At 42.6% G+C, this 57,671-nt stretch carries 58 protein-coding genes (1 of these 58 running past the window's edge); 11 read left to right on the top strand and 47 right to left on the bottom strand.

From position 1 onward, the window contains the following. A protein-coding gene (gene pomA, locus AB4160_RS16770) for a flagellar motor protein PomA (RefSeq protein ID WP_102439523.1) crosses the window boundary here: on the bottom strand, nucleotides 1–255 show its 5' portion. The gene continues 513 nt to the left of window position 1, outside the view; 255 of the gene's 768 nt are visible here — the first part of the coding sequence; it begins with the start codon at nucleotides 253–255; its stop codon lies beyond the left edge, outside the window. A 398-nt stretch (nucleotides 256–653) separates the two neighbouring features. Here pomA and xseB point away from each other — a divergent pair, with 398 nt between their 5' ends. The 3 genes from xseB to dxs are packed head-to-tail and all read left to right on the top strand — an operon-like array spanning nucleotide 654 to nucleotide 3,671. Then, the gene (gene xseB / locus AB4160_RS16765) at nucleotides 654–890 is read left to right on the top strand and encodes an exodeoxyribonuclease VII small subunit (RefSeq protein WP_076540313.1); all 237 of its coding nucleotides are present in this window, start codon (nucleotides 654–656) and stop codon (nucleotides 888–890) included. Between the two features lie 2 nt (nucleotides 891–892). Further along, nucleotides 893–1,774, top strand: a complete 882-nt coding sequence (gene ispA / locus AB4160_RS16760; protein ID WP_102439522.1) for a (2E,6E)-farnesyl diphosphate synthase — start codon at nucleotides 893–895, stop codon at nucleotides 1,772–1,774. A 19-nt stretch (nucleotides 1,775–1,793) separates the two neighbouring features. Then, nucleotides 1,794–3,671, top strand: a complete 1,878-nt coding sequence (gene dxs, locus AB4160_RS16755; protein WP_303413548.1) for a 1-deoxy-D-xylulose-5-phosphate synthase — start codon at nucleotides 1,794–1,796, stop codon at nucleotides 3,669–3,671. A gap of 176 nt (nucleotides 3,672–3,847) precedes the next feature. On the opposite strand, the gene grpE is transcribed toward dxs, so the two are convergent. Next, the gene (gene grpE / locus AB4160_RS16750; RefSeq protein ID WP_076540307.1) at nucleotides 3,848–4,465 is read right to left on the bottom strand and encodes a nucleotide exchange factor GrpE; all 618 of its coding nucleotides are present in this window, start codon (nucleotides 4,463–4,465) and stop codon (nucleotides 3,848–3,850) included. Between the two features lie 98 nt (nucleotides 4,466–4,563). Between grpE and nadK the strand changes: the two genes are divergently transcribed. Next, nucleotides 4,564–5,442, top strand: coding sequence for an NAD(+) kinase (gene nadK, locus AB4160_RS16745; protein WP_102439520.1), 879 nt, complete (start codon nucleotides 4,564–4,566; stop codon nucleotides 5,440–5,442). Between the two features lie 114 nt (nucleotides 5,443–5,556). Here nadK and AB4160_RS16740 read toward each other — a convergent pair whose 3' ends face one another. Continuing rightward, the gene (locus tag AB4160_RS16740) at nucleotides 5,557–6,597 is read right to left on the bottom strand and encodes a GTP-binding protein (RefSeq protein ID WP_102530937.1); all 1,041 of its coding nucleotides are present in this window, start codon (nucleotides 6,595–6,597) and stop codon (nucleotides 5,557–5,559) included. A 59-nt stretch (nucleotides 6,598–6,656) separates the two neighbouring features. Continuing rightward, the gene (locus AB4160_RS16735) at nucleotides 6,657–7,982 is read right to left on the bottom strand and encodes a DEAD/DEAH box helicase (RefSeq protein ID WP_102439518.1); all 1,326 of its coding nucleotides are present in this window, start codon (nucleotides 7,980–7,982) and stop codon (nucleotides 6,657–6,659) included. 282 nt (nucleotides 7,983–8,264) lie between these two features. On the opposite strand from AB4160_RS16735, the gene AB4160_RS16730 reads away from it, so the two are divergent. The 4 genes from AB4160_RS16730 (at nucleotide 8,265) to AB4160_RS16715 (ending at nucleotide 12,741) form a co-directional block, all read left to right on the top strand. Further along, on the top strand, nucleotides 8,265–8,882 hold the full coding sequence (locus AB4160_RS16730) for a peptidylprolyl isomerase (RefSeq protein WP_102439517.1): 618 nt from the start codon (nucleotides 8,265–8,267) through the stop codon (nucleotides 8,880–8,882). Nucleotides 8,883–9,181: 299 nt separating this feature from the next. Further along, on the top strand, nucleotides 9,182–10,330 hold the full coding sequence (yiaY, locus tag AB4160_RS16725; protein WP_102439516.1) for an L-threonine dehydrogenase: 1,149 nt from the start codon (nucleotides 9,182–9,184) through the stop codon (nucleotides 10,328–10,330). Between the two features lie 331 nt (nucleotides 10,331–10,661). Continuing rightward, a complete protein-coding gene (locus AB4160_RS16720) occupies nucleotides 10,662–11,027 on the top strand; it encodes a cytoplasmic protein (protein WP_102439515.1) in 366 nt (121 codons plus the stop codon). A gap of 412 nt (nucleotides 11,028–11,439) precedes the next feature. Beyond that, nucleotides 11,440–12,741: an NAD(P)/FAD-dependent oxidoreductase gene (locus AB4160_RS16715; protein ID WP_102439514.1), complete on the top strand. Its 1,302-nt coding sequence runs from the start codon at nucleotides 11,440–11,442 to the stop codon at nucleotides 12,739–12,741. Between the two features lie 164 nt (nucleotides 12,742–12,905). Here the strand turns inward: AB4160_RS16715 and AB4160_RS16710 are convergent, their stop codons facing one another. The 5 genes from AB4160_RS16710 to AB4160_RS16690 form a co-directional block, all read right to left on the bottom strand. Continuing rightward, on the bottom strand, nucleotides 12,906–13,274 hold the full coding sequence (locus AB4160_RS16710) for a hotdog domain-containing protein (protein WP_076540291.1): 369 nt from the start codon (nucleotides 13,272–13,274) through the stop codon (nucleotides 12,906–12,908). Between the two features lie 257 nt (nucleotides 13,275–13,531). Then, a complete protein-coding gene (gene ltaE, locus AB4160_RS16705) occupies nucleotides 13,532–14,557 on the bottom strand; it encodes a low-specificity L-threonine aldolase (protein WP_102519849.1) in 1,026 nt (341 codons plus the stop codon). Between the two features lie 88 nt (nucleotides 14,558–14,645). Beyond that, nucleotides 14,646–15,230, bottom strand: coding sequence for a thiol peroxidase (tpx, locus tag AB4160_RS16700; protein WP_102439548.1), 585 nt, complete (start codon nucleotides 15,228–15,230; stop codon nucleotides 14,646–14,648). Between the two features lie 87 nt (nucleotides 15,231–15,317). Then, nucleotides 15,318–16,142: a mechanosensitive ion channel family protein gene (locus AB4160_RS16695; protein ID WP_102439512.1), complete on the bottom strand. Its 825-nt coding sequence runs from the start codon at nucleotides 16,140–16,142 to the stop codon at nucleotides 15,318–15,320. 25 nt (nucleotides 16,143–16,167) lie between these two features. Next, nucleotides 16,168–16,665, bottom strand: a complete 498-nt coding sequence (locus AB4160_RS16690; protein ID WP_277869331.1) for an OmpA family protein — start codon at nucleotides 16,663–16,665, stop codon at nucleotides 16,168–16,170. A 614-nt stretch (nucleotides 16,666–17,279) separates the two neighbouring features. On the opposite strand from AB4160_RS16690, the gene AB4160_RS16685 reads away from it, so the two are divergent. Beyond that, nucleotides 17,280–18,785, top strand: coding sequence for a peptide MFS transporter (locus AB4160_RS16685; protein ID WP_102439510.1), 1,506 nt, complete (start codon nucleotides 17,280–17,282; stop codon nucleotides 18,783–18,785). A gap of 114 nt (nucleotides 18,786–18,899) precedes the next feature. Here AB4160_RS16685 and AB4160_RS16680 read toward each other — a convergent pair whose 3' ends face one another. After that, nucleotides 18,900–20,045 carry a response regulator gene (locus tag AB4160_RS16680; RefSeq protein ID WP_102519851.1) on the bottom strand — a complete coding sequence of 382 codons (1,146 nt, stop codon included), beginning with the start codon at nucleotides 20,043–20,045 and terminating at the stop codon, nucleotides 18,900–18,902. A 51-nt stretch (nucleotides 20,046–20,096) separates the two neighbouring features. Next, nucleotides 20,097–20,834 (bottom strand): VacJ family lipoprotein, encoded by a 738-nt coding sequence (locus AB4160_RS16675; protein WP_372005608.1) that lies wholly within the window; start codon nucleotides 20,832–20,834, stop codon nucleotides 20,097–20,099. A gap of 480 nt (nucleotides 20,835–21,314) precedes the next feature. Between AB4160_RS16675 and AB4160_RS16670 the strand changes: the two genes are divergently transcribed. Beyond that, nucleotides 21,315–23,114, top strand: a complete 1,800-nt coding sequence (locus AB4160_RS16670) for a hypothetical protein (protein WP_372005584.1) — start codon at nucleotides 21,315–21,317, stop codon at nucleotides 23,112–23,114. Nucleotides 23,115–23,148: 34 nt separating this feature from the next. Beyond that, the gene (locus AB4160_RS16665; RefSeq protein WP_102439506.1) at nucleotides 23,149–23,448 is read left to right on the top strand and encodes an EscU/YscU/HrcU family type III secretion system export apparatus switch protein; all 300 of its coding nucleotides are present in this window, start codon (nucleotides 23,149–23,151) and stop codon (nucleotides 23,446–23,448) included. Between the two features lie 20 nt (nucleotides 23,449–23,468). Here the strand turns inward: AB4160_RS16665 and AB4160_RS16660 are convergent, their stop codons facing one another. The 36 genes from AB4160_RS16660 to AB4160_RS16485 all read right to left on the bottom strand — a co-directional run. Beyond that, nucleotides 23,469–23,867, bottom strand: a complete 399-nt coding sequence (locus AB4160_RS16660) for a DUF2802 domain-containing protein (RefSeq protein WP_102439505.1) — start codon at nucleotides 23,865–23,867, stop codon at nucleotides 23,469–23,471. Nucleotides 23,868–23,956: 89 nt separating this feature from the next. Continuing rightward, nucleotides 23,957–24,451, bottom strand: coding sequence for a chemotaxis protein CheW (locus tag AB4160_RS16655; protein WP_076540271.1), 495 nt, complete (start codon nucleotides 24,449–24,451; stop codon nucleotides 23,957–23,959). Between the two features lie 8 nt (nucleotides 24,452–24,459). Beyond that, complete coding sequence (locus tag AB4160_RS16650) at nucleotides 24,460–25,542, bottom strand: chemotaxis protein CheW (RefSeq protein ID WP_372005581.1); 1,083 nt, start codon at nucleotides 25,540–25,542, stop codon at nucleotides 24,460–24,462. Next, complete coding sequence (locus AB4160_RS16645; RefSeq protein ID WP_102439503.1) at nucleotides 25,526–26,317, bottom strand: ParA family protein; 792 nt, start codon at nucleotides 26,315–26,317, stop codon at nucleotides 25,526–25,528. The genes AB4160_RS16650 and AB4160_RS16645 overlap by 17 nt, the downstream gene beginning before the upstream one ends. 73 nt (nucleotides 26,318–26,390) lie before the next feature. Further along, entirely contained in the window at nucleotides 26,391–26,816 is a 426-nt protein-coding gene (locus tag AB4160_RS16640) for a hypothetical protein (protein WP_241903550.1), read from the bottom strand. Continuing rightward, nucleotides 26,809–27,966, bottom strand: coding sequence for a chemotaxis response regulator protein-glutamate methylesterase (locus tag AB4160_RS16635; protein WP_102439502.1), 1,158 nt, complete (start codon nucleotides 27,964–27,966; stop codon nucleotides 26,809–26,811). The genes AB4160_RS16640 and AB4160_RS16635 overlap by 8 nt, the downstream gene beginning before the upstream one ends. Before the next feature lie 23 nt (nucleotides 27,967–27,989). Further along, the gene (locus tag AB4160_RS16630; RefSeq protein ID WP_372005579.1) at nucleotides 27,990–30,284 is read right to left on the bottom strand and encodes a chemotaxis protein CheW; all 2,295 of its coding nucleotides are present in this window, start codon (nucleotides 30,282–30,284) and stop codon (nucleotides 27,990–27,992) included. A 16-nt stretch (nucleotides 30,285–30,300) separates the two neighbouring features. Beyond that, the gene (locus AB4160_RS16625; protein WP_102439501.1) at nucleotides 30,301–31,038 is read right to left on the bottom strand and encodes a protein phosphatase CheZ; all 738 of its coding nucleotides are present in this window, start codon (nucleotides 31,036–31,038) and stop codon (nucleotides 30,301–30,303) included. Between the two features lie 14 nt (nucleotides 31,039–31,052). Continuing rightward, nucleotides 31,053–31,436 carry a chemotaxis response regulator CheY gene (gene cheY / locus AB4160_RS16620; RefSeq protein WP_076540257.1) on the bottom strand — a complete coding sequence of 128 codons (384 nt, stop codon included), beginning with the start codon at nucleotides 31,434–31,436 and terminating at the stop codon, nucleotides 31,053–31,055. A gap of 41 nt (nucleotides 31,437–31,477) precedes the next feature. After that, the gene (locus tag AB4160_RS16615) at nucleotides 31,478–32,197 is read right to left on the bottom strand and encodes an RNA polymerase sigma factor FliA (protein ID WP_102439500.1); all 720 of its coding nucleotides are present in this window, start codon (nucleotides 32,195–32,197) and stop codon (nucleotides 31,478–31,480) included. Further along, entirely contained in the window at nucleotides 32,190–33,071 is an 882-nt protein-coding gene (locus AB4160_RS16610; protein WP_076540438.1) for a MinD/ParA family protein, read from the bottom strand. The genes AB4160_RS16615 and AB4160_RS16610 overlap by 8 nt, the downstream gene beginning before the upstream one ends. A gap of 4 nt (nucleotides 33,072–33,075) precedes the next feature. Beyond that, nucleotides 33,076–34,461, bottom strand: coding sequence for a flagellar biosynthesis protein FlhF (gene flhF, locus AB4160_RS16605; RefSeq protein WP_102439499.1), 1,386 nt, complete (start codon nucleotides 34,459–34,461; stop codon nucleotides 33,076–33,078). A gap of 30 nt (nucleotides 34,462–34,491) precedes the next feature. After that, nucleotides 34,492–36,591, bottom strand: coding sequence for a flagellar biosynthesis protein FlhA (gene flhA, locus AB4160_RS16600; RefSeq protein ID WP_102439498.1), 2,100 nt, complete (start codon nucleotides 36,589–36,591; stop codon nucleotides 34,492–34,494). 115 nt (nucleotides 36,592–36,706) lie between these two features. After that, nucleotides 36,707–37,837 carry a flagellar biosynthesis protein FlhB gene (flhB, locus tag AB4160_RS16595; RefSeq protein ID WP_102439497.1) on the bottom strand — a complete coding sequence of 377 codons (1,131 nt, stop codon included), beginning with the start codon at nucleotides 37,835–37,837 and terminating at the stop codon, nucleotides 36,707–36,709. 7 nt (nucleotides 37,838–37,844) lie between these two features. Beyond that, nucleotides 37,845–38,648 (bottom strand): flagellar biosynthetic protein FliR, encoded by an 804-nt coding sequence (gene fliR / locus AB4160_RS16590; protein WP_102439496.1) that lies wholly within the window; start codon nucleotides 38,646–38,648, stop codon nucleotides 37,845–37,847. A 4-nt stretch (nucleotides 38,649–38,652) separates the two neighbouring features. Further along, nucleotides 38,653–38,922 carry a flagellar biosynthesis protein FliQ gene (gene fliQ, locus AB4160_RS16585; RefSeq protein WP_076540242.1) on the bottom strand — a complete coding sequence of 90 codons (270 nt, stop codon included), beginning with the start codon at nucleotides 38,920–38,922 and terminating at the stop codon, nucleotides 38,653–38,655. Nucleotides 38,923–38,941: 19 nt separating this feature from the next. After that, complete coding sequence (fliP, locus tag AB4160_RS16580) at nucleotides 38,942–39,688, bottom strand: flagellar type III secretion system pore protein FliP (RefSeq protein WP_372005576.1); 747 nt, start codon at nucleotides 39,686–39,688, stop codon at nucleotides 38,942–38,944. Then, the gene (fliO, locus tag AB4160_RS16575) at nucleotides 39,688–40,116 is read right to left on the bottom strand and encodes a flagellar biosynthetic protein FliO (protein ID WP_372005573.1); all 429 of its coding nucleotides are present in this window, start codon (nucleotides 40,114–40,116) and stop codon (nucleotides 39,688–39,690) included. The genes fliP and fliO overlap by 1 nt, the downstream gene beginning before the upstream one ends. 27 nt (nucleotides 40,117–40,143) lie before the next feature. Then, complete coding sequence (gene fliN, locus AB4160_RS16570; RefSeq protein ID WP_076540237.1) at nucleotides 40,144–40,527, bottom strand: flagellar motor switch protein FliN; 384 nt, start codon at nucleotides 40,525–40,527, stop codon at nucleotides 40,144–40,146. A 151-nt stretch (nucleotides 40,528–40,678) separates the two neighbouring features. After that, nucleotides 40,679–41,704 carry a flagellar motor switch protein FliM gene (gene fliM, locus AB4160_RS16565; protein ID WP_102439494.1) on the bottom strand — a complete coding sequence of 342 codons (1,026 nt, stop codon included), beginning with the start codon at nucleotides 41,702–41,704 and terminating at the stop codon, nucleotides 40,679–40,681. A gap of 26 nt (nucleotides 41,705–41,730) precedes the next feature. Further along, nucleotides 41,731–42,255, bottom strand: coding sequence for a flagellar basal body-associated protein FliL (fliL, locus tag AB4160_RS16560; protein WP_102439493.1), 525 nt, complete (start codon nucleotides 42,253–42,255; stop codon nucleotides 41,731–41,733). 91 nt (nucleotides 42,256–42,346) lie between these two features. Further along, complete coding sequence (locus AB4160_RS16555; RefSeq protein WP_372005571.1) at nucleotides 42,347–43,819, bottom strand: flagellar hook-length control protein FliK; 1,473 nt, start codon at nucleotides 43,817–43,819, stop codon at nucleotides 42,347–42,349. Between the two features lie 148 nt (nucleotides 43,820–43,967). Further along, nucleotides 43,968–44,414: a flagellar export protein FliJ gene (gene fliJ / locus AB4160_RS16550; RefSeq protein ID WP_102439491.1), complete on the bottom strand. Its 447-nt coding sequence runs from the start codon at nucleotides 44,412–44,414 to the stop codon at nucleotides 43,968–43,970. Then, on the bottom strand, nucleotides 44,414–45,751 hold the full coding sequence (gene fliI / locus AB4160_RS16545) for a flagellar protein export ATPase FliI (protein ID WP_102475400.1): 1,338 nt from the start codon (nucleotides 45,749–45,751) through the stop codon (nucleotides 44,414–44,416). The genes fliJ and fliI overlap by 1 nt, the downstream gene beginning before the upstream one ends. Beyond that, nucleotides 45,720–46,697: a flagellar assembly protein FliH gene (gene fliH / locus AB4160_RS16540; RefSeq protein WP_102475401.1), complete on the bottom strand. Its 978-nt coding sequence runs from the start codon at nucleotides 46,695–46,697 to the stop codon at nucleotides 45,720–45,722. Before fliH ends, fliI begins: the two co-directional genes overlap by 32 nt. 44 nt (nucleotides 46,698–46,741) lie before the next feature. Beyond that, nucleotides 46,742–47,785 (bottom strand): flagellar motor switch protein FliG, encoded by a 1,044-nt coding sequence (gene fliG / locus AB4160_RS16535; protein ID WP_102475402.1) that lies wholly within the window; start codon nucleotides 47,783–47,785, stop codon nucleotides 46,742–46,744. Continuing rightward, on the bottom strand, nucleotides 47,775–49,469 hold the full coding sequence (gene fliF / locus AB4160_RS16530; RefSeq protein WP_102439487.1) for a flagellar basal-body MS-ring/collar protein FliF: 1,695 nt from the start codon (nucleotides 49,467–49,469) through the stop codon (nucleotides 47,775–47,777). Before fliF ends, fliG begins: the two co-directional genes overlap by 11 nt. 54 nt (nucleotides 49,470–49,523) lie before the next feature. Continuing rightward, nucleotides 49,524–49,865, bottom strand: coding sequence for a flagellar hook-basal body complex protein FliE (gene fliE / locus AB4160_RS16525; protein ID WP_102439486.1), 342 nt, complete (start codon nucleotides 49,863–49,865; stop codon nucleotides 49,524–49,526). A 228-nt stretch (nucleotides 49,866–50,093) separates the two neighbouring features. Beyond that, nucleotides 50,094–51,437, bottom strand: a complete 1,344-nt coding sequence (locus AB4160_RS16520; protein WP_102439485.1) for a sigma-54 dependent transcriptional regulator — start codon at nucleotides 51,435–51,437, stop codon at nucleotides 50,094–50,096. Continuing rightward, a complete protein-coding gene (locus AB4160_RS16515; protein ID WP_102439484.1) occupies nucleotides 51,430–52,605 on the bottom strand; it encodes a PAS domain-containing sensor histidine kinase in 1,176 nt (391 codons plus the stop codon). Before AB4160_RS16515 ends, AB4160_RS16520 begins: the two co-directional genes overlap by 8 nt. A gap of 161 nt (nucleotides 52,606–52,766) precedes the next feature. Then, nucleotides 52,767–54,197, bottom strand: a complete 1,431-nt coding sequence (locus tag AB4160_RS16510) for a sigma-54 dependent transcriptional regulator (RefSeq protein ID WP_102475403.1) — start codon at nucleotides 54,195–54,197, stop codon at nucleotides 52,767–52,769. Between the two features lie 399 nt (nucleotides 54,198–54,596). Further along, nucleotides 54,597–55,001: a flagellar export chaperone FliS gene (gene fliS, locus AB4160_RS16505; protein ID WP_102439482.1), complete on the bottom strand. Its 405-nt coding sequence runs from the start codon at nucleotides 54,999–55,001 to the stop codon at nucleotides 54,597–54,599. Nucleotides 55,002–55,007: 6 nt separating this feature from the next. After that, nucleotides 55,008–55,340: a hypothetical protein gene (locus tag AB4160_RS16500; protein WP_372005569.1), complete on the bottom strand. Its 333-nt coding sequence runs from the start codon at nucleotides 55,338–55,340 to the stop codon at nucleotides 55,008–55,010. Nucleotides 55,341–55,441: 101 nt separating this feature from the next. After that, complete coding sequence (gene fliD, locus AB4160_RS16495) at nucleotides 55,442–56,809, bottom strand: flagellar filament capping protein FliD (RefSeq protein WP_372005567.1); 1,368 nt, start codon at nucleotides 56,807–56,809, stop codon at nucleotides 55,442–55,444. Nucleotides 56,810–56,887: 78 nt separating this feature from the next. Continuing rightward, complete coding sequence (locus AB4160_RS16490) at nucleotides 56,888–57,283, bottom strand: flagellar protein FlaG (protein WP_372005565.1); 396 nt, start codon at nucleotides 57,281–57,283, stop codon at nucleotides 56,888–56,890. Nucleotides 57,284–57,554: 271 nt separating this feature from the next. Continuing rightward, a partial coding sequence (locus AB4160_RS16485) for a flagellin (protein WP_372005605.1) occupies nucleotides 57,555–57,671 on the bottom strand: 117 nt, incomplete at its 5' end.

Below are 57,671 nucleotides of genomic sequence, written 5' to 3'. Positions count from 1 at the left end.
ATCAGCCATATTCACTGATTGGTCAATTAACTCCTCAGGCTTATCAATTTTAAACATGAAAGCTTTAGCGCCAATTTTTACCGCACCTAAAAATTGCTTAAGATTATATTTCATCATCACAACGAAAAGAGAACCAATAAGCACAATCATCACCGATGGCGCATCAATAAAAATCGAAATCCCACCACTGTTCACCATAGAACCAATAATAAAAGCGAAGGCGCCTATTAAACCTATTAGGGTTGCTAAATCCACAATTTCTCCTTGAGCGCAGTCTTAATAATGCTGCCTTACTTCTATGAATACCAATGTAACACTCTGAGCTATTGGGACAAATGTTCAAACGAACAAAAAAAACTCATACAGTGACACTTTCATCGATTAATTGGCTGGTTTATCAAAAAAGCATCAAAAAATGCTATTACGACTACCATTATTACTACCATGGATTTCAAACTTCGCTTAAAGCGACCGCTTGACACTGGTATTCATTATCTATATCGGTCAAACTTAGCCCAAGTTTAGGAATATTTTATGAATTATATAAATATTCAGTCACAAAGCGTGCTATTGAGCAAATAAACAACGACTGAATTTGACCCTTAGCGCGGCCTGATATACCTTGTCCCCGCATAATAGAAGGAATAAGAATTGTGGCAAAAAAACCTGAGAATCTAAGTTTTGAAGAATCCTTATCGGAGCTTGAAAACATTGTTGCAGATCTTGAGCAAGGTGAAGTCACTTTAGATAATGCCCTTAAACAATTTGAGCGCGGCATTAAGCTAGTGCGCCAGAGCCAATCTAAGCTAGAACAGGCTCAACAAAAAGTTTCCATCTTATTAAATGAAGACGATACCAACCTCAGCCCATTTACCGTTGAAGGCGAATAAGTGTGTTAGCCCAGTCAATTGAACAATACCAACAACGCGTGAACCAAGTTTTAGCAACTAAACTTGCCCAGCTTGATGACGCTGCCCCTATATTAAAAGCCGCAATGACCCACGGCGCCTTATTGGGCGGCAAACGCATTCGACCTTTTATGGTTTATAGCATTGGTGAAATGTTAGGTGCTGATTTAAAGCAGCTTGATAACGCCGCAGCCGCTATCGAATGTATTCATGCCTACTCATTAATCCATGATGATTTACCTGCCATGGACGATGATGCCCTGCGCCGCGGCCAGCCAACGGTGCATATTGCTTTTGATGAAGCTAGCGCTATCCTTGCAGGCGATGCCCTGCAAACCTTAGCCTTTGAACTTATTTGCGAGCCTAATGAGAGCATTAGCGCCTCTCAGCAACTTGCTATGGTAACCGCTTTAGCTAAAGCATCGGGTTATAGTGGTATGTGCGGCGGACAAGCTATTGATCTAGGCGCCACCAATAAGCGTATAGACCTTGAGCAGCTAACCCTGTTACATAATAAAAAAACCGGTGCCTTAATTAGCTGCGCTGCAGAACTTGCCTTAATCGCGGCATCAGCATCAAGCCTAGACCAACAAATTATCAGAGACTTTGCCGCCAATATTGGCTTAGCCTTTCAAGTACAAGATGACATTTTAGACATCATTGCCAGCACTGAAGAATTAGGTAAACCCCAAGGCAGTGATCAAGAGTCCAATAAAAGCACATTTCCTAAATTATTAGGGCTTAAGGGTGCAAATGAATGCGCCGAGCAACTAATTAACGATGCACTATCAGCGCTGGCAAAATTGACCTACAATAGCCAGTTAATTGCAGACTTCGCCCGCTATATCATTGCGCGAAGAATATAAAGAGACAGTTTACCGCCATATGAGTTTCGATAATTCTCAATTTCCGGTATTAGCTCAAGCTAATACCCCTGACGATTTGAAAAAGCTGCCGCAAGGCATGCTGCCACAGTTATCCGATGAATTAAGACAGTTTTTGCTTAAATCAGTCAGTAACTCAAGTGGCCATTTTGCTTCAGGCCTTGGTACTGTTGAATTAACAGTAGCACTTCATTATGTCTATAATACGCCTTTTGACCGCGTAGTATGGGATGTAGGCCACCAAGCTTACCCCCATAAAATTCTCACTGGTCGTCGTGACAGAATGCATACCATTCGTCAAAAGAACGGTTTACACCCTTTCCCATGGCGTGAAGAAAGTGAGTACGACACCTTTAGTGTCGGGCATTCTGGTACCTCTGTTAGTGCAGCATTAGCCATGGCTGTGGCTGCCCAAAAAGAGCAGAAAAATCGTAAAGTCGTGGCCGTTATCGGTGATGGTGCGATGACCGGCGGTATGGTGTTTGAGGCCATGAACCATGCAGGCGATCTGCACAATGACATGTTAGTGGTGTTAAATGACAATGAAATGTCTATCTCAGAAAATGTCGGCGCACTGAATAACCATTTAGCCCAACTAATGTCAGGCCGCTTCTACACCACCATTCGTGAAAGCAGCAAAAAAGTGCTCAAAGGTATGCCTGTCATTAAAGAAATGGCAAAGCGTACTGAAGAACACCTTAAAGGTATGGTCGTACCTGGAACCTTATTTGAAGAACTAGGTTTTAACTATATTGGCCCGATTGATGGTCATGATGTTGATTCATTAGTTGAAACACTGCGTAATATGCGCGATTTAAAGGGCCCGCAAATCCTGCATATCATGACTAAAAAAGGTCGTGGATATGAGCCTGCTGAAAAAGATCCTATCGGTTGGCATGCAGTGCCTAAATTCGACCATACTCAATTTAGAAAGCCGAAAACAAAACCAAGTTCACCGACATTTTCGCAAATTTTCGGTAAGTGGTTATGTGATGTTGCTGAAAAAGATGACAAGTTACTCGCCATTACACCAGCCATGCGTGAAGGCTCGGGCATGGTTGAGTTTTCACAGCGTTTTCCAAACCAGTATTTTGATGCCGCGATTGCTGAGCAACACGCGGTCACCTTAGGTGCTGGTTTTGCGTGTGAAGGCTACTCAGCTGTTGTCGCTATCTATTCAACTTTCTTGCAGCGTGGTTACGATCAGTTAATTCACGATGTAGCTCTACAGCGCCTACCTGTGTTATTTGCTATCGATCGCGGTGGTATTGTTGGCGCTGATGGCCCAACTCACCAAGGTGCTTTTGATTTAAGCTTCCTGCGTTGTGTTCCCAATATGGTCGTTATGGCACCATCTGATGAAGATGAATGTCGCCAAATGCTCTATACCGGTTATCGCTATAAAGATGGCCCAACGGCGGTTCGCTACCCTCGTGGTTGTGCGACAGGTATTGAACCAACTGAAGAAATGACTCCTATTGCGATTGGTAAAGGCTTGGTTAAACGTCAAAGCCAACAGCAGACGCAACGTGTAGCCATTGTTAACTTTGGTACTACTCTTGCTGCAGCGCTTGAAGCCGCTGAGACGCTCGATGCCACCGTTGCCGATATGCGCTTTGTTAAGCCATTAGATTTAACCCTGCTCGCTGAGCTTGCTCATAGTCATGACGTGATTGTCACCGTTGAAGAAAATGCCATTATGGGCGGTGCGGGTAGCGGCGTCATTGAAGCGCTGCATCAAATGAAAATCTTAAAGCCTGTGCTGCAAATTGGCTTACCTGATGAATTTATCAAGCATGGTGGACCGGATGAAATCATCCAAGAGCTTAAATTAGATGGTGCGGGTGTTTTAGCCCAAATCCAAGACTATTTAAGTTAACCGCCTCAGGGAGTTAAGCCAATTTGATTGGCGCTACTAAAAATCACAAAAAAGGACTGCATTGGCAGTCCTTTTTATTAACTCTTTATTACTAACGCTTGATTACTAACTATTGTTTTGCCAATGCTTTGCTTATTGATTGGCAAACCAAGAAGTCAGTTTTCAATTGTTATGCATTACGCTTGTGTATCAACACTTGCGCCACCTTGAGACACCATAACCATCGCAGGGCGAAGTACACGGTCTTTTAAGATGTAACCTTTTTGCATAACTAGCATCACGGTATCTTTAGGGTATTCTGCACTTGGCTGCATACCGATAGCTTGATGATGATTTGGATTAAATGCTTCACCTAATGGATTAACAAGCACTACGCCATTTTTCTCAACTGCTGCCATTAACCCTTTCATGGTCAATTCAACACCTTCAGCAATCGCTTTAGTTGCTTCATCTTCAGCATCAACACCAGCAAGTGCACGTTCCATATTATCTAATACAGGCAAAAGCTCATTCACGAACTTTTCTAATGCGAAGGCACGGGCTTTTTCAACATCTTTTGCTGCACGAGCGCGGATGTTTGCCGTTTCAGCAGCGGCGCGAATTTCAACATCTTTACGCTCAGCTAAGGCTGCTTGAGTTTCAGCAAGTTGTTGCTCTAATGCTTCAATTTTAAGGTTAGCTTGAGTTAACGCATCAACTTCGGTGGCCTCTTCTGCTGCGACTTCAGTTTCCGTTTCATTGACGACTTCTGCATCAATGATCTCTTGATCTACTTTGTTTGACTCGTTGCTCATTTTCACTCCAGCTAAAAATGCTTTGTTTCTGATTACTATGGGCATATTATGGGGATCATTTTCTTCGTTTCAAGCCTTTGTGCAAATCAAATACTAATATGACTAAAAAGTTTCAAACAATCGGCCTCATTGGCAAGCCACATCATCAAGGTACCAATCGCACTTTAAAGCGTTTGCATCATTGGCTTTCCATGCAAGGCTTCGACATATTAGCCGAAGAGCGAGTGGCTTCTGAGTTAAAAGTTGAAGTGGAATCTGTTGATTTAACTGAATTAGGTGAGCGCTGCGATCTCGCTATTGTCGTCGGTGGTGACGGTAATATGCTCGGCGCCGCGCGGGTATTGTCTCGCTTTGACATTGGGGTTATTGGGGTTAACCGTGGCAACCTTGGTTTTTTAACGGATTTACCACCCGATAACTTTGAAGAATCACTTTCTAAGGTACTTGAAGGCGAATACGATACAGAGAACCGCTTTTTGCTAGAGGCTGAAGTGCATCGTCATGGGATTTTAAAAGCCAGTAACTCTGCGGTTAACGAAGCGGTATTGCATCCGGGTAAAGTGGCGCACATGATCCAGTTTGAGGTCTATATTGATGAGCAATTCATGTATAGCCAACGCGCCGATGGCATGATTGTATCAACCCCAACGGGCTCAACAGCTTATGCCTTGTCTGCTGGCGGCTCAATTTTAACCCCTAACCTGCAAGCATTAATTTTAGTGCCTATGTTCCCTCATACACTATCGTCTCGCCCTATTGTGGTGGATGCATGTAGCACCATAAAATTAGTGGTATCACCGGATAACGGCGAGAACTTAGAAGTCAGCTGTGATGGTCACGTTGATTTAGCTGTGTTGCCTGGGGATGAAATTTTTATTCGCCGTAGCAATAATCATTTAAGAATGATCCACCCTAAAGGCCACAATTACTTTGATGTTTTGCGCGCTAAATTGGGCTGGGGCAGCAAACTGTTTTAAGGGCTAATGTTAGCTGCAGTGGTTGAAAATAACTGATGCTTTAGTAACTGTTGTTACTTTAGTAGCAGTTGTTTTAGGAAAAAATTTAACAACAACCACTGTGATCTAGCCCGTCTAAGCCATGTCACTCAAGCAATTGAGGATTTGCTCTGTTAATAATGCCTCTGATAACGGGTTTAAGCTAATTATCTCTAATCTTGAGTCCATGGCTTCATCAAGCTCGTTAATCGACAGCCTGCCATCGACAGCATTAAAAGCGCCAATGCCTTCTTCTGTGATCATTACCGCTTTTATGCGTAGCACCTCATTAAGTAAGCCGTCACACCAGGCAACTAACTTATCAAAGTCAAAACAATGCTCGGCGCTAAAAATCCAGCCAATACTATGCGCTCCTTGCGCTTGATTTAACTTGGTTATAAAACCTTGGCCATTGAACTCATCATCAACCACAGCAGCATTTGAGTCAAACAGTGATTGGCTAGGCTTGGTCACTGACTTGGCTAAATAAGATGCTTGAGTGCTTGAACTGCTGAGACTAATGGCTCGCGGCTTTATCAACGCCCAATAAACATGATTAAGCACATCAGCTGTGTTAGAGGCAATACACAGTTTTTTATCATTAGCTAAGTAAGCTGACAAAGAGGCAAAATCATCTTGCTGATATAAATCGGCCTTGCTGGCGTAAATCACTTCTGCAATGTCTATTTGCTGATTAAAGTTACTATTTTCAGTGTAGCGAGTGTCTTTGAGCTTGCGCGCATCAACCACACATAAGGTTTGATTTAACTGCAATACTTGCTGATTAAACTCATTGGTCAGTACCTTGAGTATTTCAGCAGGATGGCCAAGTCCAGTTGGTTCAATTAACAATCTATCTGGCTTAGCTTTTTGAATAATTTGATTAATCGCCACTTGCATCGGTACGCCTGCAGCGCAACATAAGCAGCCACCAGCAACTTCTTTTATGACCACTTGTTCGGATGAGTTGCAGCCAGTTATCAGGCTCGCATCAATACCCACTTCGCCAAACTCATTAACTAGCACAGCCCAAATTTCACCCTTGGGTTTGATTGCCAGTAACGACACAATTAAGCTGGTTTTACCTGCCCCTAAAAAGCCGGTAATGAGGTTAGTATTAATGCGTTTACGGATCACCTGATAAATTCCACTAAATAACTAAATTAAACCCATGTAAATAATAAGCATTGTGATTATTATTTTTTAGCGTACTTGCCTTGTCTAGTCGGCTTAGCGTTCCCATCAGCACGACTACCTTTACCAGCAGGGCCACTTTTAGCTGCGCCGCCGCGATTTCGGTTGCCACCTTGGCGTTTATGTTTAAACAGCTTTTTAGGTTTTTCAGCATCGACTTCTCTATATCGAGCCGGTAATGGCGCGCCAAGTTCATAACCGGGTAACACTACCACAGGTATTGAGGTGCTAATGAGTGCTTCAATGTCTTCTAACAGCTCCATTTCATTTTGTGCGACCAATGAAATGGCCTGACCGGTTAAGCCTGCGCGGCCCGTACGGCCAATACGGTGAACATAATCTTCAGGCTCTGGGGGTAATTCAAAATTAATCACTAATGGTAAAGCTTCAATATCTAGACCCCTTGCGGCGAGATCGGTCGCTATCATGACGCGCAGCTTACCCGTCTTAAACTCTTCTAAAGCACGGTTGCGAGCGCCTTGAGTTTTGTCACCATGAAATACGGCAGCTTTAATACCATCTAACTTAAACTCTTTAAGTAAGTGCTCAGCCGTTTCTTTTAGGCTGGTAAATACCATCACCTGTTGCCAGTTATTACGGCCAATCAGCTCTGACAGTAACTCTGCTTTACGGCGTTTATCTACTTGATATACCGATTGGGTTACCGTTTCAGCAGGTTTTTGATTCGATATATGCACATACTCGGCATTTTTGAGCATTTTTGCCGCTAAGCTTTTGACATCATTAGAATAGGTCGCTGAAAACATCATGGTTTGATGTTGACGATTGATCATCCGCTTCACTTTTTCGATATCTTTAACAAAACCTAAGTCCAACATGCGATCGGCTTCATCGATAACTAAATGGGTCACAAAGGATAAATCAAGGTCATGCTGACCAATAATATCGAATAATCGCCCAGGAGTTGCTACCAAAATGTCGACACCTTTAGCGAGGGCTTTTCGTTGCGGGTTGATATTCGAACCGCCATAAACCGCGAGGCTCTCAAAGGGTAAAAACTGGGCATAGTTAACCAGATTTTGTTCGATTTGAATCGCCAGCTCGCGAGTTGGGGTCATGATCAGTACCCGTAAACGTTGCCAAGCTGTTTTGCTCTCTTGTTCGGCTATTTCAAGCTCAAGACGAGTTAATAAAGGTAAAGCAAATGCAGCAGTTTTACCGGTACCAGTTTGTGCGCTGGCTAATATATCCTTACCTTCAATAGCTAATGGGATCACAATTTGTTGTACGGGGGTCATATCGCTATAACCACATGTGTTAACCGCATCCAAAATCGGTTGTGACAAGCCTAATGAATCAAAAGTCATATTGTTCTCTGAAAACTACTGTTAAAGGCGCTATTGTAGCGACTTAGGTTAATATTAGCGAAATAAAAACCACAGCTAAATAAAGGCACTTAGGCTTAATGCAATGCATTAACCTGTAAAATCAGCCAAGTACATATAAGTTAGCTCTGTTTTATAACACGCTAAGATATGTTATTTCGGCCTTTAGGTAACACTTTGTATCTTATGGTTTTATTTATTGATTTAATTGGCACATTTTAGCAACATAGGTCTCACAATAATAAAACAACTAATAGGCCTGTGATGAAACTGCTATACCCGTTATTATTTGCATTAACCCTTAGCGCTTGTGGTGGCTCAGACTCTGACTCTCAAGTTCCAGAAACTCCTGAGACTACACCACCTGTCGAACCTACTGAGCTAGTTGCCGATATTTGCTATGTTATGTCGACAACAATGGGCGACATCAGCTTAGCCATCGATACCACTAATACACCCATTACTGGAGCGAATTTTAAACGCTATGTCGATGAGCAGTTTTATGATGGCACACTATTTCACCGCGTTGTCTATCAATTTGTTTCACAAGGCGGTGGCTTTACCACAGGATTAGTGAGCAAGCCTGGCTTTGAAGCTATCACATTAGAAGACAATGTCGGCCTAACTAACGCACGTGGCACCATAGCGATGGCGCGCACCACAGTGGCAGATTCAGCCACATCACAGTTTTATATCAACGCCCTCGATAATCCTCAATTAGATTATTCCAGTGGCCAACGTGGTTATGCGGTTTTTGGTCAAGTGTATGACGGTATGGCTGAAGTGGTCGATCAAATTAACATGGTATCGATTAATAGTAATAGCGTACCTGTAACAGATATCGTCATCAACAGCGTTGAAGAAACCAGCTGCCCACAATGATAACCTAGCAAAAAATTTGTATGTGACTAATGTATAGCGCTTTATTATTAACGCCCGCAACAATTATCGTTGCGGGCTTTTTATTGGTTTACAGCGCAAATAAAACCAAAAGTACAATCAAGATTACACTTCACTAGCAAAATCAGAGCTAGCTCCGCTAATTACGATTAAAACCACAGAAACAACATGAACAAGTTTAAATGTATGAAATAAGTCACAAATTATAGTCAATATGATTGGTAATTTAATGACATTAAAGAATTCTGTATTAATTATTTTAATCATTAAAGAGGTTTCCCATGGCGACTAAATTTTTCATTCCTAGCGTAAATATTCTCGGTCAAGACAGTGTTAATGAAGCAATCAATGACATCAAAACACTGGGCTTTAAGCGCGCACTTATTGTTACTGATGCACCGTTAGTAAAAATTGGTTTAGTTGATAAAGTAGCGGCTAAGCTTATGGACAATGGCATTGCAGTATTTATCTTTGATGGCGTACAACCTAACCCAACCATGGGAAATGTTGAAGCAGGCTTAGCAATGCTTAATGCCAACGAGTGTGATTTTGTTATTTCGTTAGGTGGCGGCTCGCCACATGATTGCGCTAAAGGTATCGCTTTAGTGGCGACCAATGGTGGTAGCATCAAAGACTACGAAGGCTTAGATGTTTCAACAAGACCACAAATGCCGCTAGTCGCAATTAACACTACGGCTGGCACAGCCAGTGAGATGACCCGTTTCTGTATTATTACTGATGAGTCACGTCATATTAAAATGGCGATTGTCGATAAAAACACCACCCCTATTTTGTCAGTAAATGACCCTGAACTCATGGTTGAAAAACCTGCGGCGTTAACAGCCGCAACCGGTATGGATGCATTAACTCATGCGGTGGAAGCTTATGTATCAACAGCTGCGAACCCAATTACCGATGCTTGTGCAATTAAAGCCATCGAGCTGATTAAAGCTAACTTGGTTAATGCGGTTGAACAAGGTGATGATATCAATGCTCGTGAGCAAATGGCTTACGCGCAATTCTTAGCGGGAATGGCATTTAATAATGCTAGCTTAGGTTATGTTCATGCGATGGCCCATCAACTTGGCGGCTTTTATGATTTACCACACGGTGTGTGTAATGCACTATTACTGCCGCATGTACAAGCTTACAATGCGCAAGTGGTGCCAGGTAAATTAAAAGACATTGCTAAAGCAATGGGTGTAGATGTGGCGCAATTAGATGATACTCAAGGCGCAGCGGCTGCAATCGAAGCCATTAAAACCTTGTCTGTTGCAGTCAATATCCCAGCGAATTTAACTGAACTTGGAGTTAACCCAGAAGACATCCCTACATTGGCTGATAATGCGTTAAAAGATGCCTGTGGCCTCACTAACCCAAAACAAGCGACCCATGGTGAGATTTGTGAAATATTCACTAACGCACTATAGGTTACAACCGTAAGTTTCATATATTCGCGGCTCAAGCTGATCCGCGAATAAAACCTGTCAATGGCTGGCATTCTCTACTAGAGAACAACCTGACTAAAACACAGCTTAAGGCCAATAAAATTGCCATTAAGCTATTGAAATAGCGCCAGCCACAGCGCTAAAAATAATAGTCACACTTAAGTATTCTAACTACAAACTGATACTTTTATTTAATAAATAATACACTTACACACATAACTGTTAACCGCGTCTAACTTCTCAAAATAACCATTGACCTGCCTTAAAATAGGGGTCTATGATGAAGTTACATTCTTAAATAAGTAGGTAAGCTATGACTGCAATCACTCATGTGTATAACTACACAGTAAGATGTCCTCACTATAAAGAAAAAGATAAAACAGCTAGCTGGTTAAACCACATAGAAATCAACCAATCCTCAGAAATTGCACTAAACCGCATCACCAAATGGCACAATGCACCCGGTTCAAAATCATTTGAAAGCGGAAAGTTTGTCGTTAGAAAGTCGGACACCGACAACACTTATTACTCAATGCAAAGCAATCGCCTGTTAAATGATGCCCACGCTATGGTCACCTTTAAGATCTTCCTCGATGATTGCTGCCAAGATGCAGATCCAGAGAAAATCATTGCCCATTTAGTCGAAGACTATAACAAGCGTCTTGCTAAAGCTCAGTAACGTTTCCAAGGATTACTGAATCACCGAAAAACGCTGTTATGTTTTTCGGTGACAATCTCAAATATTACCAAAGCCAATACGTGATACAGTTAACACTACTCCAAACTAGTTAACCATCAGTTCACAGTTCCACACTCTTATTAAGACATCCTAGCTTTGTTTACTATATAAACTGCTTCTCATAATTTTTAACACGCTTTACGACTGCCTTTTAACGCTTCGATATGCTGCGTTCTTTTTTAATCTTATAAATTAACTCGCTTTACTCTGACTACCTTTACATGACAAGTGAGTTTGCAACGCTAAAGCGCATAATTTTTATAAGATTTTGTCGATTCTGTTCCTTGTCGTTAAAGCCATACCGATAAAAATATAACCGAATTATTTTAACTTCACTAAAGGAGCATCTTAGATGCAAGCAGTTCCGAATATCGTCATCGTTGGCGGCGGCGCAGGTGGCATGGAAATCGCCACTAAATTGGGTCATAAAGTTGGTAGAAAAGCCAAAGCAAAAGTCACACTCGTGGATTGTGCCGAAAGCCATGTGTGGAAACCACTGCTTCATGAAGTGGCTACTGGCGCCTTAGATATTGGCATTGATGCAATTAGCTACCGTGGCCACGCCTCAGCACATGGTTACCATTTTCAACAAGGTGCAATGATTGATATTAATCGTGATGATAAACATATTATTTTAGCGCCAATTAATGATGAAAACGGGGATGAACTCTTACCCGCTCGTCATATTCCTTATGACTATTTAGTGATTGCCATTGGCAGCGTAGCCAATGACTTTAATATTCCTGGCGTCAAAGAGCACAGCCTGTTTTTAGATAACACTGAACAAGCGATGCAAATTCGTAAGCTGTTATTAAATAAATTTATGCGCTATGCCAGTCATCATCAACTGGATGATAAAATTAAAATTGCTGTGGTAGGTGCAGGTGCGACTGGTGTGGAAATGTCGGCTGAAATGCACCATGCGGTAGAGCAACTCAGTGGCTTTGGCTATAAAATTGATACCAGTTTGCTGGAAGTTTCCCTCATTGAAGCTGATGAGCGCATTTTACCTAAAGTCGGCAAAGTAGAAATTTCTGACTCAGTGACCCGTGAACTCAAGCAATTGGGAGTGAAGGTCATGACAAACACCCGCATTACACAAGTGACACCAGAAGGCTTATCGACAACAGATAACACCTTGATCCCTGCAGATATGGTTATATGGTCAACAGGTGTTAAAGCACCAAACTTTTTAAATAATATTGGTGGTCTTGAAAGTAATCATATTAACCAAGTGATGGTGAAGCAAAATATGCAAACCACCCTAGACCCCTCAATCTTCTCTATTGGCGATTGTGCAGCTTGCCCACAAGCTGATGGCAGCTGGGTACCTCCACGAGGCCAGTCAGCAAGACAAATGGCATTAATGACAGCTGATAACATTATGTTGATGCTTGCTGGCAAAGATCCTAAAAATGAATACGTTTACAAAGATTTAGGTTCGCTGGTGAACCTGTCGAAGTTCCACACTGTCGGTAACCTAATGTCATTTATGGGTGGCGGGGTTTTGGTTGAGGGTAAAATTGCCCGTTTTGTTTACACCTCACTTTATCGTCGTCACTTAATTGAGCTGCACGGTGTGGTGAAAGGCACCTTAATGATGCTGGCAAAAGGGATCAGCCGCATTATTCATCCGCATCTTAAATTACACTAAAGTGGAATTAGGCGCTTAAGCGCTAACTGATAAAGATAAAACATTAACCTTGCCAGCTTTAGATCAATTAAAGCTGGCAAGGTTAACGCCAGTGAACGACTCTATTGGGGCTAGTTTGCTAAACACTTACCTTTACCGGTACTCGCAATGATTAAACCATCCCCTTAGGCGGCATTCGCTCTAATACCATGAGGGATCGGTAAACCTCTTTCATTAATGTTCACAAACACAATTTTATCGATATAAGCGATCGGTGCATTGCTAAGGCTATTTCTCACTTTACATCTTAATGTAATAGAACTTTGCCCTAAGCTAATGGCTTCCATACCAAACTCAATCACATCACCCATTTTAGCGGGACTCATAAAATTAATTTCTGACACTAACTTAGCCATTAGCTGCTTACTGTGCATTTGACAGCGGGCAAATATCGACGCTTCTTGATTAAGCCACATCAGTAGCTGGCCACAACATAGACTTTGTTCTGCATTTAAATTTACTGGTTTTACAATATGACGGCCTAAATATTCCATAATATTGCTCCTTGAATTACTATACCACTTTATAGGTAGCAACTTTAAAGCCAACTCTTCAAGCTGTTGAAATAATTAAAAATGATAAAACCATGATTTAAATATGGTCTCTTAACTGCGCCATAATATTACAACCTCAGTACTTGCTTGCACCAAAAAAAAGCACCTCTTGGCAGAAGTGCTTTTAAAGACAATCAATAACTGATTGAGCGCTCATTTATGGGTGCCACATTTGAGCTAAGACAGTTTTATCTGGATTATTTATTATTCAGCTGGACAATTATTTGCTTCAAGGTAGTGATAAAAGTCACAATATCCTGCCGGCTAATATCTTTGTGGGTCACCAAGCGTAATGACGATGACGGACTGATAATGATGCCCTTTTGCGCCAATAGTAAAGCGAGATGCTTGACATCATATGCCTTATCTAAAGATGCAAACACCATATTAGTTTGAACTAAATTGATATCCACTGAAAACTCAGGCATTTCAGATAACAACTGTGCTAAAAGCGCGGCATTATCATGATCTTCTGCCAACCTATCCACTTGCTCGGTAATAGCCAATTGGGCTGCTGCTGCAATAATACCCGCTTGCCTCATACCGCCACCGAGCATTTTACGCCAGCGTATAGCTTTTTGTATTAAGCGCTCATCACCAAGCAATATTGAACCTATTGGCGCAGCTAAGCCCTTTGATAAGCAAATTGAAACCGAATCAAAATACTGAGTAATCTCACTAATGGGTATATTTTGTGCCACTGCAGCATTCGCTACGCGCGCGCCATCTAAGTGGATTTTTAAATTATGATTAAAGGCTAATGCTTGGGCATCCGCAAGGTATTTCTGCGGTAACACCTTACCACCAATGGTATTTTCAAGGCTCAATAAACGAGTATGCGCAAAATGAATATCATTAGGCTTAATAGCAGCTTCAATATCTGCAAGTAAAATTGAACCGTCTGGCTGATTGTTTAACGGTTGCGGTTGAATACTGCCCAGTACTGCTGCCCCGCCACCTTCAAATTTATAATTATGAGCCTGTTGACCACAAAGGTACTCATCACCTCGCTCACAATGTGCCATTAAGGCCAATAAATTAGCTTGAGTACCAGAACTAACAAACAAAGCACTATCAAAGCCATATAAGTCAGCAGCCATATCTTGTAAATGGTTTACCGTGGGATCATCACCATAAACATCATCGCCAACCTCGGCATTCGCCATGGCTTTACGCATGGCATCTGTGGGTTTTGTTACCGTATCACTGCGAAAATCAATCATATCCACTCTCAATAAACTGGCGCGAGTACTGTTTCTAGTACTGTAAAATTAGCTTATTCTACCCCAGTTATTCGTGCTTAAGCTTGTGCTAGTCGGCAGAAATTTTATTTAATGCCGATAATGCGGCGTCGTAATCTGGATGATTAGCCACCTCAGCTACAAGTTCTTTATATTTGAGTGTTCCGTTCGTATCAATAATCAAAATAGCTCTCGCAAGTAAACCGCGGTCTTTGATCAGTAAACCATATTTATGACCAAAATCTCGCCATACAGCATCTGATAGCACTGTTATTTTATCCACTTGCTCTGCCTGACAAAAACGCTTTTGAGCAAAAGGTAAATCGGTGCTAATAGTTAACATCACCACATTGTCGTTGTATTGACTGACTGATTTATTAAATCGCTTAGTCTGCAACGCACAGACCCCAGTATCTAAGCTAGGCACAGCACTAATTAATACGGTTTTTCCTTTAAAGTCAGCCAGGCTTATGGGCTCGAATATCTCATTAACAAGGGTAAAGTCAGGCGCTTGAGTATTAACGCTTAATTGCTGGCCTACTAACTCCATCGGCTTACCGCCCATAGTAATTGTCGTCACTTCACTGCCAACACTGACATTAGGCAAGGTAAGTGCAATAACCACTGCGACTGAAGATAGAATATTATTGTACATTTTTAACCTCACGAAATCATTGCGATAAAATGGCCATAAAAAAGCCAGCATAATAGCTGGCTTTGTGAACAAAATGCACTAGATAGGCTATTTAGCTGGCATTTCTTTTAAATGTAAATCCATTTGTGGGAATGGAATTTCAATAGCTGCAGCATCTAGCGCATTCTTAATCTGTTCTAGTAACTCAAAATGAGCTGGCCAGTAATCGGCAGTGTTAACCCATGGACGAACCACGAAGTTAATAGAACAATCTGCTAGTTCACCTAGTGCAACAGTGTATGCAGGATCTTTAAGAACATATTGATTATTGTCTAATACAGAAGAGATAACTTTCTTGGTTGCTGCGATATCTGAGGTGTAACCCACACCGATAACTAAATCAACTCGACGTGTTTCTTTAGTTGAGTAATTAATAATAGTGCCATCCATCATCGCTGAGTTTGGAGCAATAATGGTCTTGTTATCGCCAGTACGAAGTTTAGTTGAGAAAATAGTTATTTCTTCAATCACTCCCGCTACACCAGCGGCTTCAACAAAATCACCTACACGACAAGGGCGGAAGATAACCATCAACACACCTGCGGCAAAATTTGACAATGAACCTTGCAGCGCTAAACCTACAGCTAAACCTGCAGCACCCAATACAGCGACTAGTGATGCTGTTTGTACGCCAATTTGACCTAAGGTTGCGATAATCGTAAATACAAATACCACGCCCCAAACCAAATTACCGACAAATGATGCTACGGTTTCATCAATTTTACGGCCCAGTAATAGTTTTGTAGTTAATTTCTTAGCTACGTTAGATAGATATTTACCTACGATAAATATCAAAATGGCCATCACAACTTTTAATCCATAAGTGATTAAAAATTCAGGCGCTTGTGCCATCAAACTCTCGATGCTTTCCATGGTTTACTCCCTTTATTAATAATAATTATTCAAACTTGAATTCAACGCGTCTATTTTTTTGCCTACCTAGCGCGGTACGATTTGTTGATATGGGAGCCAAACTCCCCATACCACTAACTTCTATTACATCGGCATCAATCGCAAACTGCTCGACCAAAATATCTTTAACTGATTGGGCTCTTTTTACTGACAAACTGGCGTTTAATTGCTCACTACCAATGTTGTCGGTGTGACCTAGTAAAGAAATACTGACAAGCTTATTGTCCTTAATGAGCTGGTGCGCCCGCTCAATACTGGGTAATTGCGACCTTAACACCCGAGACTGGCCAAAATTAAAATATATCGGGCTGACGCTCACTAAGCCCAAGCTTTGCTGGCAACCGTTGGCAAGTACAGCTGTATTAATCTGTGTATTGGGACAGGCATCTTTTTTATCTGGTACGCCATCAAGATCACTATCAACCCAAGCAAGCACTGAACTGCTAAAAACTAAGCTGCATAAACAAACAAGTTGTCGATACAAGATCCTGCCTCCGCCATCAAAGTCAGTTAATTACACTCAATGGCCAGACACTTAATATGCAATAAAACTAAATATTGTTTTTTTGACACTAAAATCCAATGAGTTACATTTTATATACTTGTTAAAAATTTGCAAAGCGTTTACACAATTAAAACAAGTATAGATTCTATTTGTCAGCCCGCTAACCGACCTCATACTAAATAATCGTCACAAATTCTGTTATCCGTTGTTATGGTGACTTTAATAGCATTTGCCAGCTAAAAGCTTGCCAACTAGCACCAAAAAAACAACAAAGGTATCTTTGCAAGCGGTTAAAAACTGATTCAACGTCTACATTTACAAACGCTGATCGCCCATGGCCATTGACTTTTACGGCTTATAAGATGTATATAAGGGTAGCTTTTTAAGGTTTTAATCCTTAAAACTTTAAAATGACAACATTTACTATAATAAATAAACAACAAAGTGGTTAAATTTATAGCAACTAAGTTGAAACGCGACAGAATGTTATTCTGAAAATATCAATACGTTGAACATAATCACAATTGCAAACAACAATTTCTGTGGCGACAGTGGTCCCGCAGGCAAATCACAAGCTTAAGGTGGAAGACTTAATGAGCAATGCAAAACCACAGGGGACCATGCTTGGTCATCCCAAGGGGCTTTTCCTGCTGTTTACAACAGAACTATGGGAAAGATTCAGTTATTACGCGATGCGTGCCATTTTGGTGCTCTATCTGGTCGATAAAGTTGAGTCTAATGGTGGTAGTGGTCTTGGTTGGACTCAAGCAGACGCACTTTCTCTTTATGGAACATTTACCGGTTTAGTGTACTTAACCCCGCTCATTGGCGGATGGTTAGCGGATAATATTTTAGGCCAACGTAAAGCGATTTATATTGGCGGCTTCTTAATGGCTGCAGGTCAATTTACCCTAGCAGCACCACATAGCTGGATGCCAGGTCTAGAAACAACCATGTTTTACATTGGCCTAGGCACCTTGATTATTGGTAACGGTCTATTTAAGCCAAACATCTCAACTATGGTTGGTGACTTATATGAAGAAGGCGATCACCGTCGTGATGGTGCATTTACTATCTTCTATATGGGTATTAACGTTGGTGCGGCATTATCAGGTTTCATTGTGGCATGGGCATACACCCAATTTGGCCATAGCATTGTTATTGACGGCAAAGAAGTATTTGTTAACAACTGGCAAGCAGGTTTCTTCTGTGCGGGTATTGGTATGGTTGCGTCATTAATCATCCAATTCCTATTCGCGCAAAAGCTACTTGGAGATATCGGTACGGTTCCTGCCGCTAAACTTGAAAAGCAAAAAAATGAAGCTAAAGGTGAAACACGTAAAGAGCCTTTAACTAAAGTTGAACGTGATCGCATTAAAGTGATCATGGTAATGGGTTTATTCACGGTTATTTTCTGGGCAGGCTTTGAGCAAGCTGGCGGATTAATGAACTTATTCACTAACAACTTTACCGATCGTATGATTGGTGGCTGGGAAGTTCCAACGACTTATTTCCAATCACTTAATGCTATCTTTATCGTTGTTTTTGCCCCTGTTATTGCGTCTATTTGGATCCGCTTAGGTAAAAACGAACCTAACTCACCAGTTAAATTTGCATTAGGTTTAGTATTACTGGGTATTGGTTTCCTATTCATGATCGGTGCTGTACTTGAAATGGGCGGCGACGCAAACGCTAAGTCAAGCATGTGGTGGTTAGTCGGTGCATACTTCTTCCACACCATGGGTGAATTATGTTTGTCACCAATTGGCTTATCAATGGTCACTAAATTGGCTCCACTGCGTATCGCATCATTAATGATGGGTGCTTGGTTCCTATTTATCGCAGCGGCTAACAAAATTGGTGGCTTAGTAGGTTCATTAATTGGTCACGGCGGTGATGTGGAAGATCAACTTGCCAATGCAATGTCTATTTTTGCTGGTATTGCGATCACAGCAGGTATCTCAGCGGTTATCTTATACTTCATGGCTGACAAGCTAGTTGATTGGATGCACGGCGCTGAAGGTCACAACGAAACTGAAGAGCAAGCGTTAACTGAAGAAATTGCAGTGACGGCTGAACATGAAGCAATAAAGCATTAATACTTAGCTTTAGTGCATCATGAATTAAAAAACCTCGCCATTTGCGAGGTTTTTTATTTCAGCTTTATTTATCCAATACTGTGTTTATGACGTGGGCAGCTTGCATTTAATCTATTACAGCTTAAGAGCTAACTCCATAAAGCCGCCAGCGGCTAGCGCTTCATCATAGAACAAGCCATTAAATTGGTTATTCAGTAATCGAGCTCGATGATTTGCATCACTGCTGACAATACAGATCTTTTCTTCTGGCAGTAAACTCCTAAACTGCATACTAGGCTTATTCCACTCATCTGAGCCTAGTTGTCGTGAAGGTGAAATCGCCAATGGTGCTAAACCGTTATTATTACGTAAATAGCAACGCAGTCCGCTACCAGCTTGGCCAATCGCAACTCTGAAGTGTTCAAGCTCAACACACACATACACCATATCCACATACAAGTTCAGGCCTGAAGTCACCATACGCTCATTCAAGTAGCTCAGCATATTGTAAGGCTCGATTAAGGTATTACTGACGCCATTACGGTATTGTTTTAATTTTTGGTTAACAAAGCTTCGCATTAATACACAGCCGAATGCGGCGCGATTATCTTCAGGATAAAAATGCGCCATGTACATCATTAAATGCTTATCTCCCACCATAGTGGAATCGATAAAATAAGCACTTACATCACTATTTTTACACAAGCTATAGTGAACATCGGCGTTAGGGTAACCAATATTTGAGGTAGGAAACAATTGCTGCTGCACACTCTTAGCTGCTTCAGCACTGCTTTCCAGTAGGCTAAAGTTATCAGCTAATTCTTGATATGATAAATCTTCGCTCATCCTAGCGGCAGAGTTGATAACTGCATGGCTGTCATTAAAATCAAGCTTATCGGACTGAGCCTGCGGCGCTATAGCTTGTTCAATGGCTTGCTGGATGATAAAAAGATCAGAAACGGGTTTGACTAAGTAATCGCTGGCGCCATAGCGCAAAGCTTCCACGACATCAGCCATCACATTATTACCTGATATGACAATTGAAGGGACTGAAGGGTTTAACTCGATTATCTGTTTAAGCATACCAAGGCCCCCTAAGCGTGGCATGCTTAAATCAGCAATGACGATATCAACAGGCTGTGCTTGAAAGGCTTTGACGCCCTCTTCACCATTTTCTGCTTCAAAAACCACAGCGCCTTGCTGAGTTAAAAAGTCAGCGACTAACTGCCTAAAAACTGCATCATCTTCAACTAATAACACGGCGACATTGGTTAATGCCATAAAACTACCCCGATAGCACTGCTGTCGAAGAAGCCTCATCGTTCAGCAATATCACTCAAGCTCTAATAAATATTCTTCTAGTAATTCATCATCATCTTGATTGACTGGCACGTTGCCATCATAAACTTTGTAATCCATATATTGAAAATAGGCTTCTTTGACAAATGTGTATGGATCAAGTGCATTATCTAATAGACGTTCTTGATCGATGGCTGATGCTCGTGAGTCGAGGTTTTTCAAGCCCCACTTAAGGACTGACTGCCATAACAAGAACTCTGACAAAGGAAAGTATAGACTATCAACCCAATCTGAGGCGAGTTCCCTTGTCACATAAGGACCAAAAAAAGGCGCCATAAAATAAGGGCCGTTTGGCACACCGTAATAACCTAACACTTCATTGAAGGCATCTTGTTTGCGGGTCATGCCCATCATGTCTGCCACATCAATCACCCCAAAAAGTCCTAGAGTGGTATTAACGGTAAATCGGCCACCAGCATTGGCTGCCCAGCCCCACTTACCTTGTAATGCGTTATTCACTAACGAACTTGGTTCTTCAAAGTTACGCACAAAATTATTAACCCCAGACTTTACTGGTGTTGGCAAATAATCATTATATCCATGGGCTATAGGGCGGAAAAAATGACGATCAAGATAGTGGTAATTAAAATCCCACATGGCACGGTTAAATCCCTCTATGGGATCGCGAGGATCATCATAGATGACTTCGACATCAGGCTTGTTTGCCTGCTGAATAGGTTCGGCTTTTAATGAAAAGACACTGCAAGCCATCAATAAAGAAAGCAACAACAATTTATACTTCATACATCTCTCTTTCGGGACAATTCAATACTGAAATACTCTGAGTTAAGGCTCTATTTCAGTCGCGCTAGATTACAAATTCAACTTGTATTCACTTACCAGTAAAGCTTACAGATTAACTCTAGCAAAGATTTACATTGAAGATTAAAGCAAAGGACTATCAAGTCGATACAGTCTGTATAACCTATTCTGTGTAACGCTATTTAAGTTAGCCAAATAAACTTTTAAGATTTCATTTACAGTATTAATTGCGCGAATTTATCACTGTTGATAGTCAAAAATACTACAACTACAACACCTATAGTCAACAATTACGGCTAAGGATACTCAAGGAGTGTAGGAGATCAACGCTTAAATTGTAATAGAACATATTTAAAGGTGATAGTTAGGTAATGGTTTCGTAAATTGTTACGTAAATAGCAATAAACAACTTGAGTGACGATAAAAAATATGACACAAGGCTTAATCACAGCAAGACTGGCGACAACTGAAGCCTCAAAAATGCGCCACAATTTAACCAGCGCGAATATCGCTAAACCAGCAAGCTTAGTGCCTGTTACGCTGCCATCTTCAATACGGTCATCATCGACAACACAATCATCATCGACACCGCTATTATCAGCTACAAACCAAGCGTCTACAGCCTGCTCATCATCTATACCCCAGTTATCTCAAGATACCAAAAACCATGCCGCGGTTACCTTTGCCGTCGCGAATAAAACATTTCAATTTTCAGCCTGCCATCAAATACAGCAAATCCTGCGTTCTGGTGGGCAGTTAATGTTAAACAATGACACGATAAAGCAATTAACTAAGCTCACTGGTACCGCATCTCATAAACAGGCCACAACGAGCAGTCTCACCAATAAGCAGTTAGTGCTAGTCGCACCTGCGATACAAACTAAGCTGCCTATTGAGCTGCTAAAACTGGCACAAAGCAATAATATTTCATCACCGCAATTATTGGCCTTGGCCGCCAGAGCACAAGGTTACCCGCTACCTGTGGTTGAAATAAAACATAATCACTTGCGCTTTAATACCGGAGCTGAGATTTCAGTGTCAGCATCAGCAAAATTGCCTCAAGGCCAACACCTTGCTCATATCAACCAAGTGGCTGGGAAACCGCTGTTAACATTAACCCCAATATTGCATGTTGCGACTGCTGATTTGTTTGCGATTGACACCAATAGCCACAATGACAACAATCACAATAAGTTAAAGGCGATCTCAGAACATATTGTGGTAAGAAAAGATGAACCGGCCCAATTACTGAGTCAGCTATTAAAAAAGCTTGAGCAACTACCTTTAAGAGCCAGTTTTGAAACCACGGTGACCAATGTAAAACCACCTCAGCAACAGGTAAACTCGCATCAACACGCTGCAAGCTCAACTGTGGCTCAAGTAAACAAAAGCCCCGTTGAAGTACTGAAACAAAATTTACATAAAACTGGCGCAATGCCACTTAAAAATGCTTGCAGCAATAATGCAACTAATACCCTTGTCAGTGCTTTATTAGCATTACTGCCGAGCTTAAATCCACGGCCATTAACCCAACTTGCAGATCAAAGCTTATTAAAACAAGAGCTACTGAGCTTAACCAACTTAAATCTGGCCAATACGCAGCAGCTACCCAATACAGCATTAACAGCTGGGGCAATTAGCGCACTATTTCAGTTGCTCATTGGCTTTAAACGCCAAGGCGCTCACACCCAGCTGAGCCCGTCATTGCAGCACTACCTTGATAAACTGCAGCAAAAAGTACTCAACAACACTGACCAAAGCCAATTGCTTTTAAGTGCCTTAGATAAAGCCCGCAGCGTCGAGTCCTTAGGCAAACTAGCCTCTAGCTTTGGCGGATACCAACAAGCGAGTAGCGACGCTAATCAGCATCTCGCTTGGTATATAGCGCTGCCTTACTCCATTGGCCCACGAAAAGAGCAATTAGAGGGCAAGTTTGAACGGGGCTCTTCTAATGATAACAGCGCGATAACAAGTTGGCGGTTGCAATTAAAATTTAATCTGGCTCAGGGGGCTTTATTGGTTAATGCCCATAAGATAGGAGATTTTCTTGATGTTAAATTTACCAGTGAAAATCAAAGCCTGTTAGATAAAGTGAGTGATTTTCAAGCGCTATTAAGCATAAAAATAAATCAGGCAGGCTTTGTCGCGCGAGAGTTCACCACGGTAATTGATAATGTACCCGCAACCTTATTACCAGGCGATCATTATCTAGTAAAAACCAATGCTTAAGATGCACTTTAAGACGTGAAATTAGGAGCAAATAATGACTAAAATTAAGAAAGCGGTCGCGCTAAGCTTTGATGGCATTAGCGCGCCAACGGTCACCGCCACAGGCAAAGATTTAGTCGCTGAAGAGATAATAGCACTAGCAAAAGATGCTGGCGTCTATATCCATCAAGATGAGAATTTAAGTGAATTTTTACAGTTATTAGCACTCGGTGAACAAGTGCCCCAAGAGCTCTACACCTTAATCGCCGAGCTCATTGCATTTGTGTATATGTTAGATGGTAAATTTCCAGAGCAATGGGATAACTTACATCAAAAAATCATTGAACAAGCTTAGCGCTTTCGCAAAATGACGAGCTACTTTTTATGTAAACGGATAATTAATTCCGCTTCTGCTTTAGGTAGTTCACACTCATTAATCAGCTCTTCCACTCCAGCACCTAACCCCACCATTTTTAATGCTCTAGAGTATAATTTAGATTGTGGGTCTTGCTGACTTGCCTCTTCTAGGCGCTGTGATTGTTTAGTTAATTTTTGCTCTAACTCTAAAACACGCTTACCAACACCGATAGTGCCACTGCGTAATTCCTGCAGCTCTCGTTTAACGGTTTCTCGCTGGCGATCATTTTCTTTTACCAACACAGTTAATGCATCTACTTTGCTTTGCAGCTTGCTGGCTCTTTTTGAAAAAAACATCGCTATTGCGGCACAAGTGACAACATAAATAACAATAGTGATAAGCAATTCTTGCGACATTCATACTTCCTGATAAGACTGATTTTTGTCATTAAAACACAAAAGCCAGCAAATAATAATGCTGGCTTTAGTTGAAACGCAAAAAACGCTTATAACTGAGTTATTTCTGCCCACTCATCGTCAGATAGTAACTTATCAAGGTCGACTAAAATCAATAACTCATTATCTCGGTTACTGACTCCCTGAATGAATTTAGCACTTTCTTCAGTGCCGACATTCGGGGCATTATCGATTTCAGAGCGGCGTAGGTAAACCACTTCGGCAACGCTATCAACCAAAATACCAATCACTTGCTTTTCTGCTTCAATGATGACTATTCGCGATGAGTCATCAACTTCTGCAGCATCAAGGCCAAAGCGTGAACGAGTATCTATCACAGTGACGACATTGCCACGTAAATTAATGATACCAAGCACATACATAGGCGCACCGGGAACGGGGGCAATTTCGGTATAACGTAATACTTCTTGAACTTGCATGACGTTGATACCATAAGTTTCATTATCTAACTTAAAAGTAACCCACTGTAAAACTACATCTTCTTTACCTGCAGCAACCGCTGCTACATTTCTTGAATCTGTCATAAATAACCTCAGACAATCGAATCTTGACAACCTAATCCTGCATCTAGCATTTCAATGAGCGCTTGCACATTTAAAATGCCACACATTTGTTCTTTTACTACGCCGGCAAGCCATGGACGCTTACCCGCTTTTTCACGCCAATTGACATGAGATTTATTAATTTTTACCGCGTTAACTAAGGATTCACATGCCAGTCCCCAGTCACTGTTTTCAAGCATGACGATATACTGATAATCAATAGATTGCGCCATTTCGGTGGTGTACTTTTCTGGCATCACCCAGCGGCAACTATCTACAATATTCACCTTTTGATCTCGACGAGTTTGTACCCCTAAAAACCATTTGGGGCGCCCAATCAGGTGATTAATATGTTCAATTTTTACGATACCGCCCAAACTCACCAATGGCACCGCAAGCGTCAAGCCTGCCACATTGAAAAATAACACCTGAAATTCATCATCTAAAACATCTTGTAAATCTGTGGTGATACTTGGCGGAATCGATGCTAATTCAGCTTTAGCGGGCGACTGACTGACGTCGATAACCGCGGTTTCAACATAAGCTCGCTTATGATTATCTATATCGGCTGAGATTTGAGAATCTTTATTATCCACTACGGATAATTTCGCGGCCTGTGCTGCAGGTTGAGCTATTGGCAGCTTTGCCTGTTGCACCGTACCTTTAAGTACTTGCTTTACCTCAAGTGGAGATTCAACACATTGTTCTGAAGTTGTTGATACTGGTGCTGAGACTACCGCCAATAATTTAGATAAGGCATTTTTATCCACTTGCGGCTCAGCAAATGACGAACTTAAAGATTCACCCAGCGTCGCGACCGTTTGCAAGCGAAGACTTGGAGCCGCCAACTTAGTTGTGGCATGTAAATATTTATCTTCACTATTGTGCAGGGAGCCTTCATAAATTTCTGCAACCTCTGTACTGCTAGTAGAGTCTGTGTGTTGAGCGACTTGTAGTCTGCTGATTGAAGTCTGTTTATTGCAGCTTGTAGCAGCATCTAAAGCCTTATCAGAAGGCTCTTGTAATAATACTGAGAAGAAATCAAAAACAGTTTCATCAACCGATTTTGACATGAGTTAACTCCCTAGACATTAAAAAATCCAGTAAGCGATTATAGGCTTTCATCCCACGGCTGCTGGGCATATGATGGGATAGTGGCACATGGGCTAAACTGGCATCTCTAAATTTAGTATCCACAGGAATAACATCTGGCCATAAAGTTTCTGGATAGCTTAGCTGCAAGGATTGTAACGCTACAGGTGACGCTTTAGTGCGCCGATCATACATGGTTGCTAAAATGGTAAAGCTGTAATCTGTTTTCTTTGAACGCCCCATTAGCGCCATGGTTTTCACCATTCGCTCTAAGCCTTTTATGGCCAAAAACTCAGTTTGAACTGGAATGATTATATGTTCACTTGCCGCCAGAGCATTAACCATTAACACCCCTAAAATAGGCGGGCAATCAATGATAGCAATATCATATTTGTCATCTAGCAAGGCTAATAGGTTACGTAAAACCAGTCCCATCCCTTCTTGATGTCCCAAAGCTCTATCTAATGTGGCTAGCGCCATTGAGGCAGGAATAAGATCTAAACCATCAATTGAGGTCGGCACAATATGCTTTTCAACATCCGCTAAAGATAACGGCTTATGCGCCAAAAAAATATCGTAAAGTGAACTGGGGATTTGCTCAGAATCAATCCCTAAATAATAACCTAGCGATGCATGAGGGTCTGTATCAATCATCAATACCCTTTGACCACGCTTAATTAACGCGCCAGCAAGGCTGGCAACCGTAGTTGTTTTACCTACGCCGCCTTTTTGATTTGCAATTGTCCAAACTTTCAAATGACGCCTCACAGCTTTATTATTGTTATTATTCAATTGATTATTAACTGACTACACTAGATTACAATCTGCTCTAAAGTGAGTCTGATTCACGGGTGGTTATCCTGATCCCACCATGGGGTAAGGGGATTACTTTTACCCCTTGAGCGTTTTCAAGCGTTTGTATATTCTGCTGTTCCTGTGGCTGAAAGTGCTGGTTATTTTCAGCTGTCGTTCCAGGCCCTAGGCTTAATGTTACCGCTTCACCATTCGCCGCCTTTTGCACTAATGCTTTGGTGGGTTCTGGATGTTTTCCAAGCCAAGCAGCAATGTCCGCTGCCTGCTCATCAGGCACCATTAACAACACTTGCGATGCTTTTAGTTGCGCAACTTGTTGAGACAATTCGCGGTTAGTTTTTGCCGCCTCAAAATATAATCCTGCCAGCGTAATAACCGCGATAATCAATAAAAACACCACTGACATTTGTTGGGTGTTCATTGCCTTGTTGACCTTAGCCACGGGCCGTCTCTTTGATAATGGACTCCGCCATACTGTCGATAGCAATGGAATGAGTTGATAAACCTGCTACGGTAACCGCTTGCGGCATACCATACACCACACAACTAGCTTCATCTTGTGCCCAAATCGTTGCTCCAGCGGCTTTCAGCATTCTGGCGCCTTCTCTGCCATCTGCGCCCATACCGGTAAGTACAACCGCTAATACATCACCGCCAAACACTTTTGAGGCTGATGCAAAGGTAATATCCACACTGGGTTTGTAGTTCATCTCGGCATTACCGGCGATAACTTTTAAACGTCCAAATGAACCACTTCGCTCCACCATCAATTGCATGCCACCTGGGGCTAAATAAGCACAACCGGGTTGCAGTACATCCCCATTTTGCGCTTCTTTTACCGTAATCTGACATAAGCTATTTAAGCGACTGGCAAAAGCAGGCGTAAACGCAGCCGGCATGTGCTGAATAAGTAATATTGGGTGTGGGTAATTTGCAGGAAATGCCGTTAAGACTTTTTGCAGTGCAACAGGCCCACCCGTTGAAGTGCCTATCAGCAAGGCTTTATATTTTTTACCGCTCGCTCTAATGGCGCTGGCAGAACACACGTTTTGGGCGCTACTGGCCTGTGAATTATTCGCTTGCGAGCGATTATTTAAGGCCGGTTTCGATGCTAATGTGGTTCTCAAGCTTGCAGGGTTAGCTGCATCTGCTGCATTTCGAGCTGTAACCGTTCTTGGTAATGGCTTATATAATCGTCTTCTGCCTAAGGTTTTAACCCTTAGTTGCAGTAGCTTAATGGCCTCTTCTTTTTTAGAGGCTATATCTTCAAAGCGTTTCGGTAAAAAATCCAATGCGCCGGCATCAAGCGCATCAAGCGTCGCTTTAGCGCCATCATGGGTTAAAGACGAAAACATCAGTATCGGTGTTGGGTTAGTTGCCATTATTTTACGCACAGCAGTAATGCCGTCCATCACTGGCATCTCGATATCCATGGTGATGACTTGTGGCTTTAATTTCTCAGCCATGTCGATGGCTTCTTGGCCATTGACTGCAACACCCACCACTTCGAGGTCGTCATCTTGATTCACTATTTCGCTGACTCGACGTCTAAAGAAACTTGAATCATCAACAACTAAAACTTTGGTAGCCATTTCATTCCTTATCAATTGGAATTTTATCTTTTACTTTTGGCGTAATATTTTAATAAACCCGGTACATCAAGGATCAATGCAATACCTCCATCGGAGGTAATTGTTGCCCCTGCCATACCCGGCGTACCTTGCAGCATACTGCCTAAAGGCTTAATCACAACTTCTTCTTGACCGATTAATGCATCAACCACAAAACCAATTTGCATGGTTCCAAGTTGCACAATCACTACATGGCCTTGCTTTTTATCGCCATGAGTAAGCGTGGTCTTGTTGCGATGTAACCATTGCTCTAAATAAAACAGTGGCACGGCTTTATCGCGCACTATGACGGTGAGCTGACCATCGACAACATTAGTTTTAGTTAAATCGAGGTGGAAAATTTCATTAACGCTTGAAAGCGGTAAGGCAAACACCTGCTTAGCAACATCCACCATTAATGTGGGCATAATCGCTAATGTCAGTGGCACTTTAATTTCTAAAATGGTGCCTTGGCCTTTTACCGAATCAATATGCACTGTGCCGTTTAATTGGCTGATGCGGGTTTTCACCACGTCCATTCCAACGCCGCGGCCTGAAATATCTGAAATTTCAACTTTGGTTGAAAAACCTGGGGCAAAAATTAAGTTATAAGCTTCATTATCAGTCATTCTTGCGGCTGATTCTTCGTCTAGAACCCCGCGGCTAATGGCGATTTCTTTTAGCTTATCGGCATCCATCCCTGCGCCATCATCTTCAATTTTAAGAAGAATATGGTCGCCTTCTTGGCTTGCAGAAAGAGTTATCGTACCGGTTCTTGGTTTGCCATTCGCTTCGCGAGTAATAGGCATTTCAATGCCATGATCAACCGAGTTACGTACTAAATGGACTAATGGATCTGCCAGTGCTTCAACTAGATTTTTATCAAGATCGGTATCTTCACCTACCATGATTAAATCAATTTCTTTATTCAGTGTTCTGGCTAAATCGCGAACCACTCTTGGGAAGCGGCCAAATACTTTCTTAATTGGCTGCATGCGGGTCTTCATTACCGCGCCTTGTAGGTCGGCAGTAACCAGATCTAAATTGGCAAGTGCTTTCGACATTTCTTCATCATCGCGAGAAATACCTAAACTCACTAAGCGGTTTCGTACCAGCACCAGCTCACCAACCATATTCATAATTTGGTCAAGGCGCGAAGTATCAACCCTTACGGTGGTTTCACCCTGTGGCATGGCACCTTGGGTTTTAGCAGGTTCTGCTTTTTTTACTGGCGCGGCAGCTTTAGTGGCTGGCACTGGTTTTGTGTCTGTCGCACTTGGCTGTGCTGGCGCAGCTGTGTTTGAGACGGCTTTTGATGGCGCAATATCTGCGGGCATTGAAACGGGAGTTGCAGGAGTTGCGGGAGTAACTGCTGAAGGCACTAGGCTAACAGCCTGAGGAGCGGCACCTTTACCATGTAATTCGTCTAATAACTTTTCGAACTCATCGTCGGTAATATCATCGCCATCAACAATTGGATCTTGTTCTATTACCGCAGGTTTTACTTCTGCAATTGGGGTACTCGCGGCTTTAAAACTACCAGCGCCGTGCAATTCATCCAGTAAGGCTTCAAACTCATCATCACTGATTTCATCACTGGCAACAGCAGTGTCACCATTAGCGACTGAAGCACTCGAGGTATCATCAATAAGGTCTTTTGTTGAATTAGAGGTAGGACTGTTTCCTGCGCCATGAAGTGCATCGAGTAAGGCTTCAAATTCACTCTCGTCGATATCATCAATAGAGCCCACTGATGCTTCAGAGTCTGCAGCAATCGGCTCAACTTCAGCTAAAGTCTCTGCAATTAACGTCTCTTGAGCTAAAGTCTCTTCAATTAATGTCTCTTCAATTAAAGCCTCTTCAGCAATTAACGCGTCTTCGGGCGTGCTGGCAAGCTCTGAGGCTAATGGCGCTCCAGAACTTAACAGCTTTAAACGAGCTAATAAGTCGGCGTCGGCATCATCTTGTGGCTGACCTTGCTGGGTCTGTGCAAACATCGAATTAATCGCATCAACAGCTTGCAAAATGATGTCCATCAATTCGGCATTTACTTGACGCTTACCCGTTCGCAGTAAGTCAAAGGTATTTTCAGCTTCGTGGCACACATCGACCATAGGGCCTAAGCTCAAAAAGCCTGCGCCACCTTTTACAGTATGAAAACCTCTAAAAATCGCATTCAGTAAATCAGCATCATCAGGATTATTTTCAAGAGCGACGAGTTGCTCTTGTAGAAGCTCTAAAATTTCACCAGCTTCAATCAAAAAGTCCTGGAGTATCTCTTCATCAACATCAAAAGACATTAAATTTGACTCCTAATTAGAAACCCAGACTTGATAGCAGATCATCCACTTCATCTTGGCCAGTCACCACGTCTTCGCGGGTGTCAGCATTTAAGATAGGGCCTTCTGCTTCAATTTTATTATCATCAATGACTCGATCCGAGTCGGCTGCATTTTCGCCAAAGATTGTCAGCATAGACACTAAACTGCTTTCAACTTCGATGACTAAGTCAATAACTCGGCGGATCATTTGGCCAGTCAAATCTTGAAAATCTTGCGCCATCAATATTTGATTGAGCAGTTCTCTTAGTCGATTTGAATCATGTTCGCTATGGGACATGATATGTTGAACGTCATGACACAAGGACTTAAATTCCACTAAGGAAATGTCCCTACGCATCAATTTGTCCCACATTGGCGTGACCGATTGAATGTTATTTATTATTGTATCGGCCAAAGGTAAACATTCTTCAACTGCATCCATGGTTTTATTTGCAGCTTGCTCTGTCATATCAATGACAAAGTTGAGTCTTTCTTTTGCATCGGGTATTTCATGGTTAGCAAGTTCAACCAGACGGGTATCCAATTGAAAGTCATTTAGTGAACTGTGTAACTGACGGGTCAGCTTGCCAACTTCATCAAACAGTTCACGTTGTATTGGCACTGACAGGTCACGAATGACCGCATCAGCTTGCTCTTGTTGTCCATCTTCAAGCAATTTAACAAGTTGCTGGGCTTGCTCAAGATCTATGAGCCCTGATATTGCTGCCTGCATAACTTATCCTTTGCTTAGGCTAAACGTTCAAAGATTTTATCGAGTTTTTCTTTTAACGTTGCTGCGGTAAAAGGTTTAACCACATAGCCATTAACGCCAGCTTGCGCTGCGGCAATAATTTGTTCACGTTTTGCTTCTGCTGTTACCATTAATACTGGCAAGTGTTTTAATGAATCGTCAGCTCTAATGGCTTTTAACAAATCAATCCCTTGCATACCCGGCATATTCCAATCGGTTACGACAAAGTCAAAATCGCTTTTTTGTAACATCGGTAGTGCGGTATTGCCATCATCTGCTTCTTGAGTATTATTAAATCCCAAGTCTCGCAACAAGTTCTTTATGATACGTCTCATTGTTGAAAAATCATCAACAATCAGTATCTTCATATTCTTGTCCAAGGTTTCCTCCGGTGAGCTTAATTCGTTGCTCTTATTAGTAATTATACCTGTGTCCAATGCTTGAGTTTGCCTTTGAGACGCAGCATTGCCTGACTTAAAATCTGGCTAACACGCGACTCGCTGACCTCAAGAACGGCACCGATTTCTTTTAAATTTAACGCTTCGTCATAATATAGCGACAAAACTAGCGCATCTCTTTCGGGTAATGTGGTAATTGCTTGTGCTAATGCCGATTTAAACTGCACTTCGGCTAAAGAATCAAAACTTTCATCCTCAGTTAATTCATCAGACACAATCACATCTTCTGAAACACCTAAGTCTTCAATCCCAATAACTTTTCCTACTGAAACATCGTTTAAAATATGGTGATACTCCTCAAGAGATATTTCCAATTTTTCTGCGATTTCAGTATCTCTGGCATCACGACCTAATTCTTGACCCAGTTCATCGATAACTTGTGCAACACGGCGTTGGTTACGATGTACCGAGCGCGGCACCCAATCACCACGGCGAATCTCGTCGATCATCGAACCACGAATTCGGATCCCAGCAAAGGTTTCAAATTTGGCGCCTTTAGAGCCATCAAACTTTGATGATGCTTCCAGCAGTCCCATCATCCCAGCTTGCAATAAGTCATCAAGTTGTACCGATGCAGGCAGCCTTGCCAACATATGATGTGCAATTCTTTTTACCAGCGGTGCATACTGTTCAACAATTGAGGTTTTATTATCAAACTGAGTATACGCGGCGGCTTTATTCACTCGGTGTATCCTCTTTTACTTCTTTGCGCTGAACAAGACGTTCAACAAAGAACTCTAGATGACCACCAGGCTGCTGTGGCACAGGCCAGCTCATGATTTTATTGGCTAAACCGTGGTAAGCAATGGCTGCTGGTGATTTTGGAAATGCTTCCACAACCAACTTCTGCTTACGTACTGATTTACGTAAATTTTCATCAAATGGCACTGTCGCAACAAGCTCTAAAGCCACATCTAAAAATCTATCGGTTACTTTACTTAACTTGGCGAATAACTCCATGCCTTCTCGCAAACTGCGCACCATATTTGCCACAATTTTGAAGCGGAACACACCGTGCTCACGACTTAATATTTTGATCAGGGCATAGGCATCGGTTATTGATGTCGGTTCATCACAAACTACAATCAATACATCTTGTGAGGCACGGGAAAAACTCAGCACCATATCAGAGATACCCGCTGCGGTATCAACGATTAAAATATCAAACTGGGTTTTCATATCGCTAAAGGCACGAATTAATCCAACATGTTGCGCTTGGGTCAATTCCACCATCGCTTGAGTGCCTGATGTGGCAGGTACAATACCAATGCCTTTCGGGCCTCGAACAATAATGTCGTCTAATTCTGCTTCGCCAGATAATACGTGAGATAAGTTTTTCTCAGCTCGAATACCTAACATCACATCAACGTTGGCGAGTCCTAAATCGGCATCGAGTACTAAAACCCGTTTGCCTTTCTCAGCAAGTGCTACCGCGGTATTAATCGACACACTGGTTTTACCCACGCCGCCTTTACCACCGCTGACTGCAATTACTTTTACTTTATCGTTATTTGGTTGATTCATCATACGTAAACCACTTGCTTGATCTCGGGTCATATCTTTACTCGAATGCATAGGCCATGTCATTTGACCACGCAGTGTCAGGTGACGTTTGAGGTTTTGTTTCGTTAAGTGCTGCTAACGCTTGTCTTGCTAATGAAAGCGTATCGGCAACCTGCATATCTTCTGGAACACGTTGCCCATCAGTAACATAACTTAGTGGCAACCCATTTTGGATTAATACACTTAATGCGCCAGCAATAGATACTGACTCATCTAATTTTGTCAGTATACACCCAGATAACGGGATTCTTTTAAAATGTTCTACGGCATCGAGTAACACTCTTCGTTGAGAGGTTGCCGACATCACCAAATAACTACGAATGGGTATTCTGGTGTTTGCCATCAAATCATCTAACTGCTGATAAAGGCGTAAATCTCGTTGCCCCATACCCGCAGTGTCAATCAATACTAACTTACGATTCTTAAACTGATAAAGAATTTGTTCTAATTCAGTTAAATCATGTGCTTGTTTAACTGGACAGCCCATTATTTTGCCATAAGTTGCCAATTGCTCAAAGGCTCCAATACGATAATGATCTGTGGTAATTAACGCAACTTGTTCTGGGCCATGATGAGCGGCAAATCTGGCAGCAATTTTAGCCAATGAAGTGGTTTTGCCGACACCAGTTGGACCGACAAATGCGACTACGCCACCAGTGCGCACAATATCGTCACCTTGGTTATCGAGCAGGTTGGCCAAACTTTGGGGTAAGGCTCTGACTAAATCGGCGGGAGAAAACTGCTGACTTAGGCTGGATAACTTGGCAGCGACAGCAGGCGAGAACTCTGCGGCAATTAATTTACTTTCAAGCATCGCGCCCACAGGATCGGTGCGTTTTTTCTGTTCTTTCATTAATGAAGAAACTTGATGAGTTAGCAAACCACGCAGTGACGCCATCTCTTCGCGCATTGCTTCCATTTCAGCTGAATGACCTTTATTTGGAGATCTAGACGGCTCAATGTGTTGCTGATGCTGTCTTGGTTCTTTAGCTGCAGGTTTGCTTGCTTCTAACTGTTTAGCCCAATCTGGTAATTCCGGCTCTTCATGTTGCTGGGAAATTTGTTGCTGCAGGCGGCTATGCTGCTTTTCTAATAACGCCTGTAATGAATCAGCTACTGGCGGTGGGCTGACTTTAGTGTGTGCTTTAATAGCAGGTTTATTAGCACCAATTGACACACGGTCTTCAGTCACATTCATAAAGGCTGCAACGGGCGATTTTACTGCAACATCAACTTTAGGCTCATCGTAGTCAACTGCTGCAACAATTTCGATGCCACCAGTTACTTTCTTATTCGACATGATCACCGCGTCAGAGCCCAAAGTCTCTTTGACTTGAGCTAATGCTGAGCGCATATCCTTGGCAAAAAATCGTTTAATTTTCACTACGTACCTCTTTCAAACTGAAAGTCATTGCTATTGCCCAACTGCAGATACTATGCGTATTTGCTTTTCATCGGGTATTTCTTGGTAAGAAATAACCCGTAAATTAGGAATGGTGTATTTCACAAACCGCGACAAAGTTGACCTAAGCATGCCTGATGTCAATAAAATGGCTGGTTGACCGACCATTTCTTGCTTCTGAGAAGCATCTAATAATGACTTCTGCATACGTTCTGCAAGGCCTGGCTCAATATTGGGCCCTTCACCGCCGGTTGCCTGCATAGACTTGTGCAACATCTGTTCCAACTCTGGCGCCAATGTTATGACAGGGATTTCCAATTCGGGCCCAGAGATCTCTTGCACTATCATTCGTTTCAAGGCAATACGTACTGCAGCGGTTAACACTTCAGTATCATTACTTTTGCTGCCGTATTCTAACAGTGTTTGCACGATTGTGCGCAAGTCTCGGATAGAAACTCCTTCATTAAGAAGGTTTTGCATCACTTTTACCACTGAACCTAGCGGCATAACGTCTGGTATAAAGCCATCCACTAACTTCGGCGAGTTTTTCGATAGCATATCCATTAACTGCTGCACTTCTTCATAGCCCAATAATTTAGCCGCATTATTGGTCAGTAACTGGCTTATATGAGTAGCAACAACAGTCGCGGTATCAACCACGGTATAACCTAATGTTTGCGCATGTTCACGTTGTGCTGGAGCTATCCAAACGGCTTCTAAACCAAAAGCTGGATCTTTGGTCTCTATGCCATCAAGCTTGCCGTAAACCTGACCTGGATTAATCGCTAACTCGCAATCATGTCTTACTTCTGCTTCGCCAACTACCACGCCCATTAAGGATATTTGATAGCAGTTGGGGGATAAATCTAAGTTGTCACGAATATGCACTGCCGGTACCAAAAAGCCCAATTCCTGCGATAATTTTTTACGTACCCCTTTAATTCGACTGAGTAACTCGCCGCCTTGACCTTTATCTACCAGCGGAATAAGTCGATAGCCCACTTCAAGGCCAATGGTGTCTACATGATGTACATCTTCCCAGCTTAGCTCTTTGGGCTCAGCCTCTTTGACATCGCTTGGGCCTTTAACTGCTTTTTCTAGCGCAAGGGTTTTATTGTCGTTATTGCGTTTATAAATAAAGTAAGCTGCGCCTGCGGTAATAAATGCAAACGTTAAAAACGCGAAATGTGGCATACCAGGTACAACACCCATAACAAAAAGCACGGCTGATGCAATGGCCATAGACTTAGGACTATGGAACATTTGGCTGATCATCATCCCGCCCATATCGCCAGACTCATTTTGGCGCGTCACCATCAAGGCGGCGGCGATAGATAAAAGCAATCCGGGTATTTGCGCCACCAAACCATCACCAATGGTCAGTAAGGTATAAATCTCCACCGCGCTTGAAAAATCCAAGCCGTGCTGCACCATGCCGATGACAAAACCGCCAAGGATATTAATCACCAGAATCATAATCCCAGCAATAGCATCCCCTTTCACAAATTTTGACGCACCGTCCATCGCGCCATAAAAGTCAGCTTCTTTCGTCACTTCAGCACGGCGAATACGTGCCTGATCTTGAGTTAATGTACCGGCATTTAAATCGGCATCAATGGCCATCTGTTTACCCGGCATGGCGTCCAAGGTAAAACGTGCGCTCACTTCTGAAATACGCCCCGCACCTTTGGTTACTACGGCAAAGTTGATGATGATCAGGATTAAAAACACCACTAAACCCACAGCATAGTTACCGCCAATCACCACCGAACCAAAGGCTTCAATCACTTTACCCGCGGAGTCACCACCGTTATGCCCCTCAAGTAACACTATTCGTGTTGAGGCCACATTCAATGCTAAGCGTAATAAGGTGGCCACCAGTAAAACAGTCGGAAATGCGGCAAAATCTAGTGGGCGATCACTATAAATAGCGACAAGTAACACGATTAAAGCGAGGGAAATGTTAAAGGAGAATAGAATATCAAGCAGAAATGGCGGCATCGGCAATACCACCATACCTAATGCAGCCAGCACCAATAAAGGGGTACCAATACCTTTGAATGTGCTAAATCGTATTTGCTTTGCTTGACCTAGCGCTGTCTTTACATCCATTAACCGTAAACCCTTTCGTAATATTTTTGACGCTGACATCAGCGAAATGCAATTACTAAGCCAAGCTATTAGTTAATAGCAGCTGTTGCGGTTTGAATGCCTAAAAACACCGCAGCTAATGTTTTAAATCATCCGGAATAGGTTGATTGAGCGGAATAGGTTTTGGACGTTTACCGCGACCCTTTTGGTATTGTTTTAACTGAAATACGTAAGCTAAGATTTGTGCAATGGCGGTAAATAGTCCTTCCGGTACCTGTTGGTCAATTTTAGTTGTATGATATATGGCTCTGGCTAGCGGCGGCGCTGATACAATTGGCACTTCGTGCTCTCGGGCTATTTCGCGAATTTTAAAGGCCACATCATCAACCCCTTTTGCCACTAAAAATGGCGCAGATGAACGACTGGCATCATATTTTACTGCCACAGCGTAATGCTCTGGGTTAACCACAATCACATCGGCATTGGGCACTTCAGACATCATGCGTTTATTGGCCATCTCATGCTGCAATTGCCTAATACGGCCTTTTACTTCAGGCTTACCTTCAGAGTCTTTATACTCGTCTTTAACTTCTTGTTTGGTCATTTTAAGCTGTTTATTGTGGTTCCATATTTGAAATGGCACATCAATCACCACAATCAATAGCATTGATGAACACAATAAAATAAACATCCATACCAATAGATCCAGCGCATGGTAAATATTTCCCGGTAAATGACCCATAGATAAGGTCAAAATATCGTAAAAATAAAACGACAATAAAAAATACGCCGATATTGCCACCACCAAAAATTTAGCAATACCTTTAGTTAGTTCAACTAAGGCCTGGGTGCCAAACATTCTTTTAAAGCCTTTAGCAGGGTTCATTTTACTGCCCTTAGGCATAAAAGCTTTAACCGAAAAAGTAATACCGCCTAAGACAATATTGCCAAGAAAGGCAATAAAGGCGAGAAAAGCAATGAAACTGAATAATGGCCAAGCAAGCTCAGCGCCAATAACCCCCCAAACTAGGAACATAGAGTTGGTGTCATAGATCTGATCCCGCTCCATGGTGAGCATTTGCGTCATCACGCTGTGTAAGCTGCGCGCCAGATCTTGGCCAACAAACGCAAACCCCACAGCAGATGCTAATAATACTGCTGCGGTTCCTAACTCTTTAGAGCGGGCGACCTGACCTTTTTCACGGGACTGTTCCAGTCGCTTGGCGGTGGGGTCCTCGGTGCGTTCTTGACCGGTATCTTCTGCCATCTTGTCCCTACTGGCTTATGGAACCGTCAATGTGACAGGTCAGTTGTAAAATATCACACATCAGCAGCTGGGCTTGCAGCCACACCTGATCAAAATGAGACATGATAGGGCCTAGGGTCAGCCAGAGAATAAATAAGCCACTGACCATAGTCACTGGAAAACCGATGGCAAAAATATTCAACTGCGGTGAAGCCCGGGTCATTACTCCAAACGAGAGGTTAATAAGCAATAATGCCACAATCGCTGATATTGACATGGTTAACGCCGCGCCAAACATATAACTGCCAAACTCGGTAAGTTTTTTATAATTGGCAATGCTAAAGCCTTCGGTTGAAACCGGAATGGTTTCAAAGCTGGCCACCAGCATTTTAAACATCAATAAATGACCATCTACACTTAAAAAAATCAAGGTCGCCAGCAATAAAAAGAAGTTACCCACTACCGGGGTTTGCTCACCGGAGCCTGGGTCCACCATGGAAGCGAAGCCTAAACTGGTTTGCATACCAATAATTTGCCCTGTTAATACAAAAGTTTGCATCACTAAAATGGTCACAAAACCAATAGCTGTGCCCACTAAAATCTGCTGAGCTGAAACAAATACTGCAGTTAATGAAAATAGCTCCACATATGCTGTTTTTGGCAGTACCGGCGCAACGGCAATGGTGATGGCCATCGCCAATAATAAGCGGATCCGCGACGGAGTCGTATTGGCGCCAAAGACCGTCATTACCATTAGCATTGAAGAAATACGAAACAGCGGCCAAATATAGGCGGCAATGGTTTGGCTAATTTCCTCGAACAGAATATCCAATGACCTAACCTATAACCTGCGGGATCATATCCACCATATTATAGAAAAAATCCATCATGGTTTGCACCAGCCAATGGCCTAAAAACATCAGTGAAAACAGGGTCATTAATAGACGCGGTAAGAAACTTAAGGTTTGTTCATTAATGGAGGTGGCAGCCTGAAACACCGCCACAATCAAACCGACAAATAAACCCGGTAAGATAATAGCCGAGACAATGAGCACGATAACGGACAGCGCCTCACGAAAAATATCAATCAATGACTCTGGTGACATTAGCCCTGCTCCCTAAACCCTAAGTGCCGAAACTACTGGCCAAGGTGCCCAGTACTAAGCCCCAACCATCAACCAACACAAACAGCATGATTTTAAAGGGCAAGGACACAATCATCGGCGATAACATCATCATACCCATTGCCATCAAAATACTGGCGACCACCAAATCCAATACCAAAAATGGCACAAATAACATAAAGCCAATTTGAAACGCGGTTTTAAGCTCACTGGTGATAAACGCTGGTATCAAAACGCTCATCGGAGCCAGCTCAGGGGAAGTGATATCGGTATAACCTGAAATTTCGACAAAGGTTTCTAAATCTGTGGTTCTGACTTGCGCCAACATAAACTGCCTTAAGGGCTCTTTACCCACTTCAAAGGCTTGCTGCATTGTCAGAGTTTCATTCATGTAAGGTTTTACCGCTTCAGCATGAATTTTATCAAATACTGGCGCCATGATAAAAAAGGTCATGAACATGGTAATGCCAATGAGCACCTGATTTGATGGGGTTTGCTGCAAACCTAATGCTTGGCGCAAAATTGATAGCACCACGATGATGCGGGTAAATGAGGTCAGCATTATTACCATTGCTGGAATAAAGCTCATGGCCGTCATTAGCAGTAAAATCTGCATAGTGACTGAATATTCGGTACTGCCGTCAGCCCCTGCAGTCACTGTCACTGCTTTTAGTAAGCCATCTTCTGCAAAACTAACTGGCGTGAACATTAATCCAGCCAACAAAGCCAGCATTATCCATCTTTTCATTATTGCAGATCCTTGGCCTTGACTGTTGCTTGCGCTTTGGCTTGCTTGAGACGAGTGGCAAAACTAGTGCTTTCTATTTCAACGTTTGTGTCTAGCTTATCAATAAGGTTAACTTGCTGTGAGGTCACCCCTAACAGATATTGCTGACCTTCAAGCTCAACCAGAACCAGCTTTTCTTTTTGACCAAGTGGCGTCATGGCAATGGTTTTTATCACCCCTTGATTTGACTGCACTAAGTTTAATTTTTTGACAATAAATGCCAGTAAAAAGATGATGGCGATAACGAGAATAAGCCCGCCCACCATGCTTGAAAGCGCAGCCACATTTGATGTTTCTGGGGCTTTAGACACGGTTGTGGCAACTGCGGTTGTTGCCGTGTCAGTAAGCGCAGAGCTAGCTAACGCTAGCGAGAAGAACACATTCAACACAGGGTTAAATCCTTAATGCTTGTTCGATTACTTTAACTTCTTAATGCGTTCTGTTTGGCTAATCACATCTGTCAGACGAATACCAAATTTGTCATTCACCACAACCACTTCGCCATGAGCGATAAGCGTGCCATTTACCATCACATCAAGGGGCTCACCCGCCACCCGATCTAGCTCGACCACCGAACCTTGGTTCAGTTGCAGCAAGTTACGAATACTAATAAAACTGCGACCGACTTCCATCGAAATCGTTACCGGTATATCCATAATGGCATCGAGCTTTTCAGCTTGATCATGCGAGATTGGCGCGGCTTCATCTACCAGTTCATCAAGGGCGACTTGTTCAGCTTCTTTTGCTTCTTCAAGTGCCTGCTCTGCCATTGCTGCAGCCCAATCATCGGTATCACTCATTTATTTCACCTTAAAATTCTGACATGTTATCCGTTAAACATTCACGGACAATAATTATTAAATCTATAAATTATTATTAATTTCAGCATCTTGTTTAAAAAACTTTTTAAAAAAGATTGTTAAAATAAAACTTTTTTTGAAATAAGCCTGTCTATAGCACAGTAAGATCGCGGGCTTTGCCTTTACGAGTAATTAGCTGTAATTCTGATTTCGCCGTTTCAGGCCTTGGAATAACTTCGCTAATTTTTAATGCCAGATTTTCGCGGGATTGACCTAGCTTACAGCGGTAAGTCGGTAAGTCCTCAACTCGCATCATCACATGCTCAGGCAGCTCAATAGGAATAATATCCCCAGCTTTAAAGCCCATCACATCTCTTAATGTCACTTCATGCTCAATGATGTTGGCATCAATCCCTACTTGCACATCCATGATCTCATCACGCAATGCTTGTCCCCAACGCATATCAGTATCTTGTTTATCACTTTGAACACCGGCATCAAGCAGCTCACGAATAGGCTCGATCATCGAATATGGCATGGTGATATGAAAATCACCGCCGCCGCCATCCACTTCAATATGAAAAGAGTTAATGACCACCACTTCTGTTGGGCTAACAATATTGGCCATGGCAGGGTTGACCTCTGAGTCTAAATACTCAAACTCAACATCCATTACTGGTGCCCAGGCATCTTTATAATCTTCAAAAATGATTTTCAATAGCAGCTGGACGATACGACGCTCTGTGGGAGTAAACTCACGCCCTTCAATTTTTGCATGAAAGCGGCCATCACCACCAAAAAAGTTATCCACCAAAATGAAGACTAACCTTGCTTCCATGGTGATAAGCGCCGTGCCTTTTAACGGACTAAAGCGCACCATATTCAGGCTGGTTGGTACGAATAGGGTATGAACGTACTCACCAAACTTAAGCATTTGCACGCCGTTAATAGACACTTCAGCAGCACGGCGCATCATGTTAAACATGCTGATGCGTAAGTGACGAGCAAAACGTTCATTTACAATTTCAAGGGTTGGCATTCGCCCACGAACAATGCGATCTTGAGAGGAGAAATCATATGCTCTGGTTTCATCAGTATCATAAATATCATCTTCATCAACATCGTCGACGCCATGGAGTAGCGCATCAATTTCGTCTTGGCTTAATAAATCACTCACATCATCACCTTGGATTTTTCATGGCGTTATTGCATTACAAAACCAGTAAAAAGTACTCTTTCAACGACTTTTTGGCCGGTTATGGGTTGCAATGTATTTTGAACATTTAATAGGGCTAATTGGCGTAATTCATCTTTACCCGCTTGGGTACTTAGCTTTTGTACATCTGCTGCGCTAAATGTGTTTAAAAGCGCATGTTCAATTAAAGGAATGTGCATTTTTGCAGTAACGCCGTCATCGCCTCGCACCATTAACTGCACTTTTATTTCAACTAAACGTGAACGATTAGCACCCGCTAGATTGAATAAAAATGGTCTTGGCATACCCACATAATTTGCCTTACCAGTAGCAGCATCAGTTACTACAGTTGCAGTACTTATGTCAGTTGCAGGTGAGTTTGCAGTCGCTTTCGCATTGTCGCCAATAAAAAACAGCACTGTCACAGCAATGCCTGCCAGCAGCAACATGCCAACCACCAAAAAAATAATCATTTTATTGATACTTTTTGGTGGGTTCTGGGTAGTTAATTCTAAAGAAGCTTCTTCTGGCATAAATGATTCCATCACGCTGTTGTTATTATTGTGTTAACTAAGTTTCAGCTTAGTTTTTGATTTTGCGATCATTAACCCATAGGTTACCGACTTAAGCGTAATAATCTATAGCTGAACTGCCACTCATGGCATGTTTTGTGACTATCTCAAGTTCTTGTGCTGAAATTTCATCCAAAAGCCTGTCATTACTAGCACTCGACTCATCATAATCAGCGTTTTTCTGCTGTTCGCCGTCTTGAGAAACATGACTGTCAGCCAATTGCAGCCCTTCTTCTGCTAGCATTTCCCGTAGCCGCGGAATAGCTTGCTCCAATAGGTCTCGGGTTTGTGTCTGCGCCACTTGAAATTGCACTTGGGTTTGATCGCCATTAACTTGAACTCTGACCACCATAGGGCCAAGCTCTGCCGGATCTAATCGAATTTCCGCATGTTGAATGCCCTGTCCTACCATCGTCATGAGTTGTTGCTTCATCACAGGGGCGAACTTTTGGATCATCTCCTGCATTTGCCCTACCGATTCAGATCCTTGGCGTAACGATAATTGAAATTGCGGCACATCACTTTTATGCACTGACGTTAAGCTACTTTGATTTTGTATCGCCTTGAGATCCACAGATTCTGCATCAAGAGTAAACTCACCAGCGCTAAGGGCAATGGCATTATTTGCTAGGGCATTACTACTAGGACTATTGGCAGAGGAAGGAATAGCAGACTTATCCATGGATACCGAGAACTCAGCTTTACTCAGGTTAACCCCAGATTCCTTTGAGGTTATTTTGCCTTCAATACTGTCAGGAGCGCCTAAAGTTTTGTTTGCATCAACTAAGCCTTTGTTTACATCAACTAGGTTTTTGTTTACATCAACAGCAGCGCTATTGTTATCCATTATGTTTTTATGAATTGAACTAAAGCCACTGCTAAGTGCAAGGGCTGGTTTTTCAGCATTATCTATGGCGCTGGTTGTTGCTAACTCAATCAAAGGGAGTAAGGCTCCACCTTGGATGGGAGTTTGCTGGTTAAAGTCAGTGATCAGCTGATTTAACTCCTTGACTGATAATGCTGACAACTCAGCTGCAGACATTGCACTAAATTCAGATAAATTTTGTAGTTGCTCAGCTGAATAGTCACTTAAAAATTCTGTAGTTGAACTGTCGGTATCTGCTGCCATAGCATCTATTTGGGGCATTGAAATCGCTTCAGCTAAGTTACCTAAAGCCTCTTGTGACAGTTCAGCTGAATCGGCCTCAATAGCCAGCGGCAATATGTTGCCACCTGTTGGTTGGCTATTGGTTTCAAAATTTTCTGCTAAGTCAATTTGAGCAAAGATTAAAGCAATATCGGTTTCTGCAGCAATATGCTCTTGTGAGGCATTGTCATCCACCAGATTGATATCTGTGTTATTTTCAGAAGCTTGCTCAGTGTTACCCTGCATCTCATCAGTTTGAGAAACTTGATTAAGCGCCGACAAAAAAGATGAGCTATCAGTACCTTGCGGCGTCTCTCCCGTTGGGGAATTCGCCATTTTATTGCTATTTCCAAGTAAAATATTACTCACTTGCTGCATAACAAACTCCGAGTTAATAACACCGAAAACTTACTTGGTGCTATAAAATTATGAAAGTCACATTGCTGACGCTTTTATTATTAATAACGAACCAAGCAATAAGAGTGCCAGAATAAAAATTAATTAGGCTAAAAACGGATAAGGGAATTTAACGCGGGGTTTTACGAATAAACTGCTGCATCGCAAATTCATCTGAGGCTTTTTGCTCTTGTTTATTGGCTATTTGCTGAGCTTTTTGATCATTTTTAGCTAACAACAATTCAACCGCTTTACGCTTTTGTTGCTTTTGCTGCCAATTAACTTGTCGATGTTGGGTCTGATTTTGTGCTTCTTTAACGGTATTAACTTGCTGCACTAGTGCTTGGTCAATTTGCTTAATAAATTCATGAAAAGAATGATATTCACTGGCACTTAGCGTTTTGCCTTGATTTTCATTCATTTGCTTCATGTACTCGAGGCGATAATTATTTAACGCCTCTAATTGCCCCTCACATTTTTGTAGTTCTAATTGTGCAGATTTAAGCTGTAAAGCCGCCTGTTCTTCTGCTTCTTTATTGAGTTTAAGCACTGTGATTAATGGATCAGCCCGGCGCATTATTTACACTGAGCAGCAATCTGCCCAACCATGGTTTGACTGTTATCAAAGGAAACAACATCTTTAAATCCTTGGCGTAAAAATGCATTCATCGCTGGTTGTAACCGAATAGCGTTATCAATGCGTGGATCGCTGCCTTGTGAATAAGCCCCAATTGAAATTAAGTCTCTGTTTTGCTGATAAAGTGAATACATCTGTTTAACCAGACGCATGGACTCTAAATGCTCAGTGCTAATCACCATAGGTGCGACGCGGCTAATGGACTGCTCAATATCAATCGCGGGGTAATGGCCAGAATCTGCCAGCGTTCTTGATAACACAATATGACCATCTAAAATCGCCCGTGACGCATCGGCAATGGGATCTTGTTGATCATCACCTTCGGTAAGCACGGTATAAAAGGCGGTAATCGAACCTTGACCTGGGCCGCCGTTACCTGCCCGTTCGACCAAGCGGGGTAATTTAGCAAACACCGATGGCGGATAACCTTTGGTCGCCGGAGGCTCACCCACTGCCAAGGCTACTTCACGCTGGGCTTGGGCGTAACGGGTTAAACTGTCCATCAATAACAATACGTTATAGCCAAGGTCTCTAAAATACTCCGCAATACGTGTTGAGGTTTCACAGGCGCGTAATCGCATCAATGGTGAAGTATCAGCAGGTGCTGCGACCACCACAGATCTGGCTCGGCCTTCTGGGCCTAAAATCTCTTCAATAAACTCTTTTACTTCACGGCCACGTTCACCCACCAGCCCCACCACAATAATGTCAGCAGTGGTGCCGCGAGTCATCATGCCTAACAGCACACTTTTACCCACACCAGAGCCGGCAAACAGGCCCATCCGCTGGCCTTTACCTACGGTCAACATGGCATTAATGGCTCTAACCCCCACATCTAATGGTTCGGTAATCGCGCGGCGCGATAAAGGGTTAATGGGCGGCGCATGACGCGAGGCATGTTGCTCAGTATTTAATGGTCCAAGGCCATCAAGGGGTAAACCACTACCGTCTAAAACTCTACCAAGTAAACTTAAGCCGACATTTAACCCTGACTGCTCACCTAAAGGCTGCACTCTTGCTCCCGGTAACACCCCTCTTAATTCATCTACGGGCATGAGATAAAGTAATTCATCATCAAATCCAACGACTTCAGCCACTAGCTCACCGGCCATGGTTTCGATAGAGCATAAACTGCCAACAGGGGCTCTACAGCCGGTAGCTTCGAGGGTTAAGCCAACAACCCTAACCAGCTGACCACTGGCCACAGGCCGAATGGGGGTGACTTTATTACTATGGAGTTTAAATTTATTTAGTAACTGATGTTGGCGATTTAGCATCATCTACCTCATCAACAAGGTGTAAACCCTCTTCATGTACGACAGAAGAAACATTGTCATCAGTGAGTTGATCCCGCTTTGCTCCCACCACCTTAAGGCTACATTCGCTAGCATCCTCGGCAATGCTAGTGGTGTAGTGACTTGAATCTGACTTAATCGTTTGCACATTGGCCTGAATCGCTGCGACCTGTTGCTGCAAGCCACTAAGAGCTTGACTCATACGCGCTTCAACTCGTAAGTCGACACTGGAGCGCTCGCTGTGAATGATGCAGTCACCGTTTTTAAGAGATGGATCAGCTTCAATTTCCCAACGATTCTTAGCTAATTGCGCTTCACTGTATAATTGATTAACAAGTGCAGCATCATCTGGGCTAAACCTCAGAGTGACTTGTTGTTTTTTAATCGGTAACGAATCTACCCCTTGACGCAGTACAGATAAAATATGTTCAGGATGAGTTTGTAATTCATTACCGACGATGGATTTGGTCAGATTAATGGATAGCTGTAATAGCTCAGCTTCAATTTCAGCATCAAGCACTAATAAGGGTTGCTCAAATTGCTCAACTAAGCCAGATAAACGCTCAAGCATCTCATTAGCTTTGGCTAAACCCACTTCATAACCTTGTTGTTCTCCTTGGCTAAAGCCTTCAGCGTGACCTTGCTCTAAACCTTCAAGCCGACCTTGCTCCGTGCCTTTCGCTAGCCCATCAAGCTGGCCTTGCTCAAAACCTTCTTGTTCAGCTTCAACTCGAATTTGCTCTATTTCAGCCATGGTAGGCGGTAAAAGGGGCTTGTCTTCAGCAACAGGCTGGGAATTTTGACGTCCTAGTTGGCCAAATAAATTTGAGCCAGTGTCCGTTTTTTGTTGGGAAACATCCGGTAATTGCCAATGGCTAAAATCTTCATCAACTTCTGTTAGGTTATTATTGTTATTAGCTTTAGTCATGATTGGTCTGGTTGTACCTCGTTATAAAATCGGCTTAAATCGGACTATAGGAACTCATCACCACCGCCGCCACCGAGCATAATTTCGCCGCTGTCACTTAATCGACGCGCAATCGCAAGGATCTCTTTTTGAGCCATTTCCACTTCACTGATCCTTATCGGCCCCATGGCTTCAAGATCATCACGTAATAGCTCACCTGCTCGCTTAGACATATTACCAATAATTTTGTCAGATAACTGATCATCAGCACCTTTTAATGCTTTCATTAGCACATCTTGTTGAACTTCACGCAGCAAAGCTTGAATACCGCGATCATCTACATCAATTAAGTTTTCAAACACAAACATCAGATCTTGAATTTGCTGCGCCATTTCTTCATCAGATTCACGCATGGTTTCCATGATCTGGCCTTCAACACCCGTATCAAGGAAGTTCATGATATTGGCCGCCGCTTTCAAGCCGCCCATTTTCGCAGCTTGTGCGCCGCCTTGTCCGGCAAATTGTTTTTCCATGATGTCGTTTAATTCTTGCAAAGCTGCTGGTTGAACTTCTTCTAAGTTAGCAATGCGCATCATTAAATCTAAACGGGTATTTTCAGGGAACTGACTGAAGATTTCAGCCGCTTGATCAGGCTCTAAATAAGATAAAACAATAGTTTGGATTTGTGGATGCTCGTTTTGAATAATGGTCGCCACTTGGCGTGCATCCATCCACTTAAGCGAATCTAAGCCTTTAGCGCCACTGCCCATAATAATTTGTTCAATCAAATTACCGGCTTTGTCTTCACCTAGGGCCGCAGTTAATGCTTTGCGGACAAACTCTTCACTGTTAAAACCAATGGAAGAAAACTTCTGAATCTCTTCCAAAAACAGCTTATGCACCCCAATGACTTTCTCTTGACCAAAGTCTTGCATGGCGGCCATGGCCATACCGACTTTTTGCACTTGTTTTGGCTCTAAGTGCTTTAAGATTGAGGCGGCATCTGCTTCACTTAAGCTCAGTAACAAAATAGCAGTTTTATCAATGCCACTCAGCTCTTCAAGAGTAGGCTGTTCGCCTACGGGTGCTGCCAGGGTATTATTTGCCATCTTCTTGTAACCAACTCTTAATTACTTGGGTAGAAAGTTCAGGTTCATTAGCCACTAATGCCCTAATCGACTTAATCATATCATCATCTTTATGCAGGTTTGGTATTTGAATCGAGCCATCATCGGCATAGCTATAATCTGCTTGTTGGCTATTGAGCATACCCAAGGTATCGGCGGCATACTGATCTTCAATCTCAGCCAATTCATGACCTAAGCGCGGCTCTTCGGGCATCTCGACTTCGTCGTTATTAAACAAACGATTTAACATAGGGCGAATCACAAACAAAATCAGCACTAAGACTAAAAACGCCCCTAACACCAATCTCACCGCGCGCCAAAACCAAGGCTGCTCCCACATTTCAGCGGCGGGCAGCTCTTCAATAAGCTGGTTCATAAACGGTACTGTGACCACTTCTAAGCTATCACCACGTTGACTGGTAAAGCCCATCGCCCCTTCAAGTAAGCGACGAATATTGGTTAGCTCTTGTTCGGTGCGCGGAATGCGGGTCACTATGCCACTTTCATCAGCTGGTCCCGGTTTATAATCAATGGCCACCGACACACTGACTCTGCGCACCACACCCACTTGCTGGCGGGTATGGCTGATGGTGGTATCAAGTTCAAAATTACGGGTTGCTTCTCGATGGCTATTGCCATTAACCGCTGTAGTTTGCTCTGCGCCTGCTTCTTGTGGAATATCTGAATCCATAGGAGGCTGATTGGTTAATGCCCCAGGAATGCCACCCATTGATTGACCGCTTGAATTACGCTCTATGGTCATTTCACTGCGTACAGCGGGTAAATCAGGCGAAAATCGTTTCGCGGTTTGCTCAATCGCGGTGAAGTCCATGTTGACATCCACTTGAGAAGTGAAGTTTTCAGGGCCTAGAATAGGCATTAATATCGAATCGATTTTGTTACGATATTCTGCTTCTTGATGTTGCACTAATTCAAGCTCGCGGCGGGCTCTTGAGGAGGCGCCATCTTGGCTACCTGAATTTAGCAGGCGGCCATTTGAATCGGTCACTGTCACCCGGCTTGGCTCTAAGCCTTGTACTGCTGAGGCGACAATATCAACGATAGAGTCAATTTCTTCTTGGCCAAGGCTACCACGACGAACGCTCACAACTACGGTAGCGCTAGGTTTAGATTTATTACGGGCAAACACATTTTCTTTGGGAATAGCTAATATCACTTTGGCGCGGCTAATACTTTTTAGCTCTTCTATCACTCTGGCTAAATTAACTTCTTGGCTTTGTTTAAGGCGGGCTTGCTCCATGCGCTGACTAACACCAAAACCGCTGTCTTGGCTTAAATAATCGGTTGGTTGACTACTGGCTTCAACGCCTGCACGGCCCAGCAGCAGTTTGACATTTTGATATTTGTTTTCAGGAATACTGACTACATCGCCGGAGATTTTATAGGCAATTTTATTCTTATCTAAAACGTCCAATACTTGGATCATTTCAGCAGTTTCCATTTGCCCTAACGGCCTATATTCAGGCTCTTGCGCCCAAATAATCATAAATACTGCCAGCACAAGACATACAGCTAAAGCCAATATCATAGTGATTTGACGCATAAAGTCAGCACTACCAAACGAGCTTTTCAAGCCAGGTTTATTTTCCTGCTGAATCCCTGTGCTATCGACTTTATCTGAATCTAATACTAGATCTGTGCTCACAATATTTACCTACTTCAATACCAGAATATCAACAACAATACTATTAACAAAAGCCTAAACAGGCATACTCATAATTTCTTTATACGCTTCTACAAGTTTGTTTCTCACTTGCACCGTTGCTTCAAATGCAACCCCGGCTTTTTCACGGGCAATCACGGTATCAGATAAGGTCACAGTGCTATCGCCCATCTCTAATCGGGTGGCTAAATTAGCTGAGTTTGATTGTAAATCAGCCACGCCACCAACCGCTTGAGATAACAATTGGCCAAAGTCAGCACCAGAAGTATTACCGACTTTTTGAATCATATCCGCTTGAATAGGTAAGCCAAGATTAGGCGAAATCTCACCCTTTAAGGATTGCATTTCTTGTAAAAAAGGATTTGAACTAATCTGCATTGTAAACTCCATTCGTCGGATATTTGACGACTTAAAAACAGTTACAATAGAATTAGCAAGTAGGATGCCAACAATAGCTTAAATACACTTAAGCCCATGAAAAGAGCTTAAAAACAACTTGAAAGGGTGAAAAACACACAAAATAGAACCGCTTTAGTAACATCAAAGCGGTTAAGCTAATATTTTAGAATTTAGAGTTAAGTATAAAGATGAACTAAACGTCGATATTTAAGCAGGGACTTGAATACCCAAGTCACGCATTTTAGCCATTTTATAGCGCAATGTTCTGGCGCTAATTCCCAGCTTCTCAGCTACGTCTTTACGGCTACCATTACATAGATTTAAGGTTTCCAAAATAATCACATGCTCTTGAGCCTGCAGTTCGCCCCCAAGCCCATCCGTTTCAGCAGCGGCCACGGGTTGCTCATTGGGGCTCAAAGTAACATCTTCAGCTTCAAGAATAATATCCGCGCCAGTTATCTCCTCGCCATTATTCAGTATCAAGGTGCGCTGAATAACATTATCCAGCTCACGGACATTACCTGGCCAGCGATAAGCCAATAAACGACGACAAGCTATCTCATCTAACTCTGGCACTGGTGAGACATTAAATGCCTTAGCATGCTTTACCAGCAAGTGCCTTGCTAAGGGTAAAATATCAGCCGGTCGTTGGTTTAATGCCGGCCAGGTTAGTGGAAATACATTAATGCGGTAATATAAATCTTCTCTAAATGCGCCCGATGTTGCCATGGACTTTAAATCACGGTTTGAAGTGGCAAGTACCCTCACATCAAGAGCTATGGTTTTACGGCCACCTAAACGCTCAACTTCACGCTCTTGCAGTACTCGCAACAATTTGGCTTGCAGCCCTAGCTCCATTTCAGAAATTTCATCAAGCAATATGGTGCCGCCTTGAGCCTGTTCAAATTTTCCAGGGCATGCCTGATAAGCGCCTGTAAAAGCGCCTTTTTCATAGCCAAATAAGGTGGCTTCAAGCATATTTTCAGGTATTGCTGCGCAATTAATGGCGATAAAAGGTTTTTCTGCTCGAGGGCTGTTTTGATGAATATAACGTGCTAGCACTTCTTTGCCCGATCCACTTGGCCCCATGATCATCACTGAAGCATCAGAGCTTGCCACCCGCTGGGCAATATTCAGTAGCGCCAAGCTTTTGTCATCGGCGACCACAGGTTGACCTAAATTTTGTTTAAGGGGTAAGTAGCGAGATACCTGATTTAACAACACTTCAGGCGCAAAAGGTTTAGCCAGATAATCCGCCGCACCAAGTTTTATGGCGCTAACCGCACTGTCAATGGTGGCAAAAGCGGTCATTAATAAAATGGGGACTTTACTATGGTTTTGCTGTAAATAGTTTAATAGCCCTAGCCCGCCAATACCTTCCATTTGCACATCACTGATAACCATATCAAACGTCGTGGTTTTCATGGCAATAATGGCCTCTTCTGCAGAGCCCACATCAACGCAGTCATATTGGGCTAACATCAAGGTATCAAGTAAGGCTTCACGCAGCGCAGCATCATCTTCAACTAACAGTAACTTGGCTTCACTCATGGGATCCCTCCACTATTTTTTTGGCTTGTTCCGTGTCTTTAGCCATAGGAAATGATAGTCGAATTAAGCTGCCTTTGTGCGGCTGCGATGTCACCTGTAATCTGCCGCCATGATTTCTCACCACGGTTTGCACTACCGCTAAGCCTAGGCCTGTCCCTTGGCTTTTAGTGGTAAAAAAAGGCTCCAATACTTGTTGCTGCATCTCTTTTGATAAACCCTTACCGTTATCAATCACATCGATATTAATGCCGTGTTCATCTTCGCCAGTCACAATCTGAATTTCTGTGGCATTGGCCTCTAGGCTGTTCATCACCAGATTGTTAATCGCCGAGCTTAAGGCATTCGTGTTAGCCATAATGTGTTTATCGGTTTGATCAATAAAGTGTAATTTACACTGTTTGTTTTCAACAATGGGCTCACAATTTGCCAGCACAGGCTCAATAATATCTGCAGTAGATGTCGACTCTGCGGCGCCATCTTGTTTGTTTCTTGCCATCAGTAGCATGTCATTAACTTGACGCTCTAGCTCATTAAGCCTATCGACTAACTTGCCTTGAAAACGCTTTTTAGCCGTATCATTTAATTTAGGGCTAGCAAGGTTTGATGCATATAACATTGCGGCCGATAACGGCGTTCTGACCTGATGCGCCAAGGTTGCCACCATTTTGCCCAGTGCTGATAAGCGCTGTAAATGAGAGAGGTTTTTCTGTAATAAGCGGGTTTCAGTTAAGTCAGTTAACACAATTAACTGCCCAGGCTCTGGCGACAGCGGAGTAATCGCCAGCTTTACTCGGCGGCCATCTTTTAGTGACACTTCATAACCGTCATCATCTTGGGGTGAAAAAGCGCGGTTAATAATGTCAAACCACTTGGCCCCTTGCAGCGGCCGGCCTAATAAGTCAGTTGCGACTGGGTTGGCTAAGGTCACAATACCGTCACCATTGATAATCACTACACCTGAAGGCATAGCTTGAAGAATATGCGCCATTTGATTAGACATATTAGCTGCCTTTTGCGGACGTGATGTTTCAGCTTGCAGATCGAGGTTCACTGATTGACGCAGTGTAATTGGCGCTGCTGGCGCCTCGCTGACAATTGCTGCAGGCTCGGCTAGTTTGTAGCTATCACAATACTGCGGCTGTTCTACTAGTGATTGCGCTGAATACATGGTCACTCCGTCAAAATAATAACTTTGTACTACCAATGCATTTGGTATGCCAGTTTAAAGTTTTTAACGGCGCAAAAGCAAAAAGCATGCCCTAATGCATGCTTTTTACTCGTTTTGTCTATTTGTTATTTAGCTGTAAGTTACTGTCGGTAAGAGCTTGATTAATCTTTACCCATACCGTACTTACGCATTTTTTCAACCAAGGTGGTTCGGCGTATGCCTAACATTTCAGCGGCTCTGGCAACCACGTTATCTTGTTGCTCTAACGCTTGGCGGATCATGTCAATTTCAAGCTCTGCCAATAAATCCTTAAGGTTTACCCCTTCAGGCGGTAATTCACTTGGAAAGCGGGTATCAGGTAGCTCTATGGGTTCCTCATCACTGAAGATAGATGCTAATGCATCACGCTCTTGCTGCTCTTCACTGACTTCAACACAATATTCTGGCACATCGATATAACGATATTTTCTTGGTAAGTCATTCACATCAACCAAGCCACCAGGGAATAAAATCGTTAAACGCTCGACTAAATTCGACAGTTCGCGGACATTACCAGACCAATTATGGGCCTTTAATGATTCGATTGCGCGCTGGGTAAAGCGGATTTTACCGCGGCCTTCGTTAAAAACACGGCTCACAAGCTCTTGCAATAATAATGGCACATCATCACTGCGCTCACTTAATGAAGGCATTTCTATTGGAAACACATTCAAACGATAATATAAATCTTCTCGAAATTCATTTTCGCTGATCATGGTTTCTAAGTCACGGTGAGTGGCCGCAACAATGCGTACATCGGTATTGATGGTTTTAGAACCACCGACACGTTCGAATACTTTTTCTTGCAATACCCGCAGTAACTTTACCTGCATTTGCAGTGGCATATCGCCTATTTCATCAAGAAACAGCGTGCCATTTTCAGCTAATTCAAAGCGGCCTTTACGGGTTGAAATCGCCCCAGTAAATGAGCCCTTTTCATGGCCAAATAGTTCACTTTCTAATAACTCAGGCGGAATAGCACCACAGTTGACCGGGATAAATGGTCCATCGCGGCGATCAGACATGTAATGAATATTACGGGCTACCACTTCTTTACCGGTGCCAGACTGACCCAGTACCAGCACGGTTGCGTCAGAGCTGGCCACTTGGCTAATAAGGTGTCTGACATTGGCAATACCTTCACTGCGGCCCACTAAACTTCTGAACAGTTTAGTTTGGTTAGCGCTGGTGGGTGTTTGCGGCTGTTTAGCTTGGCCATAGACTTGACAAAAATGCAGTAATTCGGTCAATTGCGGGTAGCTTATTGGCTCAGCAATGGTGCCTAATACGTTGCCACCATTAAGGTTACTTTCACCTGATAATAGCACTGGCTGCCAAGGCATTGATGACTTCACGCTTTTAATAAACTCAGCCGTGACTGATTGGGTATCAAGCACTAACGCCCGATAACGACAGTCTGCGGTTAATGAGGCAAGATCGTCTTTAGTAATTAGATGATACTTTTCACCTAAAAAATCAAAAATACAACAAAGACGAGAGACACGCTCAGAAGGGTCAGCAACAATTAATATTCGTTGTTCTATTTGCATCATTAAGAAGGCCAAAGCTCGAGTTATTATTATTTCACAGCCATTATCACGCTATACGAGATAAAACGGAAGTGCGACTTGATTGTGATTATTATATGCAATATGGATAAATATTTGGTGACAAACTTACCACAAATACATTAATACAACATCCTACCTATACGCTTTGGTTACACATAGTGTAAACACGGACATCTGCGCAATATAGTCTAAACGTTTTTATAAAATGAATATTGTATTATCAGCCAGTGAGAATCAAGTGACAAACCACAAAATTACAGCATCTCATTGATTTATGAAACCAACAGACTACTTTACACACAAATGCCAACAAACTGTGACCGGCTTTACGGCATTGAAAACCGACAAAAGGCGCTAAAAGCGCCTTTTGTTAATCAACACTTAACTAGCTTCAGAGGTTACTTGGTGCATTTCTTCTGGGATAGCATCCCAACCTTCTTTAATGGTTCGTAACAACCCCGCTACTTCATCAATGGCTTCAGCATCATTATTGATGTTGGCATCTGATAATCTGCGCAACATAAAGTCATATAACTGAGTTAAATTTCCGGCGACATCACCATCGGCTTCCATATTTAAACTGCCATTAAGCCCAGACACAATGCCAATAGCCTTACCCAATAACTCACCACGGCTGGCGATATCACCTTGATCAATGGCATATTTTGCTTGAGCAAGTCTTTCAAGTGCACCTGCTAATAACATTTGTATAATTCGGTGTGGCGACGCCACTGCCATGCCACTTTCGATTGATACCTTGCGATATGTCTGCAGTGAACCTCTCATAATTACCTACCTATTTGCATCTATAGATTTATATACGTTTATTTGGCGCTTAGCCGCATTGCCAGCCTGAAGTAATAGCTTGCGATGCTCTAACACTCTCGTAGCCTTTATAAATAAAGATTGAGTGTAATCAAACTGACTTTCAAGTATTGCTCTATCAGTAACGCTATCATCGTTAACTAACGCTTGAATGACAATTTGACGCCGTTGAATAAGTACCTGCAATTGTGATACCAACTCATCAACTTGTTCATCTTCCGGTTTAGCTTGCTCAATTTGAGCAATAAGAGAAAACGCTGCTGAATTGAGTTGTTCAAGTTCACTAAGGATGGGATTCACTGAGTACTCCAACGTAGGGGAAATAATGTTAAGCAGTATTTAGGGCTCAAAAGCGAGTTACATCGTCAAAGCATCGCCAAAGTAGCCCTATTGAATTTGTATTAAGTCTTCTTCACCACACCAGGCATAGAATCTAAGGCATTAAATAAAGAGCTCGACTGGGAGTTAAGGCTTGCCACCACTAAATCCATGGCATTAAATTGCTTATATAAACGGTCACTGTAGGCGCTCATTTTTAAATCTAATGCTTCTCGACTGTCTTCAAGGCGTGATAACTGATTATCAATGGTGTCATTACGGCCATCAATAATGCCACCGGGTTCAAGGTAGCTATCTACAAAGGTATCCAGTCGTGACGCTAGGCCAGTATCCTCAGTAATAAACATCTCTTTAATGCCGCCTTTATCAGCTTCGATGGCCTCTGATAATTTATCATCATCAATTTCTAACAAACCTTCACGGGTCGTAGTAATACCAATATTCATCAGCATTTGTGAGCCACTGCCAGAGCTGGTTTCAAAACTACTGGAAATGATATTTCTGAGCTGACTTTGTAAGCTTCGCGGCAGTGGGTCGCCTTGTAAAATAGCGGCATTTTCAGTGGCTGCATCATAGCGAGACAAGTCCTGAATCGTGGTCATTAAGGCGTTATAACTCTCAACAAACCCCTCAATTGCTGATGAGGCTTTATCGGTATCTTCATCCACCGTAATGGTGGTGGTTTTGCCAATATCAGCATCCGTCAGTTCCAAACTAACCCCGGTAATAATGTCACTGACATCATTTGAGCTTGAAGTCACCTTGACGCCATCAACCGTTAATATCGCATCAAGGGCTGGGGTGAGCTCTGTCATGGTAAAGGCATCGACTAATCCAGTGCCACCATCGGTGTCAGTTGCGGTAACGGTAATTAAATTGTCAGTGCCAGTATTTTTAGCACCTAGAATAAGCTGCGGGCCATTATCGCCATTAATAATGGTGGCGGTGACCCCATCATTATCTTCAGCGGCGTTAATCTTTTCCATGATGTCAGTTAAGCTGTCTTCAGCGCCAACCTCAATATCAAAGCTGTCACTGCCAACACCAATACTTAACGAACCTTCACCTATGGGGCTATCAGCATCTGCCACGGCAGCAGAGCCAACTTTTTGACTCTGGGCTAATTGCTCGACAATGACTTGATATTTACCCGGTACTGCACTTTCATCTACCGTAGTTTTAAAATAATCACTATTGGATTGGGACACTTTATGGCTGTCAAAGGTTGCAGAATCTGTCAGCAGCTCTAGCTTATCTTGGAATTCTGACAGTGAGCTTTTTAGTAACCCAATACCGGATATCTGCGCATTTAGCTTGCCTTCAGAGGTATCAAAACTCGCAATTTTACCGGCGCTTTCAGCATTAACTAGCGCAGTAACAATACCTGCGATATCCATGCCTGAACCAATACCTACCGATGTTAACCCCATAGCGACCTCTTTAATGCAATATCTGCTATCTAATTTGGAATAATCATAACTTTTATGATTATTGTTTTAAAACAATGACTACACTGCAGTTTCCATAAAAATACTGGCAATGTCTGTGAGCTTGCTCGCCATTTTTAATGCTTCTTCATTGGGAATTTGACGAATTAAATCACCAGTTTTAACGTCAATAACTTTAACCACCGCCTCCCCTGACTCTTCGTCAATATTAAAGGCTAAGCCTTTTTGCATTAGCGATAATTGCTGATTAATATCATCAACCGCATGCTGCAACTGCTCAGCATCGGTTTTAGCCGTTTCATTGACTTTATCTGTGGTGCGCGCCACATCGCCGGCTTTTTGAATTCCCTCTTCAGCCAGTGCGGTTGATGCTTGGGCGGCATTTTTTTCTGCAAGGGTAGCTAAACTATCTTTACGCATTGCAGCATTGGCCACATTGGTGATATTGACATCCATGATGCACCTCGACAAACTCAATAATTTAAGCAATTAATGCGCCAACTAAGATGGTGGCGATAAAAGGCAACAAGTAGAAAAACCACAATCGATTTAACTTAGTTACCAATGCGATAATTGCCATACATAAACAGCCACCCAAACAAGTGACCCATAATTCACTTTACTAAAAAGCACAAAGGGAGAATCGTTGCCGAGTCTCCCTTTAAATCTAACCTTAGCGTAATGCTAGTGCGTTCTTAGCGCGAAGTTAATTAACGCTTCGATGTCATTATAAAAGAGACAATGCCGTTTGCGGTAACTGGTTAGCTTGTGACAACATCGCTGAAGACGTTTGTGACAGAATCTGTTGCTTAGTTAACTGCGCAGTTTCTGAAGCAAAATCCAC

The sequence above is a fragment of the Shewanella sp. 10N.286.51.B8 genome (assembly GCF_041469325.1).
Classification (GTDB): Bacteria; Pseudomonadota; Gammaproteobacteria; order Enterobacterales; family Shewanellaceae; genus Shewanella.
The sequence above is the reverse complement of the archived record's forward strand: the minus strand, read 5'-3'. Positions and strand labels throughout refer to the sequence as shown.

Bases quoted from the DNA above. Each gene is read 5' to 3' on its own strand.
- dxs (WP_303413548.1), top strand. From the start codon at position 1,794: ATGAGTTTCGATAATTCTCAATTTCCGGTATTAGCTCAAGCTAATACC.
- grpE (WP_076540307.1), bottom strand. From the start codon at position 4,465: ATGAGCAACGAGTCAAACAAAGTAGATCAAGAGATCATTGATGCAGAA.
- nadK (WP_102439520.1), top strand. From the start codon at position 4,564: ATGACTAAAAAGTTTCAAACAATCGGCCTCATTGGCAAGCCACATCAT.
- AB4160_RS16735 (WP_102439518.1), bottom strand. From the start codon at position 7,982: ATGACTTTTGATTCATTAGGCTTGTCACAACCGATTTTGGATGCGGTT.
- AB4160_RS16730 (WP_102439517.1), top strand. From the start codon at position 8,265: ATGAAACTGCTATACCCGTTATTATTTGCATTAACCCTTAGCGCTTGT.
- yiaY (WP_102439516.1), top strand. From the start codon at position 9,182: ATGGCGACTAAATTTTTCATTCCTAGCGTAAATATTCTCGGTCAAGAC.
- AB4160_RS16720 (WP_102439515.1), top strand. From the start codon at position 10,662: ATGACTGCAATCACTCATGTGTATAACTACACAGTAAGATGTCCTCAC.
- AB4160_RS16715 (WP_102439514.1), top strand. From the start codon at position 11,440: ATGCAAGCAGTTCCGAATATCGTCATCGTTGGCGGCGGCGCAGGTGGC.
- AB4160_RS16710 (WP_076540291.1), bottom strand. From the start codon at position 13,274: ATGGAATATTTAGGCCGTCATATTGTAAAACCAGTAAATTTAAATGCA.
- ltaE (WP_102519849.1), bottom strand. From the start codon at position 14,557: ATGATTGATTTTCGCAGTGATACGGTAACAAAACCCACAGATGCCATG.
- tpx (WP_102439548.1), bottom strand. From the start codon at position 15,230: ATGTACAATAATATTCTATCTTCAGTCGCAGTGGTTATTGCACTTACC.
- AB4160_RS16695 (WP_102439512.1), bottom strand. From the start codon at position 16,142: ATGGAAAGCATCGAGAGTTTGATGGCACAAGCGCCTGAATTTTTAATC.
- AB4160_RS16685 (WP_102439510.1), top strand. From the start codon at position 17,280: ATGAGCAATGCAAAACCACAGGGGACCATGCTTGGTCATCCCAAGGGG.
- AB4160_RS16680 (WP_102519851.1), bottom strand. From the start codon at position 20,045: ATGGCATTAACCAATGTCGCCGTGTTATTAGTTGAAGATGATGCAGTT.
- AB4160_RS16675 (WP_372005608.1), bottom strand. From the start codon at position 20,834: ATGGCTTGCAGTGTCTTTTCATTAAAAGCCGAACCTATTCAGCAGGCA.
- AB4160_RS16670 (WP_372005584.1), top strand. From the start codon at position 21,315: ATGACACAAGGCTTAATCACAGCAAGACTGGCGACAACTGAAGCCTCA.
- AB4160_RS16665 (WP_102439506.1), top strand. From the start codon at position 23,149: ATGACTAAAATTAAGAAAGCGGTCGCGCTAAGCTTTGATGGCATTAGC.
- AB4160_RS16660 (WP_102439505.1), bottom strand. From the start codon at position 23,867: ATGTCGCAAGAATTGCTTATCACTATTGTTATTTATGTTGTCACTTGT.
- AB4160_RS16655 (WP_076540271.1), bottom strand. From the start codon at position 24,451: ATGACAGATTCAAGAAATGTAGCAGCGGTTGCTGCAGGTAAAGAAGAT.
- AB4160_RS16650 (WP_372005581.1), bottom strand. From the start codon at position 25,542: ATGTCAAAATCGGTTGATGAAACTGTTTTTGATTTCTTCTCAGTATTA.
- AB4160_RS16635 (WP_102439502.1), bottom strand. From the start codon at position 27,966: ATGGCTACCAAAGTTTTAGTTGTTGATGATTCAAGTTTCTTTAGACGT.
- AB4160_RS16630 (WP_372005579.1), bottom strand. From the start codon at position 30,284: ATGTCTTTTGATGTTGATGAAGAGATACTCCAGGACTTTTTGATTGAA.
- AB4160_RS16625 (WP_102439501.1), bottom strand. From the start codon at position 31,038: ATGCAGGCAGCAATATCAGGGCTCATAGATCTTGAGCAAGCCCAGCAA.
- AB4160_RS16610 (WP_076540438.1), bottom strand. From the start codon at position 33,071: ATGACCCGAGATCAAGCAAGTGGTTTACGTATGATGAATCAACCAAAT.
- flhA (WP_102439498.1), bottom strand. From the start codon at position 36,591: ATGGATGTAAAGACAGCGCTAGGTCAAGCAAAGCAAATACGATTTAGC.
- flhB (WP_102439497.1), bottom strand. From the start codon at position 37,837: ATGGCAGAAGATACCGGTCAAGAACGCACCGAGGACCCCACCGCCAAG.
- fliQ (WP_076540242.1), bottom strand. From the start codon at position 38,922: ATGTCACCAGAGTCATTGATTGATATTTTTCGTGAGGCGCTGTCCGTT.
- fliP (WP_372005576.1), bottom strand. From the start codon at position 39,688: ATGAAAAGATGGATAATGCTGGCTTTGTTGGCTGGATTAATGTTCACG.
- fliN (WP_076540237.1), bottom strand. From the start codon at position 40,527: ATGAGTGATACCGATGATTGGGCTGCAGCAATGGCAGAGCAGGCACTT.
- fliL (WP_102439493.1), bottom strand. From the start codon at position 42,255: ATGCCAGAAGAAGCTTCTTTAGAATTAACTACCCAGAACCCACCAAAA.
- AB4160_RS16555 (WP_372005571.1), bottom strand. From the start codon at position 43,819: ATGCAGCAAGTGAGTAATATTTTACTTGGAAATAGCAATAAAATGGCG.
- fliJ (WP_102439491.1), bottom strand. From the start codon at position 44,414: ATGCGCCGGGCTGATCCATTAATCACAGTGCTTAAACTCAATAAAGAA.
- fliI (WP_102475400.1), bottom strand. From the start codon at position 45,751: ATGCTAAATCGCCAACATCAGTTACTAAATAAATTTAAACTCCATAGT.
- fliH (WP_102475401.1), bottom strand. From the start codon at position 46,697: ATGACTAAAGCTAATAACAATAATAACCTAACAGAAGTTGATGAAGAT.
- fliG (WP_102475402.1), bottom strand. From the start codon at position 47,785: ATGGCAAATAATACCCTGGCAGCACCCGTAGGCGAACAGCCTACTCTT.
- fliE (WP_102439486.1), bottom strand. From the start codon at position 49,865: ATGCAGATTAGTTCAAATCCTTTTTTACAAGAAATGCAATCCTTAAAG.
- AB4160_RS16520 (WP_102439485.1), bottom strand. From the start codon at position 51,437: ATGAGTGAAGCCAAGTTACTGTTAGTTGAAGATGATGCTGCGCTGCGT.
- AB4160_RS16515 (WP_102439484.1), bottom strand. From the start codon at position 52,605: ATGTATTCAGCGCAATCACTAGTAGAACAGCCGCAGTATTGTGATAGC.
- AB4160_RS16510 (WP_102475403.1), bottom strand. From the start codon at position 54,197: ATGATGCAAATAGAACAACGAATATTAATTGTTGCTGACCCTTCTGAG.
- fliS (WP_102439482.1), bottom strand. From the start codon at position 55,001: ATGAGAGGTTCACTGCAGACATATCGCAAGGTATCAATCGAAAGTGGC.
- fliD (WP_372005567.1), bottom strand. From the start codon at position 56,809: ATGGGGTTAACATCGGTAGGTATTGGTTCAGGCATGGATATCGCAGGT.
- AB4160_RS16490 (WP_372005565.1), bottom strand. From the start codon at position 57,283: ATGGATGTCAATATCACCAATGTGGCCAATGCTGCAATGCGTAAAGAT.